Annotated in this window: 46 protein-coding genes and 2 tRNA genes (2 of these 48 cut by a window edge); 32 read left to right on the top strand and 16 right to left on the bottom strand. The window is 64.3% G+C overall.

Annotation, left to right across the window (positions count from 1 at the left end; all coding sequences use genetic code 11):
• The 4 genes from AC1C2O_RS05855 to AC1C2O_RS05840 all read left to right on the top strand — a co-directional run.
• Nucleotides 1-313, top strand: the final stretch of a protein-coding gene (locus tag AC1C2O_RS05855; RefSeq protein WP_495429498.1) for a YflT domain-containing protein. The gene continues 464 nt to the left of window position 1, outside the view; 313 of the gene's 777 nt are visible here — the last part of the coding sequence; its start codon lies beyond the left edge, outside the window; the stop codon is at nt 311-313.
• Between the two features lie 2 nt (nt 314-315).
• Complete coding sequence (locus AC1C2O_RS05850; RefSeq protein ID WP_495429497.1) at nt 316-981, top strand: alpha/beta hydrolase family protein; 666 nt, start codon at nt 316-318, stop codon at nt 979-981.
• Between the two features lie 135 nt (nt 982-1,116).
• Complete coding sequence (locus AC1C2O_RS05845) at nt 1,117-1,782, top strand: SDR family oxidoreductase (RefSeq protein WP_495429496.1); 666 nt, start codon at nt 1,117-1,119, stop codon at nt 1,780-1,782.
• A 10-nt stretch (nt 1,783-1,792) separates the two neighbouring features.
• On the top strand, nt 1,793-2,455 hold the full coding sequence (locus AC1C2O_RS05840; protein ID WP_495429495.1) for an HAD family hydrolase: 663 nt from the start codon (nt 1,793-1,795) through the stop codon (nt 2,453-2,455).
• Here the strand turns inward: AC1C2O_RS05840 and AC1C2O_RS05835 are convergent, their stop codons facing one another.
• Nucleotides 2,456-3,352 carry a phosphotransferase gene (locus AC1C2O_RS05835; RefSeq protein WP_495429494.1) on the bottom strand — a complete coding sequence of 299 codons (897 nt, stop codon included), beginning with the start codon at nt 3,350-3,352 and terminating at the stop codon, nt 2,456-2,458. It lies immediately after the preceding gene.
• A gap of 1 nt (nt 3,353) precedes the next feature.
• Nucleotides 3,354-4,751: an aminopeptidase P family protein gene (locus tag AC1C2O_RS05830; RefSeq protein WP_495429493.1), complete on the bottom strand. Its 1,398-nt coding sequence runs from the start codon at nt 4,749-4,751 to the stop codon at nt 3,354-3,356.
• A gap of 36 nt (nt 4,752-4,787) precedes the next feature.
• On the opposite strand from AC1C2O_RS05830, the gene AC1C2O_RS05825 reads away from it, so the two are divergent.
• The gene (locus AC1C2O_RS05825; RefSeq protein WP_495429492.1) at nt 4,788-5,180 is read left to right on the top strand and encodes a DUF3054 domain-containing protein; all 393 of its coding nucleotides are present in this window, start codon (nt 4,788-4,790) and stop codon (nt 5,178-5,180) included.
• 3 nt (nt 5,181-5,183) lie between these two features.
• Here the strand turns inward: AC1C2O_RS05825 and AC1C2O_RS05820 are convergent, their stop codons facing one another.
• Nucleotides 5,184-6,200: an endonuclease/exonuclease/phosphatase family protein gene (locus AC1C2O_RS05820; RefSeq protein ID WP_495429491.1), complete on the bottom strand. Its 1,017-nt coding sequence runs from the start codon at nt 6,198-6,200 to the stop codon at nt 5,184-5,186.
• Between the two features lie 74 nt (nt 6,201-6,274).
• On the opposite strand from AC1C2O_RS05820, the gene AC1C2O_RS05815 reads away from it, so the two are divergent.
• Complete coding sequence (locus AC1C2O_RS05815; RefSeq protein ID WP_495429490.1) at nt 6,275-7,144, top strand: PHP domain-containing protein; 870 nt, start codon at nt 6,275-6,277, stop codon at nt 7,142-7,144.
• An 84-nt stretch (nt 7,145-7,228) separates the two neighbouring features.
• Here the strand turns inward: AC1C2O_RS05815 and AC1C2O_RS05810 are convergent, their stop codons facing one another.
• Nucleotides 7,229-8,740 (bottom strand): DEAD/DEAH box helicase, encoded by a 1,512-nt coding sequence (locus AC1C2O_RS05810; protein WP_495429489.1) that lies wholly within the window; start codon nt 8,738-8,740, stop codon nt 7,229-7,231.
• A 185-nt stretch (nt 8,741-8,925) separates the two neighbouring features.
• Between AC1C2O_RS05810 and AC1C2O_RS05805 the strand changes: the two genes are divergently transcribed.
• Nucleotides 8,926-9,636 carry a ferritin-like fold-containing protein gene (locus AC1C2O_RS05805; RefSeq protein ID WP_495429488.1) on the top strand — a complete coding sequence of 237 codons (711 nt, stop codon included), beginning with the start codon at nt 8,926-8,928 and terminating at the stop codon, nt 9,634-9,636.
• Nucleotides 9,637-9,654: 18 nt separating this feature from the next.
• On the opposite strand, the gene AC1C2O_RS05800 is transcribed toward AC1C2O_RS05805, so the two are convergent.
• Together AC1C2O_RS05800 and AC1C2O_RS05795 are read right to left on the bottom strand one after the other, a co-directional pair.
• A complete protein-coding gene (locus AC1C2O_RS05800) occupies nt 9,655-9,942 on the bottom strand; it encodes a hypothetical protein (protein WP_495429487.1) in 288 nt (95 codons plus the stop codon).
• 6 nt (nt 9,943-9,948) lie between these two features.
• Nucleotides 9,949-10,173 carry a DUF3107 domain-containing protein gene (locus tag AC1C2O_RS05795; protein WP_495429486.1) on the bottom strand — a complete coding sequence of 75 codons (225 nt, stop codon included), beginning with the start codon at nt 10,171-10,173 and terminating at the stop codon, nt 9,949-9,951.
• Between the two features lie 163 nt (nt 10,174-10,336).
• Between AC1C2O_RS05795 and AC1C2O_RS05790 the strand changes: the two genes are divergently transcribed.
• Together AC1C2O_RS05790 and AC1C2O_RS05785 are read left to right on the top strand one after the other, a co-directional pair.
• Entirely contained in the window at nt 10,337-13,573 is a 3,237-nt protein-coding gene (locus AC1C2O_RS05790; RefSeq protein ID WP_495431684.1) for an ATP-dependent helicase, read from the top strand.
• Entirely contained in the window at nt 13,570-17,025 is a 3,456-nt protein-coding gene (locus AC1C2O_RS05785) for an ATP-dependent helicase (protein ID WP_495429485.1), read from the top strand. Before AC1C2O_RS05790 ends, AC1C2O_RS05785 begins: the two co-directional genes overlap by 4 nt.
• On the opposite strand, the gene AC1C2O_RS05780 is transcribed toward AC1C2O_RS05785, so the two are convergent.
• On the bottom strand, nt 16,971-18,287 hold the full coding sequence (locus tag AC1C2O_RS05780) for a phosphotransferase (RefSeq protein WP_495429484.1): 1,317 nt from the start codon (nt 18,285-18,287) through the stop codon (nt 16,971-16,973). The two genes, AC1C2O_RS05785 and AC1C2O_RS05780, sit on opposite strands and share 55 nt — an antisense overlap.
• A gap of 64 nt (nt 18,288-18,351) precedes the next feature.
• On the opposite strand from AC1C2O_RS05780, the gene nudC reads away from it, so the two are divergent.
• Both nudC and AC1C2O_RS05770 read left to right on the top strand, forming a co-directional pair.
• A complete protein-coding gene (gene nudC / locus AC1C2O_RS05775) occupies nt 18,352-19,233 on the top strand; it encodes an NAD(+) diphosphatase (RefSeq protein WP_495429483.1) in 882 nt (293 codons plus the stop codon).
• A complete protein-coding gene (locus AC1C2O_RS05770; protein WP_495429482.1) occupies nt 19,230-20,951 on the top strand; it encodes an ATP-dependent helicase in 1,722 nt (573 codons plus the stop codon). The genes nudC and AC1C2O_RS05770 overlap by 4 nt, the downstream gene beginning before the upstream one ends.
• 798 nt (nt 20,952-21,749) lie before the next feature.
• Here the strand turns inward: AC1C2O_RS05770 and AC1C2O_RS05765 are convergent.
• The gene (locus tag AC1C2O_RS05765; protein WP_495429481.1) at nt 21,750-23,102 is read right to left on the bottom strand and encodes a zinc-dependent metalloprotease; all 1,353 of its coding nucleotides are present in this window, start codon (nt 23,100-23,102) and stop codon (nt 21,750-21,752) included.
• A gap of 73 nt (nt 23,103-23,175) precedes the next feature.
• Between AC1C2O_RS05765 and AC1C2O_RS05760 the strand changes: the two genes are divergently transcribed.
• Together AC1C2O_RS05760 and AC1C2O_RS05755 are read left to right on the top strand one after the other, a co-directional pair.
• Nucleotides 23,176-24,306, top strand: a complete 1,131-nt coding sequence (locus AC1C2O_RS05760) for a YlbL family protein (RefSeq protein WP_495429480.1) — start codon at nt 23,176-23,178, stop codon at nt 24,304-24,306.
• Between the two features lie 57 nt (nt 24,307-24,363).
• Nucleotides 24,364-27,303 (top strand): UPF0182 family membrane protein, encoded by a 2,940-nt coding sequence (locus AC1C2O_RS05755; protein ID WP_495429479.1) that lies wholly within the window; start codon nt 24,364-24,366, stop codon nt 27,301-27,303.
• Nucleotides 27,304-27,592: 289 nt separating this feature from the next.
• On the opposite strand, the gene AC1C2O_RS05750 is transcribed toward AC1C2O_RS05755, so the two are convergent.
• Nucleotides 27,593-27,666 (bottom strand) — tRNA-Met (locus tag AC1C2O_RS05750).
• A 307-nt stretch (nt 27,667-27,973) separates the two neighbouring features.
• Between AC1C2O_RS05750 and AC1C2O_RS05745 the strand changes: the two genes are divergently transcribed.
• Nucleotides 27,974-28,501 carry a VOC family protein gene (locus AC1C2O_RS05745; RefSeq protein ID WP_495429478.1) on the top strand — a complete coding sequence of 176 codons (528 nt, stop codon included), beginning with the start codon at nt 27,974-27,976 and terminating at the stop codon, nt 28,499-28,501.
• A gap of 84 nt (nt 28,502-28,585) precedes the next feature.
• Here the strand turns inward: AC1C2O_RS05745 and AC1C2O_RS05740 are convergent.
• Nucleotides 28,586-28,659 (bottom strand) — tRNA-Met (locus AC1C2O_RS05740).
• Nucleotides 28,660-28,730: 71 nt separating this feature from the next.
• On the opposite strand from AC1C2O_RS05740, the gene AC1C2O_RS05735 reads away from it, so the two are divergent.
• Complete coding sequence (locus AC1C2O_RS05735; RefSeq protein ID WP_495429477.1) at nt 28,731-29,525, top strand: carbon-nitrogen hydrolase family protein; 795 nt, start codon at nt 28,731-28,733, stop codon at nt 29,523-29,525.
• Between the two features lie 176 nt (nt 29,526-29,701).
• On the opposite strand, the gene AC1C2O_RS05730 is transcribed toward AC1C2O_RS05735, so the two are convergent.
• Nucleotides 29,702-30,904, bottom strand: a complete 1,203-nt coding sequence (locus AC1C2O_RS05730) for an aminotransferase class I/II-fold pyridoxal phosphate-dependent enzyme (RefSeq protein WP_495429476.1) — start codon at nt 30,902-30,904, stop codon at nt 29,702-29,704.
• A 98-nt stretch (nt 30,905-31,002) separates the two neighbouring features.
• On the opposite strand from AC1C2O_RS05730, the gene AC1C2O_RS05725 reads away from it, so the two are divergent.
• The 3 genes from AC1C2O_RS05725 (at nt 31,003) to AC1C2O_RS05715 (ending at nt 35,206) form a co-directional block, all read left to right on the top strand.
• Nucleotides 31,003-32,448 carry a S1C family serine protease gene (locus AC1C2O_RS05725; RefSeq protein ID WP_495429475.1) on the top strand — a complete coding sequence of 482 codons (1,446 nt, stop codon included), beginning with the start codon at nt 31,003-31,005 and terminating at the stop codon, nt 32,446-32,448.
• A 71-nt stretch (nt 32,449-32,519) separates the two neighbouring features.
• Nucleotides 32,520-33,773 (top strand): CDP-glycerol glycerophosphotransferase family protein, encoded by a 1,254-nt coding sequence (locus AC1C2O_RS05720; RefSeq protein WP_495429474.1) that lies wholly within the window; start codon nt 32,520-32,522, stop codon nt 33,771-33,773.
• A complete protein-coding gene (locus AC1C2O_RS05715; protein ID WP_495429473.1) occupies nt 33,770-35,206 on the top strand; it encodes a CDP-glycerol glycerophosphotransferase family protein in 1,437 nt (478 codons plus the stop codon). The genes AC1C2O_RS05720 and AC1C2O_RS05715 overlap by 4 nt, the downstream gene beginning before the upstream one ends.
• Before the next feature lie 189 nt (nt 35,207-35,395).
• Here AC1C2O_RS05715 and AC1C2O_RS05710 read toward each other — a convergent pair whose 3' ends face one another.
• Nucleotides 35,396-36,469 carry a glycosyltransferase family 2 protein gene (locus tag AC1C2O_RS05710; protein ID WP_495429472.1) on the bottom strand — a complete coding sequence of 358 codons (1,074 nt, stop codon included), beginning with the start codon at nt 36,467-36,469 and terminating at the stop codon, nt 35,396-35,398.
• 49 nt (nt 36,470-36,518) lie between these two features.
• Here AC1C2O_RS05710 and AC1C2O_RS05705 point away from each other — a divergent pair, with 49 nt between their 5' ends.
• From AC1C2O_RS05705 to AC1C2O_RS05680, 6 genes are all read left to right on the top strand, one after another.
• Nucleotides 36,519-37,796: a CDP-glycerol glycerophosphotransferase family protein gene (locus AC1C2O_RS05705; RefSeq protein ID WP_495429471.1), complete on the top strand. Its 1,278-nt coding sequence runs from the start codon at nt 36,519-36,521 to the stop codon at nt 37,794-37,796.
• A 78-nt stretch (nt 37,797-37,874) separates the two neighbouring features.
• Complete coding sequence (locus tag AC1C2O_RS05700; RefSeq protein WP_495429470.1) at nt 37,875-39,869, top strand: biotin--[acetyl-CoA-carboxylase] ligase; 1,995 nt, start codon at nt 37,875-37,877, stop codon at nt 39,867-39,869.
• Between the two features lie 70 nt (nt 39,870-39,939).
• Entirely contained in the window at nt 39,940-40,494 is a 555-nt protein-coding gene (locus AC1C2O_RS05695; RefSeq protein ID WP_495429469.1) for a PH domain-containing protein, read from the top strand.
• A gap of 78 nt (nt 40,495-40,572) precedes the next feature.
• Nucleotides 40,573-41,694 carry a 5-(carboxyamino)imidazole ribonucleotide synthase gene (locus AC1C2O_RS05690; RefSeq protein ID WP_495429468.1) on the top strand — a complete coding sequence of 374 codons (1,122 nt, stop codon included), beginning with the start codon at nt 40,573-40,575 and terminating at the stop codon, nt 41,692-41,694.
• Between the two features lie 120 nt (nt 41,695-41,814).
• Nucleotides 41,815-42,282 (top strand): 5-(carboxyamino)imidazole ribonucleotide mutase, encoded by a 468-nt coding sequence (gene purE / locus AC1C2O_RS05685; RefSeq protein WP_495431683.1) that lies wholly within the window; start codon nt 41,815-41,817, stop codon nt 42,280-42,282.
• On the top strand, nt 42,279-43,730 hold the full coding sequence (locus AC1C2O_RS05680; protein ID WP_495429467.1) for an LCP family protein: 1,452 nt from the start codon (nt 42,279-42,281) through the stop codon (nt 43,728-43,730). The genes purE and AC1C2O_RS05680 overlap by 4 nt, the downstream gene beginning before the upstream one ends.
• Nucleotides 43,731-43,897: 167 nt before the next feature.
• Here AC1C2O_RS05680 and AC1C2O_RS05675 read toward each other — a convergent pair whose 3' ends face one another.
• Both AC1C2O_RS05675 and AC1C2O_RS05670 read right to left on the bottom strand, forming a co-directional pair.
• Nucleotides 43,898-44,485 carry a hypothetical protein gene (locus tag AC1C2O_RS05675; RefSeq protein ID WP_495429466.1) on the bottom strand — a complete coding sequence of 196 codons (588 nt, stop codon included), beginning with the start codon at nt 44,483-44,485 and terminating at the stop codon, nt 43,898-43,900.
• A gap of 149 nt (nt 44,486-44,634) precedes the next feature.
• On the bottom strand, nt 44,635-46,395 hold the full coding sequence (locus tag AC1C2O_RS05670) for a DUF4012 domain-containing protein (RefSeq protein ID WP_495429465.1): 1,761 nt from the start codon (nt 46,393-46,395) through the stop codon (nt 44,635-44,637).
• A 65-nt stretch (nt 46,396-46,460) separates the two neighbouring features.
• Between AC1C2O_RS05670 and AC1C2O_RS05665 the strand changes: the two genes are divergently transcribed.
• The 5 genes from AC1C2O_RS05665 (at nt 46,461) to AC1C2O_RS05645 (ending at nt 53,811) form a co-directional block, all read left to right on the top strand.
• Complete coding sequence (locus AC1C2O_RS05665; protein WP_495429464.1) at nt 46,461-47,534, top strand: glycosyltransferase; 1,074 nt, start codon at nt 46,461-46,463, stop codon at nt 47,532-47,534.
• Nucleotides 47,535-47,622: 88 nt separating this feature from the next.
• Nucleotides 47,623-50,106, top strand: a complete 2,484-nt coding sequence (locus AC1C2O_RS05660; RefSeq protein ID WP_495429463.1) for an FG-GAP-like repeat-containing protein — start codon at nt 47,623-47,625, stop codon at nt 50,104-50,106.
• Nucleotides 50,107-50,198: 92 nt separating this feature from the next.
• Nucleotides 50,199-51,137: an ABC transporter permease gene (locus tag AC1C2O_RS05655; protein ID WP_495429462.1), complete on the top strand. Its 939-nt coding sequence runs from the start codon at nt 50,199-50,201 to the stop codon at nt 51,135-51,137.
• Nucleotides 51,134-51,871: an ABC transporter ATP-binding protein gene (locus AC1C2O_RS05650; RefSeq protein WP_495429461.1), complete on the top strand. Its 738-nt coding sequence runs from the start codon at nt 51,134-51,136 to the stop codon at nt 51,869-51,871. Before AC1C2O_RS05655 ends, AC1C2O_RS05650 begins: the two co-directional genes overlap by 4 nt.
• Nucleotides 51,868-53,811: a DUF6541 family protein gene (locus AC1C2O_RS05645; RefSeq protein WP_495429460.1), complete on the top strand. Its 1,944-nt coding sequence runs from the start codon at nt 51,868-51,870 to the stop codon at nt 53,809-53,811. Before AC1C2O_RS05650 ends, AC1C2O_RS05645 begins: the two co-directional genes overlap by 4 nt.
• On the opposite strand, the gene AC1C2O_RS05640 is transcribed toward AC1C2O_RS05645, so the two are convergent.
• On the bottom strand, nt 53,805-54,158 hold the full coding sequence (locus AC1C2O_RS05640; RefSeq protein WP_495429459.1) for a DUF2304 domain-containing protein: 354 nt from the start codon (nt 54,156-54,158) through the stop codon (nt 53,805-53,807). The two genes, AC1C2O_RS05645 and AC1C2O_RS05640, sit on opposite strands and share 7 nt — an antisense overlap.
• A 2-nt stretch (nt 54,159-54,160) precedes the next feature.
• Entirely contained in the window at nt 54,161-54,859 is a 699-nt protein-coding gene (locus AC1C2O_RS05635; protein WP_495429458.1) for a glycosyltransferase family 2 protein, read from the bottom strand.
• Nucleotides 54,860-54,956: 97 nt separating this feature from the next.
• On the opposite strand from AC1C2O_RS05635, the gene AC1C2O_RS05630 reads away from it, so the two are divergent.
• The 3 genes in view from AC1C2O_RS05630 to AC1C2O_RS05620 are tightly spaced (at most 54 nt apart) and all read left to right on the top strand, a layout consistent with a single transcriptional unit that may run on beyond the window.
• Nucleotides 54,957-56,141 (top strand): glycosyltransferase family 4 protein, encoded by a 1,185-nt coding sequence (locus AC1C2O_RS05630; RefSeq protein WP_495429457.1) that lies wholly within the window; start codon nt 54,957-54,959, stop codon nt 56,139-56,141.
• Between the two features lie 54 nt (nt 56,142-56,195).
• Nucleotides 56,196-56,807: an acyltransferase gene (locus AC1C2O_RS05625; protein ID WP_495429456.1), complete on the top strand. Its 612-nt coding sequence runs from the start codon at nt 56,196-56,198 to the stop codon at nt 56,805-56,807.
• A protein-coding gene (locus tag AC1C2O_RS05620) for a DegT/DnrJ/EryC1/StrS family aminotransferase (RefSeq protein ID WP_495429455.1) crosses the window boundary here: on the top strand, nt 56,804-57,671 show its 5' portion. It continues 230 nt past the right edge of the window; the window shows 868 of its 1,098 coding nt (coding positions 1-868); the start codon lies at nt 56,804-56,806; its stop codon lies off the right edge, out of view. The genes AC1C2O_RS05625 and AC1C2O_RS05620 overlap by 4 nt, the downstream gene beginning before the upstream one ends.

Raw genomic sequence — 57,671 nt, 5'->3', positions numbered from 1 at the left:
CACCACTGTGGTGCGTCCACCGGTCGATCTGACTGAGCCCCCGCGTTACGGTGAGCGCGTCGATCCGGGTGCGAAGCCTGCCGCGTCTGCGAGCAGCGAGACAAGTGCAGGTTCCGTGGGTGGGCATGTGATTCCGCCGCGCCCGGCCGATCCTTCGCCTCGTTTCGGTGAGCGAGTGTCGGATGATTCAACCGCGGATGCTTCGGCGTCGGGTGAGTCGGCTGAACCGGTTGAACCGGCTGAACCGGTTGAATCGGCCGGATCCGCCGCTGCGTCCGATTCCCCGGCTGAGGAGCCTGGCGACAAGGCCTGAGCATGCTCATTCCGGTCGAACTGCCGAACGGGGCGGTTTCCGTTTCGGGCGTGTGGAGTGCCGGATCGGGTCGCGGCACCGTCATCATTGCTCACGGTGCGGGAGCAGGGATGGAGCATCCATTCCTCACCGGCTTTGCAGAGGCGCTGAACGCGCTGGGCTTTTCGACGCTGCGCTTCAACTTCCCCTATCGCGAACAGGGTCGTCGGATGCCGGGACCAGCGACTCATGCGATTGCGACCTGGCGCGCGGCAGTTCAGCTAGCCCGCGCTCAGACGCCTGAAGCGCCGGTGTGGGCTGCAGGCAAGTCCTATGGTGGCCGAATGGCGTCGATGGCCGCAGCCGAAGGGCTCGCGGTCGACGGGCTGATCTATCTCGGGTACCCATTGCATGCTCCGGGGAAGCCGGAGAAGCCCCGCGCCGAGCATCTGCCCGCGATCGCGGCGCCGCAGTTCTTCATCGAGGGGACGAATGATGCGTTCATTCAACCGCTGCCGCAGTTCGAAGAGGTGGTCGTGACCTGTCAGGACGCTCGTGTCCACTGGATCGAGGGCGGCGGGCACTCGTTCGAGGTGAAGGGCAACAAACGCGCTCCGGAGGTCGTCGGGGCGTCGTTGGCGCCGCTGGTGGCGGAGTTTGCTGGCGACGTGCACCCGGGGCATTCGTGACGAGCTGGGCATCGCCCGCTTCGGAGAAGTGCGTCTTCTTCGGACGTTTCACCAGGATTCCTCCGAGGATGCGCCACATCTCCGAGTGCAACGCTCGCAGATGAAACCGATTCTCGGGATCTGTAACATGGCGGGATGCCTCTTGCTCTCGTCACCGGCGCCGCTCGCGCAAACAGCATCGCCGCAGGCATTGTTCCGCGCCTGATCTCAGACGGATGGGAAGTCGCCACGAGCGACCTTTCAGATGCCGATTTTCCCTGCGACCTGTCTACTCACGAGGGTCCGGAGGCACTGATTGCAGCCGTGATCCGTGACCGGGGGCCGATCAGCGCGCTCGTGCTCAGCCATGCGCACGATGTGAATTCCGGCATCCTCGATACCACTGCCGAGAGCTTCGATGTGCATGTCGCGATCAACGCGCGTGCGAGCCTGTTGCTCATCGCGGCGTTCGCGCGACAGCTTCCTGCAGGTGGCGGAGCCGTCGTCGCGCTCACCAGCGACCACACCACGGGCAACCTGCCTTATGGCGCGTCCAAGGGAGCTCTGGACCGTCTCGTGATCTCTGCGGCACGCGAGCTCGGACCTCTCGGAATCTCGGCGAACGTACTGAACCCCGGTCCCATCGACACCGGATGGATGGACGAAGGCTTTGCCGCCGAACTCATCCCGGCGCATCCGCTCGGCCGCATCGGCAGACCGAGCGACATCGCAGCATTCATCTCGTTCCTTCTCTCAGATGAGGGCCGCTGGGTCTCTGGACAGCTTCTGCACGCCGACGGCGGCTTCTCGGCGCGCTACTGATTGCCTCTCGATGCCTCTCGCGATCTTCGACCTCGACGGAACGCTCGTAGACCAGGCGGCCGCTGCGCAGCGGTGGGCGTCTGAGTTTGGTGGGGCACAGGGGCTGAGCGAGGGCCAGGTTGCACGGCTCGCTGCGTCCTTGGCTGAACGGCGCTCAAAGGGTGAACTCTTTCGAGATTTCATCAACGAGCACCAGTTACCTCTGGATGCGGATGCCGTCTGGGCCGGTTATCGAGTTCGGATGCCGCAACTTGTTCGCTGCGCTGCGGAAGATCTCGAGGCGCTGATTAAGTTGCGAGCGAGTGGGTGGACCATCGGCATCATCAGCAACGGTGAAGTGGACAACCAGGAATCCAAGATCCGCAATACCGGCCTCGGAGAAGTTGTCGACGGATGGGCGATCTCTGCGGAAGTGGGGGCGCGTAAGCCGGATCCAGCAATATTCGAAGCGATGGCCCATCGACTCGGCGTTCCACTCTTCGGATGGATGATCGGTGACGCGCTTGATGCTGACATCGCCGGTGGCGCTGCCGTCGGTCTGGAGACCGCGTGGATCAGCAACGGAATGCCGTCGCATCCGGGCGATCCGGTGCCGACGATCGTCGCCTCGTCAGTGCATGACGCGATTTCGGAGATCATCCACCGGACCGGCATCGCACGAGCAACAACCTGATCAGCCAGCGAACGCCCGAAGCTCTTCGTCTTTCAATAGTCGCTCGATCGTAGACAGTCCCAGCGCGCTCATCGCGGGATTCGAGTCCACGTAATACCAACCGAGGCCCATGGCCTGTTGCAAAGCCCAGGCGGCGCCACGCAGCCATTCCACGTCGCTCACGCCGAGCCCCTGTCGCACACGCCCGCGGCTATCCGCGTCGAACAGATGCCACGCGGCGACCAGATCCAACGCCCGATCGGCGGGCCCGAACGCGCCGCCATCCAACACTCCGCTGAGTCGGCCGTTCGAGACGAGCAGATTCGGTGGCGTGAGATCGCGGTGCGACATGACATCGGCTCCGGCCGACGGCAATGAGTGAAGCACGTTCCACAGGCGGGCGGCGGCTTCGGCATCGAACAGTCGCGCACTTCGAGAAAAGCACAGTTCCAGCCATTCGTCGTGATCACGGAGGTTTCCACCGCGGCCGTTCCCATCGAACGCCCGTCCGTTGGAATCCACACCACGCAATGCGGCGATCAGCGTCACGATGTCGTTTGCGAGGGCCTCGGAGGAGGCATTGCTAGATGGACTTGCCACGTCTCCCGGAACCCAGGTCTGAATCGACCATGCCGACGGATACTCCGCTGTCGCTACGCCGACGCCGAGAGGCTCCGGAGCGGCAAACGGCGCGGCGACAGCAAACGTGCCCAGTTGCTCTGCCTCAATCTCAACCTCCGCCGTAGACACGGCTTCGAGTGGGAACCGCGCAACGAAGCGGGCTCCGATACGGAAGATCCCGTTCACCGTTCCCAGCGTCGCGACCCTCCGCACCGGCATTCCACGGTGCGCGGGAAACTGCTCGTCGATCAGCCGCCCGACGAGAACTTCATCGACGTCGAGCTGTCCAGCGTGCACGTCAGCCCTGCTGCACCCGTGCGATCCACGCCTCGACGTCGTCGACCGTCCTCGGAATTTCCGCCGACAGGTTCACGGGGCCGTCATCCGTCACGAGGATGTCGTCTTCGATGCGCACGCCGATGCCGCGCAGCTCCTCAGGAACAGTCAGATCATCGATCTGGAAATACAGGCCGGGCTCGATCGTGAAGACCATGCCCGCCTCCAGCACGCCGTCGTAATACATCTCACGACGCGCCTGCGCGCAGTCGTGCACATCGATGCCGAGGTGGTGCGAGGTGCCGTGCACCATGTAGCGACGGTGGTGGCCACCGGCATCCGCGTCGAGCGCCTCTTCGGCGGTGACCGGCAGCATGCCCCACTCCGCCACGCGCTTAGCGATCACAACCATCGCCGCCTCGTGAACCTCGCGGAACCTCACGCCTGGACGGGCCGCGGCGAATGCGGCATCCGCAGCTTCGAGTACCGTCTCGTACACGCGCCGCTGCACATCGGAGAAGGTGCCGTTCACAGGCAGGGTGCGCGTGATGTCAGCCGTGTAGAGGCTGTCGGCCTCGACACCGGCATCCACCAGGATCAGGTCGCCGGGTACGACAGCGCCGTCGTTGCGCGTCCAGTGCAGGTAGCAGGCGTGCGGGCCGGATGCCGAGATCGTGTCGTACCCCTCGCCGTTTCCGTCCTCACGCGCGCGACGGTGGAAGACGCCCTCGACGACGCGTTCGCCACGCGCGTGACGGGCAGCATCGGGCAGAGCGTGAATGATGTCGTCGAAGCCACGCGCTGTGATCTCCACTGCACGCCGCATCTCGCCGATCTCGTACTCGTCCTTCACCAGACGCAGCTCAGATGCGAAGCGAGCGAGGTCGGCATCCTCCAGCGTGACGTCGTCGTCTGACGCGGCGAAAGCGGTGAGGTGATCGGTTGCGACTGCCAGATCTGCGGCGACGTCGGCCAGCGACGGCCGCGCACCGATCCAGAACTCGCCGACGGTGGCGTCAGCATAGAACTCGGTTGTCGTGCGATCCGCACGCTCGCGGAAGTACAGAGTCACATCGTGCCCGGCATCCGTCGGCTCGAACACAAGCACAGAATCCGGCTCGGTGTCAGCAGCCCATCCGGTCAGGTGCGCGAACGCTGAATGCGCGCGGAACGGGTAGTCCGTGTCATTGGAGCGCTGTTTGAGCGACCCAGCCTCGATCACGAGACGCTTGCCGGGGAACGCTGCAGAGACGGCCAGGCGCCGCGCTGCGGCGAACTCCGCCTGCGCACGCGCTTCCGGCATCGACTCGGGCCGCTCTGCCCAGCCTGTCGAGATCGTGTCGAGGAATCCGCGGGGGAATGGCTGTTTGCGGTTCGTGACGGGGGCTACAGCGATGGTGTCGCTCTCTGCAGTGTTCATGCATCCAGTCTCTCACTCGGACTTAGGCTGGGGAACATGACCAGCAACACCGCCGCGCCACGATTCTCTACGCCCCTCACAATCGTGATCGACGTGGTCTTCGTTGCCGTGTTCTGCGTGATCGGTCGCCTTTCACACGCTGAAGGCATCTTCAGCGATATTCCCGGCCTGCTGAACACAACATGGCCATTCCTCATCGCCGTTCTCGGCGCACACGCTGTTGTGCTCGTGCGGCGAGGACGCGCAGACCGGATGCCGGCGGGCACGATGATCTGGGCCGTCACCGTGATCGTCGGTCTGCTGCTGCGCGCACTCAGCGGTCAGGGAACGGCGCTGCCGTTCGTCATCGTCGCAACCCTGGTGCTCGCACTTTTCCTGCTCGGGTGGCGTGCAGTGCTGGCGCTCGTACGGCGAGTGCGGGTGCGCTGAGCCTCAGTCCGTCGGCTCCAGCTGCACAACCAGTGCCCTGTGATCGCTCCCAGACGCATCCAGCACAAGCGATCCTGTCGGTTCCCAGTTCTGGCTTGCCATGACATGGTCGATCGGCGCACCCACGAGTTCGGGGAAGGAAGCCGGCCATGTCGCCGTGAACCCGGTTCCGGTGCGCGTAGCTGTGTCTCGGCAGTAGCCCATATCGCCGCCTTCTACACCGAGCGTCGACATATGGTCGATCGTTGCGTTGAAATCTCCGGCGAGGATGAAATCACCTGCAGGACACTGATCCGCGATCCACTTCAGATCCGACTGCCAGTGCGCCATGTCTTCGATGCGCGGCGCGACGGCGTGCACAGCCACGATCGTGGGGCCAGTACTGTCCACCGGCATCACGACTGCGCTCGGCACTGAACTGGTGTTGCTGGTGCCGTCCTGTGAAGAGGCGATCACCGTGTAGTCGCCCAGCTCGGGGGAGATGAGGATCGTCGTCTCCCACGCCTGCGGGCCATTGTCGACGTTGCCGAACTGCACGTGGTGCACCCACATCGGATGCCCCTGCTCACGCAGCATTATCGCGATGCGCTCGCCGACGGATTCCGCTGTCTCCGGCAGTGTGACCACATCGACCTGCTGCGTGAGGATGGTGTCGGCGATCGTCTCGGCCGAGACTGCTTCCCCGGCAGTGTTCCACGTGAGCACGCGCACGCTGTCCTCAGACTTCTCAGGCATCGTTCCGGTGCCGAAACCGCGCATCGCTCCGATCCCGCCAATGGCGACAGCGCCCACCAGGGAGATGATCAGAAAGGATGCTGCAAACCCCCGCAGCGGCCGTGCAAACAACAGCAGCAGTGAGACCACCGCGATCACGAGGAATCCGCCCAGTACCGCACCGCGGACGGCGACCAACTGCGCAATCGGGAATGTCTGCTCGAGCTGGAAGAACTGCGGCCACACGACGATCGCCGTCGCAATCGCGAACAGCACCGTGATCAGGATCCCCAGCAGTCGAAACATCACTCCCAGCCTACGGGCGCTCACTGTGAAACCCCTGCCGCCTCAGTGCATGCCGACGGCAGTAATGTCGAAGCATGACAGACGTGCAGCGCTTCCGAGGACCCAACGATCTGCACCTGCATTCCAACCACTCGGATGGCACCGAGAACCCTGGGCAAGTGGTGCGTCAGGCCCATGCCCACGGCATCCGAACGCTCGCGCTCACCGATCACGATCGCACCACAGGGTGGGGCGAGGCCACAGCGGCAGCGGCATCGCTCGGCATGACCTTCCTGCCGGGAATGGAGCTGTCGTCGAAGTATGAGTGGCGCAGTGTGCATGTGCTCGGATACCTCTTCGACCCAGAGGATGCTGCGCTGCGCGCTGAGACTGATCGCATCCGCGAGGATCGGCTCGGAAGGGCCGAGCGCATCGTTCGCAACATCGGCCGTGACTACGACCTCACCTGGGATGACGTCGTCGAGCAGACAACGGCGGATGCCACCGTCGGCCGCCCGCACATCGCTGATGCGCTCGTCGCCCGCGGTATCGTCCGGGACAGATCGGCGGCGTTCGACGGCATCCTGCACCCGCGCGAAGGGTATTACGAGCCGCACTACGCACCGGATCCGCTGACCGCAGTCGGGCTCATCACGGACGCCGGAGGAGTCGCCGTCATCGCACACCCCGTGACCGCAGGACGCGACCGGATGATGCCGCTCAGCTTCGTTGAACGTCTCATCGCCGCTGGCCTCGGCGGGTTCGAGATCGACCATCGTGAGAACACGGCGCAGGGCAAGCGGATTCTGCGTGATCTGGCGGCGAAGCACGACCTCATCGTGACCGGCTCCAGTGACTATCACGGCTCCGGAAAGCCCAACCTGCCGGGGGAGAACACCACGAGCGACGAGATGGTCGCGCGCATCATCGCCCAGGCCACCGGGACCCCGCCGCGCTACCCCTGAGCGTTCGTTCGCTGCTCGGCCTCGTTCGTCGCTCAGGCACACGAAAGGGCGGACGCCGAAGCATCCGCCCTTTCGAATCAGAACCTACGCGCCGGCTGGCGCAGCACCACCTGAGCGGCGACGGCGACGGCGGCGCTGCGGGGCGGACTTGCCGTCGTGGTGCTCACCGCCCTTGCCATCGTGAGTGCCAGCGCCCTCGGCGTCGCGGTCGGCTGCAGGAGCCGCATCGGACGATGCCGGCGCTTCGGTGGGCGCACCCTCGGCGAAGGTCGAGCCGACCTTTTCGCCCGACCCGCCGCGGCGGCGACGCCGACGGGTGCCGCTCTCGCCGGAACCCTGTTCAGCGGCGGCATCTGCAGCGCGCTCCGGACGCGGCGTGCGTTGCGTCTTCACAGCCTGCGTCTTGGGCGCCGTAGTCAGACGGCCCTTGGTGCCCACCGGGATGTTCAAGTCTTCGTAGAGGTGCGGGCTCGACGAGTAGGTCTCCATGGGCTCGGGCTGGCCGAACTCGAGTGCCCGGTTGATGAGTGCCCACTTGTGCAGGTCATCCCAATCGACGAACGTGACCGCGATTCCGGTCTTGCCCGCGCGGCCTGTGCGACCGGCGCGGTGCAGGTAAGTCTTGTCCTCGTCCGGGATCGTGTGGTTGATCACGTGGGTCACGTCGTCGACGTCGATGCCGCGGGCGGCGACATCCGTCGCGACGAGCACATCGCGCTTGCCTGCCTTGAACGCTGCCATCGAGCGCTCGCGCTGCTCCTGGCCCATGTCGCCGTGCACACCGCCGACGTTGAAGCCACGGTCACCGAGTTCATCCACGAGGCGCTGGGCCGCACGCTTGGTGCGGGTGAAGATCACCGTCTTGCCGCGGCCTTCGGCCTGCAGGATGCGGGCAATGACTTCGTCCTTGTCGAGCGAGTGCGCCCGGTACACCAGGTGCTTGATGTTCGCCTGCATCAGACCCTCGTCGGGGTCATTCGCCCGAATGTGGATCGGGTTGGTCATGAAGCGGCGGGCGAGGGCCACGATCGGGCCGGGCATCGTCGCCGAGAACAGCTGCGTGTGGCGGACAGCGGGCACCTTCTGGAAGATCTTCTCGATGTCAGCGAGGAAGCCGAGGTCGAGCATCTTGTCTGCCTCGTCGAGCACGACCTCTGTCGCGTTCGACAGATCGAGCAGGCGCTGGCCGGCGAGGTCGATCAAGCGACCCGGGGTTCCGACGACGATCTGCGCGCCAGCCTTGAGCTGGTCGATCTGGCCTTCATATGCCTTGCCGCCGTAAATGGCGACGACGCTGGTGGAGCGATTGCTGGTGAGCAGGTCGATGTCTTCGTAGACCTGCACGGCGAGTTCACGCGTCGGCACGACAATGAGTGCCTTGACGCCGGGTTCCGGGTTCTTACCGAGACGCTGGACGACGGGCACGCCGAAGCCGAAAGTCTTACCGGTACCGGTCTTGGCCTGGCCGATGATGTCCTGGCCGGGGAGGCCGAGGGGGATGGTCTGCTCCTGGATGGGGAACGCGTCGATGATGCCCTTGGCAGCGATTGCGTCGACGATGTCCTGATCGATACCTAGATCAGCGAAAGTTGTCACTTGATTTATTTGCCTGTCCGGCGGCCTTCAGATGAGAAGGGAGCGCCTCGTTACGGATCCACGCCGTCTCTTGTGCCACAGGCGCGGGGCCCTGCTCCTACGGCAGGGGCACCTCAAGCGTACCCGAGGGGCGCAAAACCACGTGGATTCCAGATGCGTACACCGCGCGCAGGTAGTCTGAACGAGTGGTGAAGTGGTTCTGGCAGCGAGACACCCCCCGACGTAACCTGACGCTCCGCAGTCGCGGAGAGCTCGGCGACGCGACCAGGGTGGATTTCGCCGAACTCGCCCCCGAGCTGAATCGTTTTCTCGGCCAGGCAGCGTACCTGCAGCTCGGGTACTTCGAAACACTTACGCGGCTCATCCGCGCGACACCTGAGCTCGAAGAGAAGGGCGCCCTCGCGCGCGCTGCCGGAGCAGCCCTCAGTAAGCACCATGGCATCGTCGAGGTCATCCGCGAGCTGGGGGAAGACCCGACCGAGATCATGCTCCCATTCCGCGAGCACCTCGACGCGTTCCGTCGGAAGACCATCGGCGTTCGTCCGAGGGAGACTCTCCTTGCGGTCTACATCACGGCCGGGATGCTGGATGACTTCTACATCGCCCTTGCCTCCAGCTACGGCGCGACGGGGCAGCGCGTCGCAAACATCCTCAGCGAAGACGACGACACCGGAGAGATCGTGTCAATCTTGAAGCAGACGATCGAGATCGACAACGAGTGGCGCTCACTGCTGTCGATGTGGGCTCGCAGGCTCGTCGGCGACACGTTGCTCGTCGCGAAGCAGGCACTTCGGCCAGAGCGCCTCGCAGTGAACGAGGACCGCGTCGAGCCGGTCTACACCGAGCTCATGGGCGCGCACGCGCGCCGCATGGATGCGATGGGGCTTGCCGCGTAGTACTAGTCGAGGCGAACCTCAGACGCCGAGGGCAGCCTTCTGTGCGGCATCCGAATTGCGACGCGAGAGCGTCAGCAGGTAGCCCACCACACCGGCGATCACCGTAGCGCCCACGATGCTCGACAGCCACAGCCAGCCATTGTCCTGACCGGCTCCCGCCCACTGCATCACCGTGTAGATGACAGCTGAGGCGGCCGTCGCGATCGCGGGGATCAGGACGACGCCGCGCAGCATGCGGTCAGGCAAAAGATAGTGCACGGCGATGCCCAGCGCGCACACTGCGATGAGCGCGAGAAGGATGTACATCGCGGGTCAGGCGACGAAACCGACGCGACGCGACTCTTCAGTGCCCAGCTCGATGTAGGCGAGGTTCGCCGTCGGAACGATGTAGGAGTTGCCCTTGACATCGGTGAAGCTCACATGCGCGGTGTTCTGCTCGAGAGCCGCGGCGACCTGGGTGCGGACGTCGTCCGCACTAGTAGAGGTCTCGAAGTTCAGTTCGCGGCCGGTGTTGATGATGCCGATGCGGATTTCCACGCGTGCTCCTTGAAGATTCGGGGACTGCGCCCAACTCTACCCCGGCGCGAACGGACCGGATCCGGGCATGGCGTCGGTTTCGCCGTGGGCGCACAAGTCTGTTGTGTGAGCACCTTCGGATCGGTGTCCGGCGGTGTCCGAGGCTGCCGATAACGTGGATGACATGACACAGGATGCCGGACAGCGCGCAGTTGTGGACGCACCTGTTGAGGCATCCGGGGTCATCATCGGCGCTCCGGGAACAGGAAAGACGCAGACGCTCATCGACCGTGTTGTGCGCCTTTTGAGCGGCGACGGCGCACTCGCCCCCGAAGAGGTGCTGGCGCTGACTCCGAACCGTCAGGCGGCCACCGTCCTGCGTGACCGGATCGGGGTGCGCATCGCGCAGGCGACACCGGGCCCGCTGGCCCGCTCACTGGGGTCACTGGCCTTCCAGGTCGTGCGCGGTGCGATGGTGCGTGCGGGGGAAGACCCTCCTGCGCTACTGACCGGCGCCGACCAAGACCGCATCATCGCCGATTTGCTCGGTGGCGACGCCGAAGATGAGGCTGCCGGCTTCGAGAGCCGCTGGCCCGAGACGCTGAGTCCGGCGGTACGCGCGTCGAAGGGCTTCCGCTCCGAACTGCGCGCCTTTCTGGCCGAGTGCACCGAGCTGGGCGTGCTGCCCGAGGAACTGCGGGCCTCCGATCGTCCGGTCTGGCGCTCCGCCGGGCTGTTCATCGACGAATACCGTGCCGTGCTCGCGGGCATGCGCACCTCCTATCGCGACGCCGCCGATCTGGTCAGCGAGGCAGCTGCGATTCTTCGAGAAGCGGATGCTGCGACCCTCGGCCCGCTCGCGCCGCTGCGGGTCGTACTGATCGACGACGCGCAGGAGATCACCCGCGGCGGCGTCACCCTCGTGCAGGCGCTCCGCGAACGAGGCATCGCCGTGCTGGCATTCGGCGATCCGGACATCTCGTCCGGGGCCTTTCGCGGCGCGAGTCCGCAGCTGTTCAACGATCTCTCCGGGGTGCTCGGCCAGGTGTTCGTATTAGATACCCCGCACCGGCAGTCGCAGCCGCTCAGCGACCTCACCCGCACCGTCACTCAGGCGATCGGCGTCGCCGGGCGCGTGGAACACCGCCGTGCGCCCGGGCCGGCTCACGAGACCCCTGATCCCGCCGTGCAGACCTTCCTCGCGTCATCCCCCTATGAAGAGGTCGATCGGATCGCGGGCACGCTACGCGACTGGCACCTCAGCCACGGCGTTGCCTGGAGCGACATGGCCATCATCGCCCACGACACCCGCCAGGTCATGATGCTCGAAACCGAGCTCGCCGCACGCGAGGTGCCGACCAGAGCTGCCGGCGTGCAACGTCCACTCGGTAGCGAGGGCGTAGTACGCGACATCGTCGGCATCGTGCGACTCGCGCTAACCCCGATCGAGCATCGCTCGGTTGAGGATCTCGTCGAGGCGCTGCGCTCGCCGTTCGGCGGGATGGATGCCGTAGGTCTGCGTCGGCTGCGCGCACGCATGCGTCACGCAGAGCTGGCCGAGGGAGGCTCGACGCCGGCATCAGAGCTGCTGCGTGAAGCGATGGTGAATCCTCTGGCCTTCACCTTCATCGATGCCCCGGAGGCGCGCGTCGCCGCGCGCCTCGCAAAGACTCTGGCAGAGACGACCGCCGCAGCAAATGCGGGGGAGACGATCCACGAGCTGCTCTGGCGCATCTGGGACGATGCGCGCGCCATTGACGGCTCGAAGCTGCAGAAGCACTGGCGCGAGAGTTCCGATCAACCAGGCGGAGGTGAGACCTCCCGCGCGCTCGATGCGCTGGTCTCGCTGTTCGACGCGGCCAAGCGCTTCGTCGAGCGCACGCCCGACGAGCGTCCGGAGACGTTCGTGCGTGAGATCCTCGACAGCGAAGTGCCGGAGGACACGCTTTCCACCCCTGATCGTCCGGGACTGGTGACGCTGCTGACTCCGGCGACCGCGCTGGGCACACAGTTCGATGCGGTCATCGTCTCGGGCGTGCAGGACGGTGTCTGGCCGAACACCCGTCTGCGCGGTGGCATGCTCGAGACCTGGCGGCTGGCAGATGCCGTGACCGCCGTACGCGCGGGCATCCCCGCCGCGGCGCCGGGAGCGCTCGACCGCCGTCGCGAGGCCCTCCACGATGAGCTGCGGCTGTTCGTACGCGCGGTGTCCCGCGCGCGATCGCGCATCGTGGTCACCGCTGTCGACGATGACACGACGGGCCCGAGCGCCTTCTTCTCGTTTCTGCCGGTGCCGCCGCCGCTGTCGGAGCATCCGGCATCCGAGCATCCGCTGACCCTGCGCGGACTGGTCGCTAGATATCGGCGCACGCTGACAAGTGCGACCGATCCGACCACGCGAGCGGAGGCTGCGCAGCAGCTCCGTCTGCTTGCCGAAGCCGAGGTTCCAGGCGCTGCTCCCAGCGAGTGGTACGGCAGCACCGCACCGTCGACGTCGGCGCCGCTGCACGATCTGGAGGTCGAGGCGGCACGCGTCTCCCCGTCGAAGATGGAGTCGTTCGAGGAGTGCGAGCTGAACTGGGCGATCGCTGCCCTCGGTGGCGACACTGTGCTGCCGCCATCGGCGGGTATCGGCACGATCATCCACGCGGCGATGGAGACGGCGTCGGACGGCGAGCTCGAGAAAATGCGTGCGGTCGTCGCCCAACATTGGCCGGAGCTTGAGTTCGAGACCGAGTGGATTGGGCGCAAGGAACGCCGCAGGGCCGAGCTGTACGTCGACCGATTGCACTCCTATCTGGGCACGGTCGCGGATGAGCACGGGAGTGTGCTCGCGAGCGAAGTCGAGTTCCGCTTCGCGGTCGACGTGCTCGCAGAAGAATCCGAAGAGGAGCCCGCAGTGCACGTCGGTGATGAGGCAGGCGGCCCGCACCGCGCAGTCGTGCACGGGTTCATCGACCGGGTCGAGGTCTATCCGCGAGCGGGCGGTGAACACGCCGCTGCCCGCGGTCGTGGCTTCACATCGATGGGTGAGGGAGCGAATGGGGAGCGTGTGGTCGTCGTCGATCTGAAGACTGGGAAATACGAACCGGAATCCGACGGCAAGGTCATCGACCATGCGCAACTCGCGGCGTATCAGGTCGCGGTCGAGCAAGGACTCGTCGAGGGTGCGGATGCTGCGGCGCTAACCGGCGCCCGGCTGGTGCTCGTCGCCAAGACGCTATCCGGCAGCGACTACCGGGTCGCTCATCAGCACACTCTCCAGGGCGAGGATCGCACGCGCTTCCTGAACCGCCTCGCTGATGCTGCCAAGGGCATGTCGGGGAACGGCTTCACCGCGCATGTTGAGGCGCACTGCGCCGACGTGCAGTGGCGTGTGCAGCCGTGCCGTATCCACACTGTCCCGGCGGTGAGCGCATGATCCCCACGTGGCTCGAAGGACCAGGGCTGTCCGCGCTCGACGTCGCAGCTGCTCTCGGGCAGCCCTCGCCGACGGCAGCGCAGCAGCGCGTGATCGAGGCGCCGCCGACGCCCGCGCTCGTCGTCGCGGGTGCCGGCAGCGGCAAGACCGAGACGATGTCGGGGCGCGTGGTTTGGCTCGTCGCCAATGGGCACGTGCGTCGTGACGAGATCCTCGGACTCACATTCACCCGTAAGGCGGCGGGTGAGTTGGCCGAACGCATCGGCGCACGGCTCACGGTCATTGATGAGTTCGGCCGCCGCGGGCTGCTGTCGCACGTGCCGGAGATTGTGGCATCCGGTGCGCTGGCGCGCGTGGATGCGGCCACCACGGCCGCGCAGAAGAACACGGTGCGCGCGCATGTGCTCGACGAGTTGGCTGAGAAGTACGGCACCGGGTGGGATCAGACCGCTCCCCGCACCGCAGACGACCTACTGGTCCGACCGCGGGTCTCGACATACAACGCTTTCGCGGACTCGATCGTCCGCGAGCACGCAGCGCGGATCGGCCGCGACCCTGATGTCGCTATGCTCAGCCAGGCTGCGTCCTGGATGCTGGCGCGCGAGGTTGTCCTGCGCGCAGACCTGCCGCAGCTCGAGGACATCGACCTGTCTGTGGCGACGGTCGTCGACGCCGTGCAGCGACTAGCCGGCGACGCACTCGACCATCGCGCCGATCTCGGGCGCGCCGAGCGCATCGCCACGGAGCAGGCCAGGGCGTTCGATCCGTACCGGAGTAGCGACACCGTCGCGAAGATCGCCGACAACCTACTCTCGCTGCCCACGCTCACCGCGCTCGTGCGCGAGTACATCACTGAGAAGCACCGTCGCGGCGTGCTCGATTTCGCCGATCAAGTCAGCGGCGCCTTCGACATCGTCGAGTCGTCCCCAGATGTGCGCGACGCTCTTCGTGAGCAGCACCGCGTCGTGCTCCTGGACGAATATCAGGACACCTCGGTGATTCAGACGCAGTTCCTCGCTGCGTTGTTCCGTGATTCGGCGGTCATGGCTGTGGGCGACCCACATCAGTCGATCTACGGCTGGCGCGGCGCGAGCGCGGACAACCTCTACGCCTTCGCCCGCACGTTCGCGGCCGAGCAGCCCGCGCAGAGCTACAGCCTGATGACGAGCTGGCGTAACGACACTTCGATCCTCGACATCGCCAACGAGGTGCTAAAGCCGCTGCGGCGACCAGGACTCGAAGTGCCGCCGCTGGAAGCGCGGCCCGGCGCAGGAGCTGGCGCCGTCGAGGTTCGCTATCCGCTCACCGTGCACGATGAGGCAGCTGCGGTCGCGGTCTGGTTCGCCGAGCGCCGCGCCGCGCATGCAGACATGGCAAAGCCGCATACCGGTGCGATCCTGTTCCGCTCCAAGCGGCACATGCAGACCTTCGCCGAGGCGCTTGCCGCCCGCGGCATCCCGCACCGGATCCTCGGCCTTGGCGGTCTGCTGGCGACACCCGAGGTCGTCGACGTGCTCTCTGCGCTGCGCGTCATCCACGACCCGAACGCTGGGTCTCCGCTAATCCGCCTCCTGGTCGGTCCGCGCTTCAGCGTCGGGGTGGCCGACATGGGGGCGCTATATTCGCTGGCGAGCGAGCTTTCCCGCCGTGACAGCGGGCTACTGCCGCTGCCGGAGGAGCTCCGTGCCCGCATTCGCGCATCTCGTGGCGCCGACGAAGCGGTGTCGATAGTGGATGCTGTCGACGTGGTCCGAGGGCTCCGTGACGATTACCGGCTCCTAGAAGGCATCACGCCCGAAGGTCGCGGACGGATCCGTGCGGCGGGGGAGATGTTCGAACGCCTGCGGCGCGCCGCGGGCCAGCCGATTCCCGAGCTGATCCGCCTCATTGAGCTCGAGCTCCGTCTCGACATCGAACTCGCCGCGAACGAGACGCGCGGACCGGCACGTGTCGCAGCCACCCAGCTGCGCGCTTTCACCGACGAGGTTCGTGCGTTCCTCGCCGCAGACGACCGCGGCACGATCGGGAGCCTGCTCGCCTGGCTCGACAAGGCTGAAAGCACCGACGAGCTCATGCCGCGCCCGGAGCCACCGGAACCCGGTGTCGTGCAGTTGCTGACGATCCACGGTTCCAAAGGACTCGAATGGGACGCCGTCGCAGTCGTGCGCATGGTCGACGGAGAGCTTCCTTCGCGTCCGAGCGATACCTCCGGTTGGTTTGGATTCGGCGTGCTCCCATTTGCCCTGCGCGGCGACAGCGCCGCCCTGCCGAAGTTCACCTGGTTTCCGCCAGTCGAAGAGGAACTCGATCCGCAGAAGCGCCTCAAAGCCGGCATCGCCTCGCTCACGAGCGCGAGCAAGACGACCCCCGGCGCGATCACGGTGTTCAAAGACGCGTATCGCGACTACCAGCAGCAGGAAGAACGGCGGCTCGGCTACGTCGCCGTCACCCGTGCGCGCACCGACCTAATGCTCAGTGGATCCCATTGGGCGGGACAGAAGAAACCGCGGGGGCCCGGGCCATTCCTTCGTGAGGCCTTCGAGATCATCGGGGTTGATCCGATCACCGAGATCGACGAGGACGAAAACCCCTACGAGGGCGAGGGCAAGACGAGCGTCTGGCCCATCGACCCGCTCGGGTCACGTCGTGAGAAGGTCGTGAGTGCGGCGTCGGCAGTGAGTGAGGCCTTCGAACGGGATGCCGCAGAGCCGACCGACCTGCTCCGACGGCTACTCGCCGAACGCGCCGAACGTCAACGCGGAATCACCGCTGGCGCACCGACCCGCGTGCCTGCGTCACGGTTCAAGGACTACGTCACCGACTACGACGGCACCGTGCGCGGGCTCACGCGCCCTATGCCGGAGCGTCCCTACCGGCAGACCCGGCTCGGCACACTGTTCCACGCGTGGGTCGAGCATCGATCCGGTCTTGTCGGCACGGCGCCGAGCCCCGAGAGTGCGCTGTGGGAGATCGACGAGGAGCAGTCCGACGTCTGGAACGCCTCGGCGGCGGATGCTGCAGATCTCGAACGCCTACGTGAGATCTTCGAAGCCAGCGAATGGGCCACGCTCAAACCCATCGCGGTGGAGATCGAGATCGACTTCGCGCTGGGTGCATCCACAGACAGTGCACTCACAGACAGTGAGGCGGGTGCAGGTCACATCATGATCTGCAAGCTCGATGCGGTCTACCGACGCGAAGACCGCGGTGGGCGCATCGAGATCGTGGACTGGAAGACAGGGAAAGCGCCGCGAACCTCGGCAGAGCGAGACGAGCGGATGCTGCAGCTCGCGCTTTATCGCCTCGCCTATCATCGCCGTTTCGGCGTTCCGTTGGAAGAGATCGACGTCGCGCTGTATTACGTCGCCGACGACCTCGTCCTCCGCGGCGACCGGGTCTACTCGGAGGAAGAGTTGGTCCAGCGTTGGAGCGCTGCGCGCGCTGCACGCTGAGCCTCCTCGGCTGGATCGCTTCCTGACCCATCCCCAGAAACATTTCCTGACGAGCTTTCGGGTTTTGTCTTTTCTACGCGCTCAGCGAGCGGGAGCTCTGCGGATTCAGCATCCGCTCCATCCCTCGGCAGCAGGTCCGACGCTGCGACATCACTGAGATCTTCGGTGGCGTCGCCCACGACCACCTCGGCGGTGTCCTCACCGGGCAGCAGGTCATGCGGGTTATACGCATCGGTCTGCATCGAAGTGTTGATGCTTGCCGCCGCCGTTGCTGGTACATGACTCAGCGCATCCATTGCCGAATCGACGCCTTCGCTGCGCGCCGCGATCACCGAGAGATCGCGTTCACGTAGCCCCTCAGACAACGAATTGAGCAACGACGTCGCGTCATCCATGATGTCGGGGCGTCGCAGCACGTCGCCGTGCACGAGCCACCGAGCGAACTCCAGCTCGGCCAAAAGTCGGGCGCGCACAGCGAGTGCGTTATCCGGTGCTCTGTTGGATGCCGCAGCGTACGCCGCATGGACGTCGCCGGCGGCATCCGGAGCGGATGAAAGCCAGGCCAGATCCACGGCGGGGTCTCCCAGCGATAGCCCGTGCCAGTTCACGATGCCAACGACTGCAGGCCCCTGCTCTGGGTCATCCTCGAAGAGGAACGATGTCGCCTGGGTGCCGCCGAGGGTCACGGCAGATTCGAACCGCCATAGATCGTCGTCGCTGACGGCCTCGCGCCAGCGAACCGTCAGACGTGCGGGTACGCGACCCGTCGCCGCAGCGCGATCGACCAGCTGGCGGATGTCTTCCCGCGACTCTTCGGCACTGCGCGCGGTGAGTCCGGCACTGCGCACCACGGATGCCGGAAGTGCGTGCACCGCGGCAATCGACGCACCCATCGACTCGGCAGCACCTCGGCCACCCGGTACGTGGCCAGCTTCGATCTGGAAACCGGGCAGCAGCCCAGTGACGAGTGCGCGGCCTTCGGCAAGCAGCGCCTCCCCGAAGTATTCCGGAGCGCTGAAGGGCAGCATTGCTCGAGCACCGGCAGTCAACGCGCGCAGCGCGATTGATTCCGCAGCGAGCTCTCGCGCTGTCTCGTCGTCATCGCCGACGCGGATCGCGACTTCGCTTCCGTCTGCGAGCGTCGCCACCGCAGAGTCGAACCGTCCGTCGCCACCGGAGGTCAGAGTTCGTGCGCCCACGACCTCCGCCCCGGGCAGTGCGGCCGTGACCGCCGCCGCTAGAGTAAAGGGAGACCGTGCCATGCCCCCAGGGTAGGTCGGCTCGGGTGTGGAATCGCCTACGCCACGCCTGCGAGAGAGGGAGTCGATGACTGTTCGCCGTGCTGAGTTCGATCGCGCAGGACACCTCCGTGACGAACCGGGGATCCTCGAGGCACTGCGTTCTTCAGACGATGCCCGTGTGATTGTGGTCCGTGAAGGACGCGTTCGCGTCGAAGACGGGTCACTGCTCACTGTGGCACCTGCCGAGGTCGGCGACGCCGACTGGGGGCTGCTGGGTCGGCACAGCGACGGAAGCACCGTGCTCGTCGCGGCGATTGCTCCCTTGACAGACTCCATCGACTCCGCGCCTGCCGAAACGTGGCTGGGCCTGCGCGACACGGGTGGTCTGCTTGACGCGGAGAACACTGAGCTCTTCGTTGAAGCCGTCACGCTCGCGTCGTGGCTGCGTGATGCGCGCTTCTGCACGATGTGCGGCTCAGCGACCGAACTGCGGCAGGGCGGATGGTCGCGAAAGTGCGTCGACAACGGTCATGAATTCTTCCCTCGTACCGACCCCGCGGTGATTGTGGCGGTGGAGAGCGAAGACGGCGAGAAGCTGCTACTCGGGGCCAACGCGAACTGGCACGGCCGGATGTACTCCTGCTTTGCCGGATTCGTGGAGGCCGGCGAATCGCTGGAGTCGACTGTGCATCGCGAGATCGAAGAGGAAGCGGGTGTCTTGCTGAGCAGCGTCCGATACATCTCCTCGCAGCCGTGGCCGTACCCGCGCTCACTCATGGTCGGTTTTCGCGCGACAGCATCCGATGAGCGTGCCGCGCGCCCGGATGGTGAGGAGATCGTCGACGTGCGATGGTTCACGCGTGCCGAGATTGCCAGCGCGATGAACGGTGACGGACCGGTGGGGCTACCAGGGCCGGTATCCATCGCCAGGGCTCTGATCGAGGACTGGTACGAGGCTCGCGAGTGAGCGCACTGGACTCTCTCGACGAACATCAGCGGGAAGCGGCATCCGTGCTGCGCGGGCCGGTCGCCGTGCTCGCCGGTGCGGGTACGGGAAAAACGCGCGTGATCACGCATCGCATCGCCCACGGCGTTGACACCGGCGCATACTCTCCGAGTCGCGTGATGGCGGTCACATTCACCGCGAAAGCAGCCGGTGAACTGCGCGGACGCCTGCGAGCACTCGGAGTCGAAGGCGTGGCCGCGCGAACCTTCCACGCTGCGGCTCTTTCGCAACTGAACTTCTTCTGGCCGACGCTCGCCGGCTCGCCGGCGCCGAACATCATCGACAACAAGGTGCGCATGCTTGGCCAGGCCGGCGAGCAGCTGCGGCTGCGCCTGGACACGGCCACCCTGCGTGATATCGCAAGCGAGATCGAATGGCGCAAGGTCTCGATGCTCTCGATCGAGCAACACGCCGCCCTCGGTCGCTCCATCGGCCGGGTGAGCACCGAACAGCTCGCCGAGTTTCAGCAGGCATACGAGATCCTCAAAGACGACCGCCGCCAGCTCGACTTCGAGGACGTGCTGTTGGCGTGCGCAGGGATGCTGGAGGCAGAGCCGCGGGTGGCGGCGTCAGTACATGAGCAGTACCGCCACTTCACCGTCGATGAGTACCAGGACGTCTCGCCACTGCAGAACCGCCTGTTGGAGTTGTGGCTGGGAGAGCGGAGCGACCTCTGCGTCGTCGGCGACGCCAGCCAGACGATTTACTCGTTCGCCGGTGCTGATCAGAAGTACCTTCTGGACTTCGGCCGCCGATACCCGGATGCCACCGTGGTGCGGTTGGAGACCAACTACCGCTCGCAGCCCCCGATCCTTGCCGCAGCCAACGCCCTCATGAAGGGGCGTCCCGGCGCCCTCGAGCTGGTGGCGGCGCGTGAATCTTTGACGGCAGAACCGCCCACGGTGACTGCGTACGACAGCGAGACCGAGGAAGCAGCCGGTATCGCCGCGGCGATCGTCGCCAGGATCAAGGCGGGTGCCTCCGCTTCGGAGATCGCCGTGTTGTACCGCGCGCACTCGCAGTCCGGCGTGATTCAGCAGGCGCTAGGCGGAGTAGGGATCGCGTCGACTGTGCTTGGGGGCAAGCGCTTCTTCGACATGCCGGAGGTGCGCCAGGCCGTGCTCGCACTGCGCGGCGCATCCGTGGCCCCGACCGAACGCGGTTTCCTTCCCAACGTGCTGCGGGTCATGCACGAGCTCGGCCTGAGCGACGAACCGCCGGCGGCCGGAGGTGCGCAGCGTGATGGCTGGGAGGCGCGACGCGCGATTCTGCGGCTCGCTGAAGAAGCGCCGAGCGACACGACGCTCCGCTCGTTCAGCGAGGTGCTCATGGCTCGAGCGAAAGACCAGCATGAGCCGACCATGCAGACGGTGACGCTGTCGACGCTGCACGCGGCGAAGGGCCTGGAATGGCCACACGTGCACCTCGCCGGTTGGGCAGAAGGTGCGTTGCCGATCGGTTATGCGAAAGATTTCGAAGCGATCGATGAGGAACGCCGGCTGGCGTATGTCGGTGTCACGCGCGCCGCGCGGACTCTGGATCTCTCGTGGTCGCGCGCAGCGGGGCGGGGGGAGCGTCAGCCTTCGCGGTTCCTTCAGGAGATCGGAACGAATGCTCGCGGCACCGGCATTCTTCGTGAAACGTCACCGCGCGCCACACGCGCCGTCCGTCGGGGCTGATCCGCACGAATTTCGTGCGCTTCGCCTTTCCCGGTTCAGCGAGGATTCGCACAGCGAGGCCCGCAGCTTCAGCGGTGCGGGCGGCCGTGATGGGTGTGGACGTCGCGGCGACCAGCTGCGCATGCATGGCCGGCCAGGCTGAATCCCTGTCTCGTTCGTGCGCATCACGGCACGACAGGCAGGCGGTACGGCCTGGAACCACGAGCGGGCCAATGGTGGTTCCACCCGGTTCGAACGCGATGGGAAGATGCATGAGGTCGTCGCGCAGATAACGGCCGAGCTGATGAGCAGATGCTGCGCCGTGCAGGAGCACGATGGCCACAGCATTCCGATCGGCACGATCAGTCGTGGCAACGCCTTCGTCCGCGAGGGCGCTCTCCATGCGAGCTTCAACTCGCGAATCCGCGATGTTGACGCTCTCTATCCACACCCGCGGTACGGGAGCAGCATCCGTGCGCAGCACCGGTCGGAGCGTCGCGAGCAGTTCTCTGGCGGCATCTCTCGGTGCGCCGGCAGCATGGGCGATCACATCGAAGGAACTGCGGCGGAACCCGTTCCTCATCGCTTGTAGCAGCGGCTCGACCCATGGTTCAGACAGGGGGACGCAGACCCGCCCCTCCAGCCCGAACTGCACCGTGTCGACGTCGCGCCAGAGCAGCGGGTACGCCGGATCGAGGCGAGTCAGCGTCGGCGGCGTGATCGGGGACATGTCCCGAGTCTGCTCATCGCGCGCTCGCGGCGGGGCGCGAAATCGCGATCAGTGGAGAACTCTGTGCATCGTGTGATGCCACCGCCCGGTCAGACCGGGTTCTCGTCGCCGTCGGTGAAGTCCTCACCATCGAGGAGCCGCGCCAGAGCTTCATCGAATTCGTCTGTTGCTGGTGCTTCACCACGAGCGAGCGCCTGTAGCCGTTCGATCAGAGCAGTGGGGTCATCGATGTCGGCAGCGGTCGGCTGCAAGTCCGGGTAATCCCATAGCGCGTCGCGGGCGGCGATGCCGACGGCATCCGTCACCTTCTGCCACATCGCGGCGGCCTCACGCATGCGTCTGGGACGCAGCTTCAAGCCGACCAGTGCGCCGAGCGCATCCTCGGCGGGCCCTCCCACCGCGCGACGGCGACGAGCGGCCTCCGTCAAGCGCGCGCCGTCGGGCAGCCGCGAGGTCGCTTCGTTGGTGACGACATCCACCCAACCGTCGATCGTCGCGATGATGTTCTCCAGACGGGCGAGCGCTTCGCGCTGAGCCTCGGTCTGCGCAGGCAGCAATGCGCCGCCCTCGATCGCGGCGCGAAGCTCTTCCGGGTTCGACGGGTCAAGACGACTCGCGACATCCTCGAGCGCCTCGACATCGACGGTCACTCCGCGGGCGAAGTCCGTGATCTGCGACATCACGTGCAGGTGCAGCCACTTCGCGTGCCGGTAGAGGCGGGCATAGGCGAGCTCACGGGTCGCAAGATACAACGCGATCTGGTCTTCGGGGATCTCCAGACCCTCACCGAAAGCGGTGATGTTCTGCGGGATCACAGCGGCGGTTCCGGCAGGCAGCACTGGAATGCCCACGTCACCGCCCGAGACGACCTCGAGAGAGAGATTGCCGAGCACCTGGCCGAACTGGGCGGCGAACACCGAAGAGCCGAGTCCGCGCATCAGTTTGCCCGCGCCCTGGATCGCGTCGCGCATGTCCTCCGGAACCTGGGTGTCGAGGGCACCGGTGAGGGCGTCAGCGATGCTGGTCGAGACGGGGCCTGCGATCTCTTTCCACACCGGAAGCGTCTTTTCTACCCACTCGCCCCGAGTCATAGCCTTTGGGGTCTCTGAGAGTTCAGAGATGGTGGTGGCCTCACCCAACCAGAGGTTTGCCAGAGCGAAGGCATCTACGAGCGAGCTTTGCGCGCCGTCGGTGATGCCCAGACCCTCCCGGTTGGCAATGTGCAGGGCCTGGCGCAGCGTGTTCTCCCACGGGTCTCCGCTGAAAGCTCCCTGCAACTGCTGCATGAGTCCGGCCATCATCGCCGGATCGAGCTGGAGGCCCTCTGCGCCGCCTAGCGCGTCTTGAAGAGCGCTCAGGTCGAAGTCTCCGCCGTCCGCGCCGGACATCATCTTGCGCAAGAACTCCTGGAAGTCCTCGGGGGTCGGTTCGTTGTCTGCCATGTCGGTCGCCCTCTCAGCACGTCGCTAGCTGTGGCATCTACGCTAGTTGCACGCGTCGGCCAGCGGCCCCGCAATGAGCAGATCGCTGTACGCCGGTCGCGAACGACGGAGGATCCACTTGTCTCACTCCCGTACACCCAGGGTCGGACTCGGTGTCTGGGCACTCATCGTTGCGCTTATCGCCCTCGTCGTGCTGACATTCCTGCCGACTCCGTACGTGATTCAGCGTCCGGGGCCCGTCTACGACACCCTGGGCACTGCGGCCAGTGCCGATGGCGAGCAGGTGCCGCTCATCGCCATCGAAGGTGCGGAGACCTTCGAGACGAGTGGCAGCCTGAACCTCACAACAGTGCAGGTCGTCGGCAACCGTGAGCGCACACCCTCGTGGTTTGAGCTTGCGCTGGCATGGACGGATTCCTCTCGCGCCGTCGTTCCCCTCGATTCAGTTTTCCCCGAAGGGGTCACCAGCGAACAGCGCGACGAGCAGAACGCGGTGCTGATGGTCGATTCTCAGCACGAGGCGACCGCTGCCGCGCTGCAGGAACTCGGCTTTGATACCGGCGCTGAAGTGCAGGTCGTCGCTGCCATCGAGAATTCACCGGCCGAGGGACTGCTGGACGAAGGCGATGTGATCGTGGCGATCGACGGTGCCGAAGTCAGCAGCGCCAGCGAGTTGCGGGCCAGCATCCAAGAGGGAGAAGGTGCTGCGGCGCAGCTCACCGTGCGTCGCGATGGTGAAGAGCAGCAGGTGGAGATCACACCGGAGCTCAGCACCTCGAACGGTGTGGACACCTGGCTGGTCGGCATCACTCTGACCACCGAATACAACTTCCCCATCGACGTGACGATTCAGCTGGACAATGTCGGCGGGCCAAGCGCAGGAATGATGTTCGCGCTCGGCATCGTCGACGAACTCACCCCGGGTGAGCTGACCGGCGGCAACGACATCGCCGGCACTGGCACGATCGATGCCACGGGCGCGGTCGGTCCGATCGGCGGCATCCGGCAGAAGCTTTACGGCGCACGCGATGCGGGCGCCGACTTCTTCCTGGCGCCGTCGTTGAACTGCGACGAGGTCGTCGGTCATGTCCCCGACGGACTGCAGGTGATCAGCACTGCGACGTTGGAAGAATCCTTGAGTGCACTCGAGGTGATCGCCGACGACGGCGACGTCGATTCACTGCCAAAATGCACGGCATCGTGACCTCTCCGTCACCGTAAGCACAGCCTTCGCATATTCAGCGGCGCATAGGATGGAAAGGTGACCACGACCTCGGCGCCGAATCCGGCCACGCCCAATACCTCTCGACGAATCATCACGATATCGCTGGTGATCATCGCTGCGATCATCGCGGCGTTCTTCGTCTTCGCTTCGCTCTACACTGACTTCCTCTGGTTCAACCAGTTGGAGTTCACGAACGTCCTCACAACGCAGTGGCTCGCCACCGCGTTGATGTTCGTCGTGGGGTTCCTGGGGATGGCCGTACCGCTGTTCGTCGTGATCCAGCTGGCCTATCGCCTCCGCCCGGTCTACGTGCGACTGAGTTCGCAGCTTGACCGGTATCAGGAGGTCATCGAGCCCCTGCGTCGCCTCGCGATGTGGGGCATGCCGATCTTCTTCGGCCTGTTCGCCGGCTTCGCGGCGGCGGGCAACTGGCAGACCGTGTGGCTCTGGTTCAATGGCGCCGCCACCGGCGAGGTCGACCCGCAGTTCGGGATGGACACCGGCTTCTACCTGTTCGCGATGCCCTTCTATTCGATCCTTCTCGCGTTCGTCTCGGCTGTCATCCTGCTGAGCCTGATCGTGACAGCGCTGGTCTCGTACCTGTACGGTTCCGTGCGCATCGGTCAGGGCGAGCTGCGTATCTCGAAGGCAGCGCGCATTCAGCTCGCCATCCTTGCCGGCCTCTACCTGCTGGTGCAGGCGGCGAGCCTTTGGCTTGATCGTTACAAGACACTTGTCGCAGAAGAGGATCGCATCACCGGCGCCGCGTATACCGCTGTGAACGCGACCATCCCGGGTATGGCGATTCTCGCGATTCTCGCGATCCTGGTGGCAATCCTCTTCTTCGTCACGGCGATCATGGGTCGCTGGCGCTTCCCCCTGGTGGCCACCGGACTGCTGCTCGTGGCATCCCTCGTTGTCGGCATCGGCTACCCGTGGGTTGTTGACACCTTCCAGGTGCGCCCGAACCAGAACAGCTTCCAGGCCGAGTACTACCAGCGCAACATCGACGGCACAAAGCAGGCATATGACATCGCCGACATCGAGGTCACACCGTTCAAGGCAGAGACGGATGCCAAGGCAGGCCAGCTCCGTGAGGACGCCGAGACCACCGCGTCCATCCGTATCCTCGACCCGAGCATCATCAGCCCGACTGTGCAGCAGCTCGAGCAGTTCCGTGGCTACTACCAGTTCAATGAGACGCTCGACGTCGACCGCTACGAGATCGACGGCGAGACGCAGGACACCGTGGTGGCTGTTCGTGAGCTCGACGTCAACCGCCTTGGCGACAGCAACAACTGGAACAACCGCACCGCCGTCTACACGCACGGCTACGGCCTTGTGGTCGCAGCGGGAAACCAGCGCACCAGCGAGGGCGAGCCGGTATTCCTCGAACGAGGCATCCCCTCGGATGGCTTCCTGACAAAAAGCGAGAAGTTCGAGCCTCGCGTCTACTTCGGTGAAGACTCTGCGCTGTACTCGATCGTCGGGGCCCCGGAGGGGACAGACCACGTCGAGATCGACTATCCGCGTGGTGAAGACGGCGCGAACGAGACGAAAACGACCTTCGAAGGCGACGGCGGCCCGTCCATCGGCAACACCTTCAATAAGTTGTTGTACGCGTTGAAGTTCCAGGAAGCAGAGGTCTTGTTCTCCGACCTCGTGAACGATGACTCGCAGATCCTCTACGACCGTGACCCGGTCACGCGTGTGCAGAAAGTCGCCCCGTACCTTGAGCTTGACAGCGACCCGTACCCGAGTGTTGTGGACGGTCGCATCGTCTGGATCGTCGACGGCTACACCACGAGCTCCACGTACCCGTACTCGACGAGCGTGAGCCTGTCTGATGCGATCACCGACTCGAACACGACGGCACCAACGTTCGCGCTCGATGACATCAACTACATCCGCAACTCGGTGAAGGCCACCGTCGATGCTTACGACGGCACCGTCACGCTGTATGCATGGGATGACGAGGACCCGATCCTCAAGGCGTGGGAGAGCGTATACCCCGCGACGGTTGAGCCGATCAGCGAGATGTCGGCAGATCTGATGAGTCACGTGCGCTATCCGACCGATCTGTTCAAGGTGCAGCGCGAGATCCTCGAGGTCTACCACGTGGATACCGCTGGTTCGTTCGCACAGCAGGACAACCGCTGGCAGACGCCGAACGATCCGCGCAACGGCACCCAGCTGCAGCCGCCGTACTACCTGTCCATGCAGATGCCCGGTCAGGATTCGCCGCGGTTCTCGATGTTCTCTACGTTCATTCCTTCGTCCGCGGCGGGTACAACCAGCCGCAACGTTCTGCTGGGCTACCTGGCCGTCGATTCGGATGCCGGAGCCATCGCAGGCGAGAAGGCAGAGGGCTACGGTCAGCTGAACCTGCTGGAGATCGATGCCGACACCACGGTGCCTGGCCCCGGTCAGGTGCAGAACACGTTCAACTCCGACCCGGCCGTGGTGCAGCAGCTGAACTTGCTGCAGCAGGGTGAGTCAGAGGTCAAGTACGGCAACCTGCTTACACTGCCTGTCGGTGGCGGTCTGCTTTACGTGCAGCCGGTTTACGTGCAGTCGTCGGAGGGCACACAGCTCCCGCTGCTGCAGAAGGTGCTGGTCACGTTCGGTGACAGCATCGCCTTCGAAGACACTCTCACCGAGGCGCTCGACGTGATCTTCGGCGGTGACTCGGGTGCGACCGCCGGCGACGAGACAGTGGAGCCGATAGATCCTGGTGATGAGGGAACGACGCCTCCTGAAGAGGGTGGCACAGAGCCTCCTGCGGAAGGCGGCACGGAGCCCGAACCCGGCACTGGTGGCGACGCTCGCGAGCAGGCTCTGGCCGACGCGCAGCAGGCGCTGACAGACCGCGACACGGCGCTGAAGGCCGGTGACCTCACCAAGTTCGCCGAGGCGGACAAGCGCCTCACAGCCGCGATCACCGAGCTGCTGGCACTCGAGACCGCAACGGAATAGTCGACGGCCCGCGGGCCGGCCCGCCTGGGCCGCCCTGCGGGTTCGCCCGCGCATATGCGAGAAGAAAATCCCGGTTGAGATATTGATCTCAGTCGGGAATTTCTTCTTCCATCGGGGGAGAGGACGCCGCAGGCGGAGGACGTCGGTGGGTGAGCGGAGTCAAACGCAGCGTGCTCCCACATGCCTACGCTGCCCGATCAACGCTGCCCGATAAATACGGCTCCGGAACGCAAAAGGCTCCTGATCGGGATAAATCCCTGATCAGGAGCCTTTTTGTGTCGCGTTCTCGTTGCGGGGACAGGATTTGAACCTGCGACCTCCGGGTTATGAGCCCGGCGAGCTACCGAACTGCTCCACCCCGCGGCACGTTTAATAGTTTACGTGCTGTTTAGGTTCAAATCCAATCGCCGCCGGATGGGCGTGTTGACGGTGTTCATCCCTGTGGTTGCAAGGAATCTGGCTCATCGCTCAGAAGACGTCGCACGGTCTCACAGCCGATGGTCAGTTTTCGCAGTGGACACAGTGCGATGGGTGACATCTGCAGCAGTGAAGCAACACGAGCGGGCGCACGGTGGTTCCTTTCGGGCCGCTAATTCATCTAGGACAGAAATTGACCTATTTCACTTTTATGGTTGCTGACAACCGCGAAACGCCCCGAAAGGAACCGAACATGTCCCCAACGCTGCAGAACTCCGCCCCGGACGGTTACACAACCGTCGCACCCTGGGTCACCACCGCCGATACCGGAGCATTCCTTGATTTCGTCACCCAAGTGCTCGACGGAGAAGAACTCGGGCGCGTGGCGACCGAGGGCGGGGCGATTGGCCACGGTGAGATCAGGATCGGCGACACCGTCGTGCTGGCTTTCGACCGAGCCCCAGGATGGCCCGCAATGCCAAGCCTCCTGCGCGTGTGGGTACCAAACGCGGATGCCGTCTTTGAGAAGGCGGTCGCTGCGGGCGCGACGATCGTGACCGAGGTTGCCGACAGCGCTTTTGGTCAGCGCGGCGGACGGATTAAAGATCCGTTCGGCAACATCTGGTGGGTCATGACCCACATCGAGGACGTACCAGAAGATGTGATGTGGGAGCGGCTGCAGGATCCGGTGTACGCCGAGCAAATGCGCGTCGCGCAGGAGACCTTCGACGCAGAGATGACCGGGCGAGCCGAGGGGCGAAGCAGCGCACCCGTGCGCTGAGTCGACTGGGCCACTCGCAGACTAAGAGGGCAAAGCAAAAGGCTCCTGATCGGGATAAATCCCTGATCAGGAGCCTTTCTCAAGTTGCGGGGACAGGATTTGAACCTGCGACCTCCGGGTTATGAGCCCGGCGAGCTACCGAACTGCTCCACCCCGCGTCACGTCTTATAGCTTAGTACGGATTTTGAGTGCCGGACGCCACCGGCAGCGATGCACGAAGATAGGGAGTATGTCCGAGCTCCTCGTCGCCGTGTGCCAGTTCCGTCCGACCGCTGTGCGGGAGGACAACCGCACGCGCATCACGGAGCTCGTGGCGGATGCCGCGGGCAGGGGAGCGCGGCTGATCGTCTTCCCTGAGTACTCCAGCTACTTCGCCGATCCGATGGATGCTTCCTTTGCGGTCAACGCCGAGGTTCTGGACGGAGAATTCGTGAGGTCGTTGCAGGCGGCGGCATCCGCTCATGACATCACGGTCATCGCCGGGCTTGTGGAAGCGGCGGGGGAGCGCGTGCGCAACACCTTGGTCGCCGTCGATACCACCGGGCTGCGTGCGACCTATCGCAAGCAGCACCTCTATGACGCATTCGGGCAGACCGAATCCGACTGGATCGAAGCCGGTGAGCTCGGCGACCCGCAGACGCTCGACGTCGATGGCCTGCGCATTGCGATGATGACCTGTTACGACCTGCGGTTCCCCGAAGTCGCACGCACGCTCGTGGATGCCGGCGCCGACGTCATCGTCGTGCCAGCCGAATGGGTGCGCGGTGCGCTCAAGGAACACCACTGGACGACACTGCTGGCCGCGCGCGCAATCGAAAACACCGTCTATGTCGTCGCCGCTGATCACCCGACACCGATCGGCGTCGGACATTCACAGATCATCGATCCGCAGGGTGTCGTGATCGCAGGAGTGGGAACGGGCGAGGGCATCGCGATCGCGCAGATCGCGCAGGAAGCGATCACCCGCGTACGCGAGGTCAACCCGGTACTGCGGCTGCGTCGCTATCGTGTCGTGCCGCGCTGACGCGCGAACGCGGCAGGCTCTCGTGTGTCGCACATGGCCGGTTCGCTGGGCTTGAGGCGACGATCTGCGACCCCTCAGCGGCGGCGGCGGGCTGGGCGCGCCACTCGGGTGTCGCACATGGTCGCTTCGCTGGGCTTGAGGTGGCAATGTGCGACACCCGCCGGACGAGCTACCCCTCAGAACGAGGCCGCGGCGAGGCGTCGAGCGGCCTCTTCCAGCACTTCGACCTTCTTGCATGCCGCGAAGCGCACGAGCCCCGAGTAGTCGCCCTGGTGCTCGGGGCTGACGAACGCACTCATCGGAATCGCGACCACGCCTGCCTTTTCCGGCAGCGCGCGGCAGAAGGCCGCCGCATCCGATCCTCCGAGCGCTGTGGCATCCGCAACCGTGAAGTATCCACCCTGTGGGGCGGATACTTCGAAGCCTGCGCTGCGGAGACCTTCTCCGAGAATCTCATGCTTGCGCGCGAGGGTAGCCGCGGCATCCGTGAAGAAAGCATCCGGCATCCGCAGGCCAACGGCGATCGCCGGCTGGAACGCTGACCCGTTCACGTACGTGAGGTACTGCTTGACGGTCAGTACCGCGGTGATGAGGTCGGCAGGGCCGTGGATCCAACCGATCTTCCACCCCGTTGCCGAAAACGTCTTGCCGCCGGAGGAGATCGTCAGCGTGCGCTCTGCGGCGCCGGGCAGCGTTGCGAGCGGCACATGGGGAGCCGCGAAGGTGAGGTGTTCGTAGACCTCATCCGTCACGATGATCGCGTCATGCTGGTGCGCCAGGCGAACGACTTCGGTCTTCACCTCTGGAGTGAACACCACACCCGTCGGGTTGTGCGGGTCGTTGACGAGGATGATCCGAGTGCGATCAGTGACGGATGCTGCGAGCACCTCGAGGTCCGGCTGAAAATCTCCTCGGCGCAGCGGAACGGTGCGCAGCCGCGCGCCGGCCAGTGCCACCGCGGCTGCGTACGAGTCGTAGTACGGCTCGAACACGACGACCTCGTCATCGGGCGAGTCGATCAGGGCCAACAACGTCGCGGTCAGCGCTTCGGTTGCGCCGGCCGTCACGATCACCTCGGTCGCTGGGTCTACTTCGAGACCGTAGAACCTGTGCTGGTGTTCACTGATCGCCGCGAGCAGGTCGGGATACCCGCGTCCGGGTGGATACTGGTTCATGCCCTGCGATATCGCGGCGCGAGCGGCGTCCAACACCTCGGCGGGACCATCCTCGTCAGGAAACCCCTGGCCAAGATTGATTGCACCGGTTCTCACCGCAGCCGCAGACATCTCTGCAAAGATGGTGGGCGCCACGACGCCCTCGGGTGAAAGAAGTCCGGCTCCAGCCGCGGTGCGCCGCCAGGCGCCGGGAATAGCACTCATGGAAACCAGGCTAAGGCCATAGTGGACACCCATCGTGACCATAACGAACACACAGCTACGACCGGCACTCTGAAAAGACGTTGTTGAAGGAGCAGACCATGAACGAAGACAACATTCCCAACGAGACCGCCGCGTCCGAGCAGCCTGCACCGCAGCTGCCGGTAAGCAGCGGTGCCGGCCACGAGATCCCTACCGCATTCACGTCGCCCAGCGCGCCGCAGTCGTCCCAGGCGCCGTCGGCACCGCAGGGCGCAGCCTTCGGCATCCCTTCGCCCGAGTACCAGTACGGCGCTGCACCCGGCGCGACAGTTCCGATCGCACCGGTCGAGACGAAGTCCAAGGAGAAGAAGCCCCTCGGCGCTGGCAAGCTCGCAGCGCTAATCGTGGCAGCTTCCCTGGTCGGCGGCGGCGCGGTGGGGCTGGGAACCAGCTATCTCGGTAACACCCTGTGGGCGCAGCCCACCGGCACCACGGCCAGCGGCCCCGAAAACATCACGGTGAACAACCCCGGATCTGTCAACGAGACGACGGCGATCGCCACGAAGGTGTTGCCGTCAGTAGTCACGATCGAAGTCGCCGGCGACAGCGCATCGGGCAGCGGCTCGGGCGTCATCCTCAGCGAGGACGGCTACGTCGTCACCAACACGCACGTCGTCACCCTCGGCGGCGCCGCAGCGGACCCCGCGATCAGGGTCACCACTTCCGACGGCCACATCTACAACGCCACGATCGTCGGCACCGACCCGATCTACGATCTCGCTGTCATCCAGCTTGAGGATGCCGAAGGGCTGACGCCCATCGACATTGCGGACTCGTCCGACATCAACGTCGGCTCGACCGCTGTTGCTGTTGGAGCGCCGCTGGGCCTGTCGAACTCGGTCACCACCGGAATCGTCAGCGCGCTGAACCGCAGCATCCAGATTGCCTCGGCAGCACTGCCGGAATCTGCGGAGCAGGATGCCCCGGAAGACCAGGGTGACTCTGGTCAGGACAGCCCCTTCCAGTTCGACCTCCCCGGCACGAACACGCAGGGTGCGACCCAGAACATCTCGATCGCTGTGATCCAGACGGATGCCGCCATCAACCCCGGAAACTCCGGTGGTGCGCTGGTGGACAGCGAGGGCCACCTCATCGGCATCAACGTGGCCATCGCGACCGCAGGAAGCGCTGAGGAGTCCGGATCGATCGGCGTCGGGTTCGCAATTCCGTCGAACATCGCAAAGCGCGTCGCCAGCGAGATTATCGAGACCGGTGCGGCAACGCACGGCCTGCTCGGAGCAACGGTGCAGGATGCCGCCTCCATCGCGGATGCCGATGTTGCGGGTGCCGCCATTGTCAAGCCATCACCTGACGGCGCGGCTGCCGAGGCGGGATTGAAGGCGGGTGACATCGTCACGAACTTCAATGGCTCTCCGATCAGCAGCGCTACTGACCTCACCGCTCAGGTGCGCGCCGCCGCAGCCGGAAGCGATGCGACCCTCACATACGTTCGCGACGGCAAGTCGTTCGAGACTGATGTGACTCTTGGTGAACTCGAACTGTAAGTAGCACCGGGAGGTCGACGAAGGCCACCGGATTCTCAGAGAAGGACGCCACCCCGCGATAGGCTCGCGGGGTGGCGTCCTTCTCTTTTGGCTCCGGCAATGCGGCGAAGCTGCTGCGCATCCCTTTGTATGCCGTCGGACGCATAGGAACATTGCTTGTGCCGAGGGGCCGCCGCTGGGTGTTCGGATGCGGCGCCGGAATCGGCGATGGCGCACTTGCGCTCTGGCAGGTTACGACCTCTGAGGGCCACGAAGCCGTGTGGCTCACCTCAACCGATCGAGAGCAAGTGGATGCGGCGGCCCTTGGTATCTCGACGATCTCCAAGTCATCGCTGCGCGGCTGGTGGGCAACCGCACGGGCGGGAGTGCTCGTCGTCACGCACGGGCTCGGAGATGTGAACCGTTACGCCGTCTCTGGCGGCTTCGTCGTGCAACTGTGGCACGGGATCCCGCTCAAGCGAATCGGGCTTGATTCGCCTGCCACGACACAGGTGCCGAACATCCCAGGTGCGGCCCTGTTGCGCCGGTTCGTCGGACTGCTGTATCGAGGCGCTGCACAGCGGATTCGCGTGCTGCCAGCGGCATCCGATCGTTCACGGGGACGACTCGAGTCGGCCTTCGCGCTCGGAGACTCGCGGGTCATCGTCACCGGCGAACCGAGAGTCGACGTGCTGTCAGCCGGCACCGCACCAGAACGACGGGATGCGGCATCCGCTCTGCTCGCTGAGGTGACGCACACACTGCCGAAGGGCGCACGGAGGCTGCTCTACGCGCCTACCTGGCGCGACGGGGGAGACGACCCGGCAGTGCCGACCGCGTCAGAATGGGTACGGATAATCGCCCTGCTCGAAAAGCAGAACACGGTGCTGTTCGTGCGCTCGCATCCGCTCGGCGCTGGGGCATACCAACCGCCGCTTCCAAGCGGGAGGGTGCGGATGCTGGGGTCTGATGTGCTCGCTGATGTCACGCCTGCGCTACCTGGGATCGACGCGCTGATCACCGACTACTCCTCGCTCGCATACGACGTGGGGCTGCTTGCCATGCCGGTGCTCTATCTTGCGCCCGATGCCGAGGACTACGCCCGCACCCGCGGGTTCTACGGGCGCTATGAAGATGTTGCAGGAACCGACGCCGCAACCGGCTGGAGTGCGCTGCTCGATCAGCTGGAGCTGCTGCTGACCGACGAGCGCATATTCACGGAGCGCATGCAGCAGTCCACTACGCTCAGCGCACAGGTACATGCGTATCGCGACGGACGAAATACTCGTCGTGTGTACCAGGCAATCCGCGCGCGGGGGATCCCCGCGCCGAAGGGAGCAAGATGACCACCGCCCGCATTGATGAGCAGACTGAGAGTCTGATCATCGCAGGCACGGGGCCGAAACCGGCCACGGCGACCCTTGACGGTGCCAGGGCGCGCGTCACAGCGAAGCTCACCGGCGGTGGCAAGACGTGGAAGGCCACGTTCTCGCTTCGAATCTCTCGGTGGGGTGGGGAAGCGCTGCCGCTTCCCGCCGGCGAGTATGAGCTCCGGATCGATGGAATCGCCCTTGACGAGATCGCGGTCGGCCCGGAGATGCTGCCAGGGCTGCGGATTACTCAACAGGGTTCTCGCGTCGACATCGCGGCTCCGATCGATCCGATCTACCTGACAGGCGAGGGTCAGTCGACTTTGGAAGAGCGTTATGTCGCTCAGTCCGGAGGAGACGAGAACGCGGTCTTCTTCGAGAGCTTCTACGGGCAGAGCGTGGGATGCAACCCCCGCGCGATCGACCGAGAGCTCGCCACTCGTGCGCCGAGCGTCACGCGGTATTGGAGCGTCGTCGACCTGTCTGTCCCCGTGCCGGAGGGTGCGATCGCAGTGGTCGAGGGAAGTCCTGAATGGTGGCATGCGCGCGGCGCAGCCCGACTGCTCGTCGTGAACGACTGGCTGCGGCGGCGGTTCGCCCGCAAGTCCGGGCAGAAGGTGCTGCAGACGTGGCATGGCACGCCGCTCAAGCGGCTCGCACTGCATCGCCCCGGCTTCGCCCCGCGCCGGATGGCCGCTGTGGTGAAGGAGTCTCGCCGGTGGGACGTGCTACTCGCGCAGAACACCTACTCTGAGCGCATTCTCAAAAAGGCATATGCGTTCTTCGGAAAACCGATCTGGACCGACGGCTACCCCCGCAATGACATGCTTTCGACGCAGGACGGGGTCGCTACGCGCAAGGCTCTGGGCATCGGCGCTGACGAACGCGTGCTGCTGTATGCGCCTACCTGGCGTGATGACCGAATCGAGATCGTAGACTTCATCGATCTGCAGCGACTTGCCGAACAGACGGATGCTGTGGTGCTGGTGCGGGGTCATTCCAGGACGCTGCGCCCAGGACGCGATCAGTCTGGTGCGCGCGTCATCGACGTCACCGGCTATCCGGAAACAGCACGACTGTTGCTGGCCGCGGACGCCCTCATCACGGACTATTCATCGGTGATGTTCGACTTCAGCGTGACGGGCAAGCCGATGTACTTCATGGTGCCTGACCTGGATCACTATCGAGGCGAGCTGCGCGGGTTCTACTTCGACCTTGCCGAGCGCGCACCAGGACCGTTGGTGCGGACGCAGGACCAGCTTGCCGATGCGCTGATGGACGACACGCTGCCTGGCTTCTTCGCCGAGCGTTATGCGGCCTGGCGAAAGCAGTTCAACACCCGCGATGACGGCCATGCCGCAGAACGTGTGGTGTCTCGTCTGCTCGACCTCGGATTCGTCCGCGCGTAGCCGGGTCGAGGATTCCGGTCGCGCGGCGATCCGCGAGAGGTGTCGCAACACGCCGCTTCAGACGGATCGGAGCGACCATGTGCGACCCCTGCGCGGGGCCGCCCGCACGTGAGGTGTCGCAACATGCCGCATCAGCGGGATCTGAGCGACCACGTGCGACCCATCCGCGCCGACGGCGGAGACCGTCGGCTACGGCAGGGGAGTGTTCTGCGTGCCGAGGCGCGAAGCATCGACGGTGTCACGTGCACCCCGGAGTACTCCGACGATGAATCCGAGGCCCCAGGCGAGGTGCATGGTGGGGAGCACCGCGAGTGTCCAGATGCGCTCGCGCGGACTCCGGCCGCCGCCGGGCCGCAGCGCCATCGCCAGCACGAGCACGGCGTATGCCGCGAGCGGCAGGTACACGACGGATGCCACGATCGACGCCACTCCGGCGAGTACCCCTGTCAGCTGCAGCACGCCGACGATCAGAGCAAGCGCAACAATCAGCACCAGCGCGGGCGGCGCGAAGAACCGCACCCCGTTGCTGCGCCCGAATCGACGCACGAGCTCGCCACGCCACGCACCGGTTGCGCGGAACTGCCGTGCCAGTCGCCACCAGCTCTCACGCGGCCAGTAGGTCACTGACAGCTGCGGATCGAGCCAGACCTTGTATCCCGCCTGCCGAATGCGCAGGTTTAGCTCCCAGTCCTCACCGCGGCGGATCGACTCGTCGAACAGACCGACTTCGTCAAGCACGGTCCGGCGCATGACGCCGAGGTAGGCAGACTCTGCTTCGCCCTCGTGAGTGGTGCCATGGTAGGCCCCGCCGCCGAGGCCAACGGGGGAGTTGTAAGCGCGGGCCACCGACTTCTGGAACGGGGTGCGACCGTCCGCCCGCATCACGCCACCGACGTTCGCTGCTCCCGTGCGCTCAAGCGTGGCGAGTGCACGTTGCGCGTAGCCGGAGGAGAGTTCAGAGTGCGCATCCACCCGCACGATCGTCGGATACCTGCTCGCGCGGATGGCGGCGTTCAACCCGACGGGAATGTGCGCGGCGGCGTTGTCGACCAGCCGGATGCGCTCATCGCCCGCGGCGAGCTGCTCTGCGAGTTCGGTCGTGCCATCGGTTGAGGGTCCGAGCGCGAGGACGAGCTCCGCAGGGCCGTCCAGCTCTTGCCCCAGCACCGATGCGACAGCATGTTCGAGGTAGGCACGCTCGTTCAATACCGGCATGACAAACGACACACCTTCCGAAGGCGTTGTCGAATCGTTCTCTACCACCCCCCGATCATGTCACGGAGAACGGGTGCCGCTTGCGTAGTCTTGACACGTGGGTGCTGTAAGAGATGTCAAGAAGTCCTTCCGTCTCCTGCGAAGGGCGCTGCGGTCACGGATGGCCGTTCAGCGCGTTCGTCGAACCCTCCAGTCTCAGCCGCCGCATCCAACTCGTCATTACAAGATCGCCGTCTACTTCGCTGATGGTGCGGTCAACATGTACCAGATGCGCCAGTGGTACCGCCCGCTCGCCGAACTCGCCAAGAAATGGCCGGTCGTCGTGCTCGCGCGCAACGCCGGTGGCGCCGAGAAACTCCTCGTCGAAGACTCACCCCCGGTGGCTTTCGTGCCGACGGTGCGTGATCTTGAGCGCTTCATTCGCAAGCAAGACATCCGCATCGTGCTCTACGTGAATCAGAACACGCGCAATTTCCAGATGTTCCGCTACGGCAGGCGTTGGCACGTGTTCATCAATCACGGCGAGTCCGACAAGATGTACATGACCACGAACCAGTACAAGGCGTATGACTATGCGCTGGTAGCAGGGCAAGCAGCCCGCGATCGTCTGGCACGCACGCTGTGGGACTTCGACCTCGATCAACGCACCATCGAGATCGGGCGTCCTCAGGCAGACCACTTCTCGGGCACGCTGCCGTATCCGCCGGACGAGCGCACCGTCGTGCTCTACGCCCCCACATGGGAGGGGGATCGCCCGAGCGCGCACTACGGATCAATTGCCACCCACGGCGAGAAGCTCGTGAACGCACTGCTTGCGACCGGCTCGCACCGCGTGATCTACCGACCTCACCCGCGCAGCGGAGTGGTCGATGAAGCCTACGGGGCAGCGCATCGCCGCATCATCGCTGCGATCGCAGCGGCCAATGCCGCCGACCTCGGCGCGCAGCACGTGCATGATGACGGGCCAGAACTCGGCTGGCAGCTCGCTGCGGCAGACGTCGCCATCGTCGACATTTCGGCGATGGTCTACGACCGCCTCGCCACGGGCAAGCCACTCATGATCACGCGTCCGGTAGACCCACGAGCATCGATCGATACCGGCGGATACCTCTCCGATTGCGAGTGGCTGACAGTGGATGCTGCGGCAGACATCGTCGCCGAAGTTGAGCGAGTGCGTGCAGACGACGACGCCATCGTAAAGCTGCGCATTTGGGTGCAGCACTACTTCGGTGACACAGCGCCCGGGGTGGCGACCGCGAAGTTCCACGCCGCAATCGAGCAGCTCATGGCGAAGTGGGATGAATGGCAGCAGGCCGAGATCGGCGCTGTTCCCACTGATGAAGACGATGACGACGAAGAAGCGAAGGAAGAGTAACGCGGCGCCTGACTAACGTCGCGCCTCACCCGATAGTCGTCTCAGCTTTGACGGAGGGCAAGCTCCTACCCTGGTCTGATGGGCTTTCTTTCAGACGGCCGTGATGCTTTTCGTATGTTGCAGCGCGCACTGGTTTCGCGTTCTGCAACACAACGTGTGCGTCGACGGCTGGACATCCACGAGCCGGGCGCGTTCCAGATCGCGATCTATTTTGCTGACACCGACGTGAACATGTACCAGATACGTCAGTGGTACAAACCGCTGTCAGATCTGGCGAAGCGCTGGCCGATCGTCGTCCTCGCTCGTTCCTCGGTTGGTGCGGAAGCGCTCCTTGACGATGGCGTGCTGCCGGTGGCGTTCGTGCCGACCGTCCGCAACCTCGACCGCTTCATCGCCAAACAGGACATCAGGGTCGTCTTCTATGTGAATCAGAACACCCGCAACTTTCAGATGTTCCGCTACGGCCGGCGTTGGCATGTGTTCATCAACCACGGTGAATCCGACAAGGTCTACATGGCGAGTAACCAGTTCAAGGCGTATGACTTCGCGCTAATCGCTGGCCAGGCGGCACACGATCGACTCTCGCGCACACAGTGGGACTACGACGTCGACCGCAGAACGTTTTCAATCGGACGCCCGCAAGCAGATCACTATCTGGCAGCGGCCCCGTATCCGTCTGATGAGCGGGAAGTCGTTCTGTATGCGCCCACGTGGGAAGGCGACCGCGCTTCGATGAGCTACGGATCGGTGATCACCCACGGGGAGCGAATCGTCAAGGAGTTGCTGCTGACCGGGCGGCACCGCGTGATCTATCGACCACATCCGCGCAGTGGTGTCAACGACGGTTCATACGGCGCTGCGAACAGGCGGATCATCGATGCGATCGCTCGCGCCAATGCCTCTGATCCGTCCGCGTGCCATGTTTACGATGACGGCCCGGAGATCGGCTGGCAGCTTGCGGCAGCGGATGTAGCCATCTTGGACATCTCTGCGATGATTTATGACCGGCTCGCAACAGGCAAACCGTTGATGGTTACTCGTCCCGTCGACTCGCGCGCAACGGTGGACACCAGCGGCTATCTCGCCAACTGCGAATGGCTCACCACTGACGCCGATGTCGTCGCTGAAGTGGAGCGTGTGCGCGCCGATGACGTCACCATCACCCGCCTGCGCACGTGGGCGCAGCACTATTTCGGCGACACCACGCCGGGAGTTGCCACCGCGAAATTTCACTCTGCTGTCGAACAACTCATGACGTATTGGGATGAGTGGCATTACGCGGAGGTCGGTGCACCTAAAGTGGCAGCCATGAGCTTTCCGCGTGCCGCCGCCCTCGCCTCGAGACTCGAGGTCGTAGCCGAATCCACGTCGACGAACGCCGACTTGCGCGCACATACCGGAGACGCCGAAGGCTGGCCGCACCTGGCCGTGCTCCTCACCGCGAATCAGACCGCGGGTCGGGGGCGACTTGATCGTTCCTGGATCGCGCCGGCCGGTGCTTCGCTGGCGATTTCAGTGCTGTTGCGCAAGCTCCCGGCTCATGCGGAGGCCTTCGGCTGGATTCCGCTGGCGGCGGGCGTCGCCATGGCGGATGCGGTGGCCGCACAACTCGCCGGCCATGAGGTCGGCGTCAAATGGCCGAACGATGTGCTGGTGGACGGGAAGAAGATCTGCGGCATCCTCGCAGAGTCGAGCGGCGAAGCCGTCGTGCTGGGGGCGGGGGTGAACACTGCGATGACCACGGAACAGCTGCCTGTTCCCACCGCCACTTCTTTTGCGGTGCTCGGTGCGGTTGTCGATGAGGATCGACTTGTTGCCGACTACCTTCGCAGCCTCGATGAGACGCTGACGGCGCTCGCCGCCGCGGGCGACGCCGGCGCCAGCGGATTGCTTCGCGCGGCGTCGGAGCGCTGCCTGACGATTCATCGAGAGGTGGATGTGACGTTGCCGGACGGATCAACGCTGCACGGGCGCGCAACTCGACTCGAGACAGATGGTCGACTTGCCGTGGACGTAGACGGCATCGAGCACCTCATTGCGGCCGGTGACGTCGTGCACGCACGTTTGAGCTGAGCCGAGCGCTCCGGATTAGACACGCCGCAGCGCGGACAAGGATGTCTGAGGTCGCAGGCACAATGGAGGAATGACACAGCCAGTGACTCTCGGAGGTCGGCCGATGATGCCGCCGCCGGGCGCGCAAGCCGAAGAGCTGCTCATCGCGCGCTTTCGCGGTCATGCCCGTCGATTGTTCTGGTCGGCCGCCCTGTTGATTGTCATATCGGGCGTCGGCGCGTACTTCTACGACAATCTTCCGGCCGGGTATGAGAACTGGATGCTGATCTCCGCCGGTGCTGTGCTGTTCATCGTCGGCGTGCTCATCCCGTACCTGGTCTGGGTCTCTCGCAGCTATACGGTGACCACGCGAAGAGTGATCGTGAACCACGGCATAGGTGCGCGGCAACGGAGCGAGATATCGCATGTGCGCGGGTACACGATCGGTGTGCGACGTGGCCTGCTGCAGCGGCTGTGGGGCGTGGGCACCATCACGCTGTCCAATGGGGTCGAAGCGCCGCTGCGCCTGGCTAACGTGCCGAACGTTACCCTTGTGCATGAAGCCCTTGCTGATCAGATCGAGGTCAACCAGATCCTCGCCCACCGCGATGCGCAGGCGATGTCCGATCCAGACGCCGCGCGGTGATCCGCGCCCGGGCAACCGGGTGCGGTGTTCAGCTCCTCGCGGTATGCGGGAGAATGGACGCAACGAACGGAGAACTCAATGGCGTTGCGTGTGGGCGTGATCGGCGGCGGACAGCTGGCTCGGATGATGATCGCTCCGGCGATTGAACTCGGCCTCGATATTCGAGTGCTCGCTGAGGGCGAGGGAATGTCGGCACAGCTAGCGGCCACGGCTGTGGGGGACTATCGCGACCTGGACACCGTCCGCGCCTTTGCTCGAGACGTCGATGTCATCACGTTCGACCATGAGCACGTGCCACAGGCCGTCCTTCGGGCGCTCGTCGATGAGGGCGTTGCAGTGCACCCTGGCCCGGATGCTCTGCAGTTCGCACAGGACAAGCTCGTCATGCGGGCCCGGCTCACGGAGCTCGGTGTGCCGCAGCCGGACTGGGCGGCAGTCGCCGGTGTCGATGAGCTGCAGGCATTCCTCGACGATCACGGTGGAAAGGGCGTCGTGAAGACCCCGCGCGGTGGCTACGACGGCAAGGGCGTGCGCGTTGTGCGAAGCGCAGAGGAAGCAGCGGACTGGTTCGCCGACCTCGGGGGCGATTCCCTCCTCGTCGAAGAGTTGGTCTCATTCACCCGTGAGCTTGCACAGCAGATCGCGCGTCGCCCCAGCGGACAAATGGTCGCGTACCCGGTTGTGGAGACTGTGCAGCGCGACGGTGTCTGCGCAGAGGTTTTCGCCCCAGCGCCCGGTGCCGGCGAGCGCCTGTCTCAGGTTGCAGAGGCCATTGGCCGACAGATTGCAGAGGGCCTCGGCGTCACCGGAATGCTGGCGGTCGAGCTGTTCGAGACGGACGATGAGCGCATCCTCGTGAACGAACTGGCGATGCGCCCGCACAACAGTGGCCACTGGAGTCAGGATGGCGCCGTCACCGGACAGTTCGAGCAGCACTTGCGCGCGGTCACAGACCTTCCGCTGGGTGATGCATCGTTGCGGGCGTCGTGGAGCGTGATGGTGAATATCCTGGGCGGGCCTTCGGAAGGCACGTTCGAGGATCGCTTTGACGCGGCAATGGCCGAGCATCCTGACGCGAAGATCCACACCTACGGCAAAGCTGCTCGCCCCGGTCGCAAGGTGGGGCACGTGAATGTCGCGGGTGCTGACCTCGACGATGTCGTCTACACGGCGCGTGCCGCGGCCGCTCATTTCGCTTAATCACCCCACTCGCACCCAGCGGAGGGCGCGTTGTTCAGGGAACATGAGGGGATCAGAGATTAGCCTGGGGAAGTGACCGAGCCACTGCATTCCTCTTCCGTGCCCGTCGTCGGCGTCGTGATGGGGTCTGACTCCGACTGGCGAGTAATGAGCGACGCCTCTCAGGCGCTGACCGAATTCGGTATCGCGCACGAAGTCGAGGTTGTTTCGGCGCACCGTACACCCGACAAGCTCATGCAGTACGCGCGGGAAGCGCGCGGCCGCGGAATTCGAGTCATCATCGCTGGAGCCGGTGGCGCAGCACACCTACCGGGCATGCTCGCGTCGATGACGCCGCTACCTGTCGTCGGCGTGCCGGTGCCGCTCGCATACCTCGACGGGATGGACTCGCTGCTGTCGATCGTGCAGATGCCGGCCGGCATCCCCGTTGCGACAGTGTCAATCGGTGGCGCGCGTAACGCGGGTATTCTTGCGGCCCGTATTCTCGGCGCATCGGATGCCGCGATTGCGGACCGCATCGAGGAGTACGCGAAGACTCTCGAGGCTCAGGTTGCTGAGAAGAACGAACGGCTGAAGGACTCCCTGTGACCCTGGCCGCGCCGCGCGCGACGAGTAGGTCCCGGCATCCGGTGATCGAGACTCGTCCGCTGCGCAACCCGGATGCCGCCGACCCGGCATTCATGGCGAGGCGTGGCTGGTGGCTGGTCGCGATGAATGTTCTCGTGCCTGGTTCCGCTCAGACTCTCGCTGGCGGAAATCGCAAGCTCGGCCGCATCGGTCTGATCGCGACGCTGATCAGCTGGTTTCTGGTCGTAGTTGCCGTCGTCGCAGCAGTGTTCTGGCGCTCCGCCCTCATCACCATCGCCACGAACTGGTTCGTTCTGACCGCGCTTCAGGTGCTCCTGATCGCCTATGCACTGCTGTGGGTCGTGCTCACCATCGACACCGTGCGCCTCGCCCGGCTGGTGAAAGTGCCACCAATCTCACGCCTTGCGATCCCTGTAGTGGCGCTGATACTGCTCGGACTTCTCAGCGGAGGCGCGGGCTATGCCGCATCCGTTGCGGGGGCCAGCCGAGGCGTGATCAATGACATCTTCGGGCAGAGCGGCCCCAGCGTGGAGCCGAGCGATGGCTACTACAACATCCTCCTGCTGGGAGCCGACAGCGGCGACGGCCGCGATTCCATGCGCTTCGATAGTCTCTCGGTCGTCTCGGTCAACGCCACCACCGGCGCGGTCACGATCGTCGGCATTCCGCGCGAGCTTCCACACGCGCCATTCAGCGACGGCAGCCCCATGCAGGCGCTGTATCCCGATGGTTTCCAAGGACAGGCATCTTCTACCTGTGGGTGGAACGGTTGGATGAACCACATCCGTTATGCGGCTGAGGTCTGCCGTGATGACGAGGGATCAGAGCTATACCCGGACGCGGCCTCGCACGGATCGTCACCCGGAATCGAGGCGACTAAGGACGCCGCAGAGGGAATCCTCGGCATTGAGATTCCGTACTACATCTTCATCGATATGAACGGTTTCGCCGCCATGATCGATGCTCTCGGCGGCGTCGACATCAACGTCACAGAGCGTCTGCCGAAGGGGGGACCGCCCGAGGGGTGGACAGGCACCGACGTCAACGAATGGGCGATCGGCTGGATCGAGCCGGGTCAGCAGCACATGAACGGTGACACAGCGCAGTGGTATGCCCGCTCGCGCTATACGACCAGCGACTGGGACCGGATGGAGCGTCAGCGTGAGTTGCAGGTCGCGATCCTGGATCAGTTCACGCCGCAGAACGTGCTGACGCGCTTCAACGACGTTGCGGCAGCCGGCACAGTGCTGATTGATACAGATCTGCCAAAAGACAAGCTCTCGGAGTTCTTAGAGCTGATGGTGAAAGCGAAGGAACAGGAAGTCACACCGATCGAGCTCGTCCCGGAGAACGGAGTCGACGAGTTCGAACCGGACTACGTGCACATCCGCGACCTCGTCCAGCAGACGCTGCATCCGCCGACGGGGACGCCGACGCCTGAGCCGTGATGTAGCCGTTCCAGGACATGCCAATGGCCCACTGCTTGCCACCCCACGTCTGTGGCGGCGAACAGTGGGCCTTCCGGTATGCACCGGACGGCACCGAACGACGACAGTCGGAGGGGGAGGGACTGTCGCCGCCGGCGCGCGCTCACCGCCGAAGCGGCGAACGCGACCTAGGCGCGCTTGCGACGCGTAATTCCTGCTGCGATGAGCACCCCTCCTGCCGCGAGGGCGACAGCACCGCCCCCGAGTACCCACGGTGAGACTCCGCCGCCGGTGAGGGCCAGCTCGAGTCCACCAGCGGTCAGCGGCAACTCCGTGCCAGCGGGGGCGGCCCCTGGGTCGTGGCCGCAACTCACCGCGGCATCATGACCCTGAGACACCGTGATCAACGCGCTGTAAGAGCGGCTGGCGGTGAATGCGAGCTCATAAGCTCCGGCGCCATCAGCGGGTGGACGGAACGAGAGCACCATCCCGCCCTCCGTGTTCGCGACGTTGCCCGAGTACGAGGCATTCGCTGCGTCCACACCAGAGACTCCGACCGCAACGTTCTCGTTGGGCTCGAAGTAGCCGGACCCGAACACGACAGTCGAGGCTTCACAAGTGTCGACCACAGGCGAGTCGACGGTGACCTTCGGAGGCGTGACGTACGGGTCGGACACGAATGGCGCGAACTCATTCGGTGCAGCAGAGGCAACAGCAGGTGCAAAAAGCACGAGCGCGCCAGCGGTTAGGCTGATTACAGCCAGTTTTTTCAGCATGATTCTCCCCCAGAGAGATACACGCGGAATCACACCCGAACACACCCCTGCGTTCGACTGCGTGGACCCTTCCTGCCCCCACGGCAGGATATTAGAGCCCAATATTCCCCAGTGCTGATGACATTAGCCCATGACGGAGCCGTTTGTCACTATTCGCAGATGATTTCCGTACGGGGGATTTCTGGTGTGTCACTCAAGGGGGTGTGCTGCACTCTCGTGAGACGATCGCCGGCGCCGGTGCCGTCGAAAGAGACGGTGATCGTGGAGGATTCGCCTGGGGCGAGTTCGACGTCGTGCTGCACCACGCTGCGGGTGCCGAGCATCGTGGTCTGTACGCTTTCGGATTCACCGTCCTGGTCTGCCGAGCGTACCGTCGCGCCTTCTGGGCCGTAGATGGCGATCAGCGTTCGCACCGAGCCTGCGTACACGCCGAAGATGCCGTTTCCGGTGACGTACAGCGGCAACGATTGCTCGGCATCGGCGGGGGCGTTGTTCGTCCAAGTCACGCGCACCTGCGTCGTAGGAACTCCCCGGCAGACACCGACAGCCGTGCTGATCGACGCATCGGTGTAGTAGTCCATCTTGCCGCCCGTGGCATCGTTGAAGAGGACTCCGACATACGGTCCGCGAGGACCATCGACCGGAAGTGCGCCGCCGAGGCTCGAGGCAGCGAGCAGCTTCTCCTCCTCCGGATGCGCGCTCCAGATTCGGATCCTGTTCTCGTCCGCCGAAGCGGCGAACGCTCCGATCAGCTTCTGCGGTTCTCCGCTGGTCAGGGCTGCCGAGAACAGCGTGTTTGCGGCCTGGTTGAGCACAGCATCCTGTTCGATCGGGTCAGCGATCGTCGCATAGATCTCGGAGAGCAGGATGGGCACGATCGTCTCGGACGTCGCGGTGAACGGACCGAAGGAAATGTCTCCCGTAGCCCCAAGCAGATGTGAGGCCACGACGGCGTCGATCGCGACGACGCCGTCGACTTTCTCACCAAACTGGCCCTCCCAGCGCAGGGCGAGTGTCTCGCCCGCGTCTGTGAAGTCCGGGATGCTGGTGATGTTCTGCACGTGGCGTCCCGGGCCGTCCCCGAACAGCGCGATTGTCGATTTGCTCAGAGGCAGTGGCTCATCGAGTGGTGGAAAATCTCGCGTGGATGCCTGACGCTCGATGCTGATCGTACCGTTCTCTGCACGAAGCAGCGCGAGAGATCCGACGATACCGCCGCTGGAGCGGAGCTCGGCGTTGTTCTGCATCGCGACCACGTATGTTCGTGGGCCTTCGCCGCCGAGCATGGGCGGCAGCAGCACGGATGCACCGTGCAGTGCCCCCACGACGGTGGCGGCCTCGGTGACGACGTCGCGCATCTCGTACACGGCATCGGCCAGAGGGGGCAGCGTCGCGTCGGCGTTGATCTGCTGGGCCTGGGTGTCAGCGGCGCTGAGTGCCTCGCTGGCGGCGGCGAGAGGCGCTTCCACTGCGGCAAGGGGAGCGAGGTCAAGCGTGGAACCGGTGAAGCCGAAGCTCGCGAGGTCCATGTCGTTCGCGACCTCGAGCACTGGAGTCACGGCGTCCGCGGCGATGCTGTCGGCGATCTCTGCGACCTCGCGCACTGCCGTGAAATTCGCACCCAGCCACGGGACGAACTCGAAGCCGCGCCAGATGAGATCAGTGGTCAGGCCGTGCGCTCTCGCAGCATGATCCGCGATGCGTGGCGCAATGCGCTCGGCTTTGTCGAGGTTGCCCTCAGCGATGGCGGTGCGCATCTGCGAGGCCGAGGTCTGAATGTTCTGCAACTCGCTGACCGCGCTAACTCCGCGGATCACGACCCACCCGGTGGCGAGCACCAGAAACGCCACCACTGCGCCGATGATCCATCGCACCCAGCGTCGTCTAACCGGAAGTCGACCGTCGCTCACCTCAGCATTCAAGCACGTGGGGCGTCTGTCACGAGTTTTTCATATGCCACCGTTACTCTTTGGGTATGGGTGCCCAGCTGCGCGTCGTTCTCGACCAGATCACGCAGATCGTCGACTCTGATCAGGCGGGCGCCGCCGCTGACCTCACGGCCGGGCTCATTGCGACCGCACCCACCGGATGCTCGGTTGAAGCGATCGTGCCCTCAGGGCGAGGCGTAGATATTCCAGGCCTCGCCGGAGTGCGCTCGCTCGGGCTGGCTCGGCGTGAACTTGCCGCCTCCTGGCAGTTGGGCATCGCTCCCGGTGTCGGTGGCGGACTCATCCATGCGCCTACGCTCATGGCGCCGTTGATCAAGCACGATCGTCTGCACGACGACGATCAGGTCGCGGTGACGGTATGGGACTTGAAAGCGTGGGAAGCACCGCAGACCCTGTCCAAGACGACTGTCGCATGGCAGCGAGGAATGCTGCGCCGTGCGGTCAAGCACGCGGACGTGGTCGTTGTCCCCTCGCACGCGATGGTCGATCGGATCGGCAGTCTCGCGAAGCTGGGCGACCGTGTGCGGGTAGTCGCTGGCGCCCCGCCCGAGGGGTTCGCTATTCCTTCCGACGTCGCGTCACGCCGCACGACGCTGTCGCTGCCGGAGCGCTACCTGGTTCTCGCCGGCTCACCGGAAGAATTGGAACAGGGCTTCCGAGCGGCCGCTGCGGCAGATCTAGACGCGGTCGTGCTGGATGCTACCGATGGTTCGGAACCCGCACTGGCAGAGCTTGCCTCGGCCGCCGGACTTCCGGAGCGTCGGGCGCACATCCGCGGCGCGCTGTCGCGGGAGGACCGCGCGGCTGTGCTGGGCGGAGCATCCGTGTTCGTCGCCATGAGCGCGCTGTCGGCATGGCCGTGGCGGACGATGGAGGCGATGTCGCTCAGCGTTCCGATCGTTGCAGTCGACAGCGGTGTGCACCAGGATGCGATCGCCGAGGGCGGTGCCCTGGTAACGATCGACGAGCTTTCGGATGCTGTGGTCGATGCCGTCGGTGCCGGCGCGAAGCGGCTCCGTGTGCTGGCAGGGGACAGATCGAGAGCCTTCTCGTGGGCAAGCTCCGCCGAGCGTGTCTGGTCGTTGCACGCCGACCTCTGACGCGACGTTTTTCGCGACATGCGCGTTCGGTATGCGCCCAGGTCGTGTCGAACCCCGAAAACTGCACGACTTCAGCCACACTGGTCACATGTCTCGACGCGCCCCACGCTCTCGAAACGTGCTCCGGATCGCCCGATTCCTCACCGTCCTCGTCGCCGTCACCGCTGTGGTGGTTGGCACAGTGGCGCCGGTGGAAGTCGCCATGGCATCCGCTTCGCAGAGCACGTCGGTCAGCCTCTCTCGCACGTCGGTTGACTCCGCGCAGCTGAGTATCGCCAAGACCTCGTTGGCCGGCTTCAAGCCGGGCAACCTCATCAGCGACGCCGTGTTCACAAACAAGAACACGATGACCGAGGCTCAAATTCAGAGCTTCTTCAACGGCAAGGTGTCGAACTGCCGAGCGGGCTACACCTGTCTGAAGGATTTTAAAATCACTTCGGTGACACGTCCTGCGGATGCCTACTGCAAGGGCTACAAGGGTGCTTCGAATGAGAGCGCAGCCCGCATCATCTACCGCGTCGCGCAAGCGTGCAACATCAACCCGCAGGTGCTGATTGTCATGCTCCAGAAGGAGCAGGGGCTGGTCAATCACACGTGGCCGAGCCAGTGGCGCTACGACATCGCACTCGGGCAGGGATGCCCGGACACTGCCGCGTGCGATCCCAAGTACGTCGGTTTCTTCCACCAGATCTATGGCGCCGCTCGTCAAATGCAGACCTACATGGAGGGCAGATACTTCACCTGGTATGCACCGGGGAAGACCTGGAACCTGCGCTACCACCCGAATGCGTCGTGTGGATCGTCACCGGTCTACATCTCGAACAAGGCCACATCGGCGCTGTACTACTACACGCCGTACCAGCCGAACGCTGCAGCCCTCGCCGCCGGATACGGCGAGGCGAATAACGCGTGCTCCAGCTACGGCAACCGCAACTTCTACAACTACTTCACCGACTGGTTCGGGTCAACGCAGACCGGCAAGCCGACGACGCCTGCGAAGCCTACGCCGCCGAAGCCCGCGACGCCGGTACCCACGCTCGGGTCGATCGACACCTCATCGTTCGCAGTGGCACTCGGCTCGAATGGACGGGCTTGGGCGTACCCGTACGGGAAGGGCAAATGGGGCGGAAAGACGCAGATCGCCTCCGGTCTCACCGGCGTCAAGAAGCTCATCGGCATCGCGGATCTCGATGGCGATGGACACCGTGACCTTCTGGGTGTGGCGAAGTCCGGTCAGTTCTCGGTGTTGTACGGCAACGGAACAACAACATTCGGGAAGCCGGTGGCGCTCTCCGGAGTCGGCTCCGGTGCGGTACTCGCGACCGGCGCAGGCGACTTCGATGGTGACGGCCGCCCGGACTTCTTCACCACGAACTCCGCGCACGACCTGCTGCTGTGGCGCGGCAACGGGTTCGGATCCTTCCTTGAGCCCATCAAGGTCGGACGTGGCTGGGGTGCAATGAACCTCATCAGCGGCGGTGCTGATCTCTCCGGGGACGGGAAGGTCGATCTCGTCGCACGAGACAAGAGCGGTCGACTGTGGCTGTACCTCGGAAACGGCAAGAGCAGTTGGAGTGATGGGTACCAGATAGGCAAGGGCTGGGGCTCGTTTGGTGACATCATCAGCATCGGAGACTTCACCGGCGACGGGAAGGGTGACCTGATCGGCATCGCAGCCAACGGCGACAGCCTCGTCTACGCGGGGTCCGGCGGGGGCAGACTCGGCGCGTCCTCGAAGGTCGGCACCGGCTGGGGATCGCTGGCCGTCGCTGTCGGAGGTGCCGCGGTGAAATCAAAGCGTGTGCTTCCCACCGGGGTCGGCAACTTGGACAGTGCTGGCGGCAACGACGTGATCGCGGTCTCAGGCAATAGCGAACTGCTGCTGTACTCCGGCGGCGCGAATGGTGGCTGGACCGGGACGACCTTGCTGGGCAAGGGCGGCTGGCAGAAGGAGGATCGGATGCTCCCGGTCGGAGATTTCAACGGCGACGGCCTCGTCGACCTCGCCCGCATCGACGGAAGCGGCAACTTCCGCCTACTCCGCGGCAAGTGGGGCGGCACGTTCCAGCAGTCGATCGTGATCGGCAAAGGCTGGTCATCAATGACGATCATCGCGGCGGGCATCGACTACGACGGCGATCATCAGCCGGATATCATCGCAAAGGCTGCGAGCGGTGACCTCATGCTGTACCGCGGCAACGGCAGCGGTGGCTGGGCGGGAAATCCTACCAAAATAGGCAACAACTGGTCCAAGATCGATGCCGGTTTCCATGCTGGGGACTTTGATGGGGACGGCAAGGGCGACGTCATCGCACGTGCGAAGGACGGAACGCTGTGGCTGTATCCGACCAACGGTGCCGGAAGGTGGGGGAACGTACGTCAGATCGGGCACGGTTGGAACAAGATGACAGGCATCTTCAGTCCGGGGGATTTCGACGGCGACGGCAAGACCGACGTGATGGCACGGACCAAGGATGGATTGCTGTACCTGTACCGCGGAAGCGGAACGGGAGGGTGGGTCTCGGGCACTGCGATCGGCAAGGGTTGGAACAACATCCGATCGATGTGGTGATCCCTGAGAGCCCGCTCGGTGTGGGCGTGGTGCGGTGCCGTAAGCTGGTTGAGTTTGTGATGGCTGATGTCGTCCCCGAGTGAGCAGGGCTTGTGACTGATACCCGAGATCTTTTCGCCAACGTCCCGCGTTCCGAATTCGAGACCCCAGGCAAGAGCCGCGGGCTGATCGACATCGTGCGCTGGCGGTACTTGCTGAGCCTGCTCGTCAGGACCGGTGTCACCACCCGTTATCGGAACTCCGTGCTCGGCTGGACGTGGTCGTACGTGCGACCTGCGGCCCAGTTCATGGTCTTCTGGATCGTGCTCGGCGTCTTCATGAACCTCGACCGCGATATCCCGAACTACGCGGTCTACCTGTTCTCCGGCATCGTCGTGATCAACCTCTTCTCAGAAGGATTCAAGAACGCCACGACGTCAATCGTGGGAAATGCGCCGCTCGTGCGCAAGGTCTTCCTGCCTCGTCAGCTGTTCGCCGTCTCCGCTGTCATCGTCTCGTTCGTGCATTTCCTTCCGCAGGTCGGGCTGCTCCTCGTGGTCTGCCTGCTCATGGGCTGGATCATGCACTTCTCGATCGTCTCGATACTTGCGATCCTCGCGGCGATGATCATTGTGATGCTGTTCTCGCTCGGCCTCGGACTGTTCTTCGGCGCCGTCAACGTGCGCTACCGCGACGCAGAGAACATCGTCGAGCTGCTCCTACTGCTCGCGACCTGGGCGTCTCCGGTGCTCTACTCCTGGACGATGGTGCAGAACGCGGTGGTCGACAGGCTGCATTGGCCGTCGTGGGTGGTCGAGCTGTACATGTTGAATCCGATCACGCAGAGCGTCGAGCTCTTCCACTACGCGTTCTGGCGACCGGCAACTCAGGGCATGGTCGAGGCCGTCGGCTACGAGGGATTCCAGATGATGGACATTCCGCCCGGGTTGGCATGGAACACCCTCTGGACGTTCCTCATCGCGCTCAGCACGCTACTGGTGGGGCAGCTGGTATTCCGTCGCCTCGAAGGAAGGTTCGCGCAAGACCTATGAGCGAGCAGACGATTAGCAAGCCGAGCATCATCATCGATGGTGTCAAGAAGCGTTTCACTCTGAATCACGCGTTCTCTCTGAAGGACACCTTGGTCTCTTGGATCAAGCGACGCCAGCTCACCAGCCAGTTCGAAGCGCTCAAGGGCGTCGACCTCGTGATCGGTGAGGGTGAGTCAGTCGCGATTCTCGGGCTCAACGGATCCGGAAAGTCCACGCTTCTCAAACTCGTGTCCGGTGTGATGGAACCCGACGAAGGCCAGGTGCTCACTCGCGGACGCGTCGCCGGCTTGATCGAGGTCGGTGCGGGCTTCCATCCCGAGCTGTCGGGGCGCGAGAACGTCTTCCTGAACGCAGCGATCCTTGGCATGAAGCAGCACGAGATCGAAGCACGCTACGACGACATCGTGGCGTTCAGCGAGATCGAGCAGTTCATCGACCAGGAAGTGAAGCACTACTCCTCTGGCATGTTCATGCGTTTGGCGTTCTCCGTGGCGATCCATGTCGAACTCGACGTCCTGCTCGTCGACGAGATCCTTTCGGTCGGCGACGCACCGTTCCGCGAGAAATGCCGCTTGAAGTTCGAAGAGCTCATCTCTCGGGGCAAGACTCTTGTCGTCGTGACCCACGACATGGAGATGGTGCGCGAACTCTGTGTCCGAGGCGTGGTGATCAACAAGGGCAACGTCATCTATGACGGTGAGATCGAAGGCGCAATCAAACTGGTGGATAAGTGACTCTCGACTGGTTCGCCGCGGCACCGGTCGTTCTGGTCGCAGCCGTTGTTGTCTTCGGTCCCGGACTGTTGTCGTTGGCAGCAGCGGGGATGCGCGGTCTTGCGCTGGTGGCGTTCGCCCCGGTGATGACCACTGCGGTCGCGTCTCTTGCCGCCATCGCCCTCGCTCTGCTGGGAATCGACTGGTCGGCGTGGAGTTTCGCGGTCGTCGTCGCTCTGACCAGCGCCGCGGCCTGGTGGGTGGGACGTGCGCTGCCCCTCAGAGGGCTACGGCGTGCGGCACCGACCTCGAATCGCTGGTTGCTCCCTACCGCTCTCGTCATCGGTGCGGTCATCGGTTTCTGGCGGATGGCGTCGTATGTGTCAGATCCCTCTGCGATCTCGCAGACGAATGACGCCGTTTTCCACCTGAACGCGTTGCGATTCATCCAGGAAACGGGCTCAGCGTCCTCGCTGGACATCAATTCCTTCATTGGTGGTACCGGGTTTTACCCGGCTGCATGGCACGCTCTTGCCTCGGTCATCGTTGTGGCCACCGGTGCAAGCATCCCGGTTGCGGTGAACGCTCTGACAATCGTCATCGCTGCGCTGGTCTGGCCGCTGGGGCTGACCTGGTTTGCGCGTGCTGCGACCGGCTCATCCACGATCGCCTCCTACGCAGCCGTGTTGTCCAGTGCGCTGCAACTGTTCCCGCTCCTGTTGTTTCAGTGGGGCGTGCTGTATCCGAATGCGTTGTCGGTCGCGCTCATCCCGGCATCCATCGCTGTCGTTCTGACGCTGCCGTCATGGTCACATGCTGCGCGACCCTGGCGATCAATCGTGCAGGGCGGGCTGTTCGCAGCGATCGCGCTGTGCGCGCTGGTCTTCGCTCAGCCGGCCTCTGTTCTCATCGCCGGACTGATCATCATGATCTGGTTCAGCTGGTGGATGCTGACGCAGACAGCCAAATCTGCAGTCATTCGCGTCGGGAGCATCATCGCTGGATGGGCCGTGCTCGCCGTCGCATGGTTCGTGTTCTCCAATAGCACTGGTGGATCGCACTGGCCGCCGTTCCGAGGCAAGTTCGAGGTGTGGCTCGACATCCTCTTCAATGGACAGCTGAGAATCCCGTTCGCTTGGGGCATCAGCGTGCTGATGCTGATCGGGCTGGTGCTTGCGATACTGCGACCAGCGTGGCGCTGGATCGCGATCGCGTGGGCCGCAGTCTCTGCTCTTTACGTGCTGGTCGCCACGTTCGGGATCGCGATCGTTCGCGACGGTATTCTCGGCGCTTGGTATGCGGACCCGTACCGGATCGCGGCGCTGGCCCCGATCGTTGTGATTCCGCTGGCAGCCATTGGCTTCGATGCGATCATCCGAACGATCACTGCACGTACCCGACGTGGTGTGGACGTCACCGAGTCGCTCGGGTCCATGATTTCTGCAATCGGGCTCTCGATCGTCGCGCTGTTCACTGTCGTGCTTGTCCTCGTTCGTCCCGTCGCGATGCCTGACTACGTCGTAAACGGATTCGAACCGGATCCTCGCTACCAGGAGTCGGGCGTCAGCTACCTGAGCACCGACGAGCGCGAGTTGTTGGAATCGCTCGGTGACTTCGTCACCGACGGAACCACTGTGATCGGGAATCCCAGTACCGGGACAGGTTTCGGCTACGTGCTCAGCGGAATCGATGTATACCCACGCACATGGTCTCCACCCACCACCGCGGAGTGGGCGGAGCTGGCATCGGGCTTGCGCGACGTCGCGTCAGACCCGAGTATCTGCAGTGCGCTCGAGACATATGGAAGTCCCGACTTCGTCCTAGATTTCGGGCTCGGCGAGCAATACTCCGGACGCTACGAGATGCCCGGAATGACAGACTTCGAAGGTCAGGACGGATTCGAGCTCGTGGCTGAGGTCGGCGACGCCTCACTCTGGCGCATCACCGCTTGCGACTACTGACGTTCGGCGTCATCCCGCTCGACGGTCTCAGCTTCCATCAGTGCGATCTTGCGCGCGAGCACCGTCAGCTGACGCTGCAGAACGGCATTGCGTCTGTACTGCGTGTAGACGAAGGCAAGGAAAACGACGACGAGCCCATAAAGGACCAGGTCGGTGCCTCGTCCGACACCGATCAGTTTCGCGAGCCAGGTGAGCCACTGTGGGAACAACACCGACAGCACGGCGACGAGGACGAACAGCCCCATCAGGAGTCGACGGATCGCCAGATGGCTGTCCGCTCCGGTGCGGCGCATCATGAACACCGCGAGCACGACGATTGCTGCGATGAGCAGGATCTGGATCCACATGATCACTTCACCACCAGGTCGACAAGGATGTTCACTGCATTCAACACGCTCTGCCCCTTGGCCTTCGAATAGTCGGTGTAGAGAAGCTCAACCGGATGCTCACGCCACGGCAGGCCGGTTCTGCTCAGCTCGAGCACGATCTCCGTCGCGTGCGCCATACGATCCTGCTTCAGATCGATACGTTCGGCGGCATCCCGACGGATGACACGCAATCCGTTGTGCGCATCGGTCAGCTTCAGGCTGGTCGTCATATTGGAAACCCAGACAGCGGTCTTCAAGACGATGCGTTTGGTGAGACCAGGATTCGTACGGTCATCGAGGAAACGCGAGCCGAAAATGATGGCAAGGTCTTCTTCCCTGGCCACGGCGATCATCGCCAATGCATCTTCGATCCGATGCTGGCCGTCCGCATCAAACGTGACGATGTACTCGCACGATGGGTGTCCCAGCGCAAAAGTGATCCCGGTCTGCAGGGACGCGCCTTGGCCGAGATTCACGGGATGCTGGACGAGTGTCGCGCCGGCGCGCCGGGCAACCTCTGCTGATTCATCCGATGAGCCGTCATCGACGCAGACCACATGTGTGAAGTGCGCCAGCAGGCTCTCGACGACACCACCGACGACCGACGCTTCGTTGTAGAGCGGAATGATGACCCAGGCACTCGGATCGGGTGAGGAAGGTGCCGGGTGGGGCAAAGACATGAAACCATTGTGTCAGGTGTCTGCTCCGGGCCAGCTCGGAAGTACGGCCGATTAGATCTGGAGCCCCATGCAAGAACGACGCCGAACCGTGGCGATCATGACCCGGCTCTACCCGCCGGAAGTGACCGCCGCGAGTTTTCGTATGCGAGCGCTCGCGGATGCGCTGTCCACCGATCACGATGTGACGGTGCTGACGACGAAGCCGCCGGTAGCGGTCGCCGATGAGCCGAGCAAGGGCTGGCTCCCGGGAGTGGCGGTGCGGAGGGCACCGGTGCTCCGCGACCGCAGTGGCGCGATCCGAGGCTATTTTCAGTACCTGTCCTTCGACATTCCGGCGTTCTTCCGCCTGCTCATGACGCGTGCGGACGTGATCGTGGCTGAGGCACCGCCCACGACCGGACTCGTTTCACTGGTCGCGTCCTGGCTGAAGCGAAAGCCGCTGGTGTACTACCCGGGCGATGTCTGGACAGATGGCGTCATCGCCATGGGCGCATCGAAGCTGGTGATCGCTGTCATGCGTTGGTTGGAGTCACGAGTGCTTCGCGGATCCCGCGGTGTCCTCTCGGTTTCTCCCGAGGTGACCGAACGACTCCTCGCCCTCGGCGCTGACCGGTCGCGGATCGTCGAGGTCGGCAACGGCATCGACACTCGAGTGTTCAACGTCGATGTGGAGCCTCAGATTACGGAGCGTCCGTATTTCGTGTACACCGGCACGATGTCGGAGTGGCAGGAGCCAGGCGTCTTCATCCGCGCTCTCGCGCAGCTTGATCTGAACGTCGACATCCGCTTCTTTGGCCAGGGTGCCGCCGAGACGGAGCTTCGTGAACTGGCCGCGGCGATTGCTCCTGATCGGATACATTTCGGCGGCGTCGTCAGTCCCGATGAGTCGGCGAGATGGATACGTGGGGCAGTCGCTGCTCTGGTGAGCATCGTCCCCGGCATCGGTTACGACTTCGCTCGTCCGACGAAGACGTATGCGGCCGGCGCGTGCGGCACGCCGGTGCTTTTTGCAGGTGCCACGACCGGCGGCCAGGTCGTGCGCGACGGTGAGCTGGGAGAGTCCGTCGACTTCAGTACAGAGCTCGTGTCTTCTGCCATGGAACGACTCATCGAGCAGGCGCTATCTGGCCATACTGAACGGCTTCGCCAGACACGTGCACAATGGGTCGACCAGAACTACTCGCTGGCAGCGGCCGGTGAGCGGGCGGCGGTCGCGGTGCGCGCCGTGGCCGAGTCCGCCGCCGGGGGAACCCTGAGAAGGGATCCACGCGCCCGACGATAGACTTGGTGACCGTCGAGTATCCGTGATGTGCGGTGGCGGCACAAGGAGTGTTCTGTGACCAACCCGTCCCGTGTGCGGATCGTCGATTCCGCTGACGTGTCGCCTGACGCATCCATCGGTGATGGCTCATCGATCTGGCATCTCGCTCAGGTCCGCGAGCAAGCCCAGCTGGGCGAGAACTGCATCATCGGTCGCGGGGCCTATGTCGGCACCGGTGTGGTCATGGGCGATAACTGCAAGGTGCAGAACTATGCGCTGGTGTATGAGCCGGCAAGACTCGGCGATGGGGTATTCATCGGGCCGGCAGTCGTGCTCACCAATGACACCTACCCGCGTGCGATCAATGAGGACGGCTCGCAGAAGAGCGCTCATGATTGGGAACCGGTCGGTGTGACGATTGAACGCGGCGCCGCTATTGGCGCACGTGCGACGTGCGTCGCCCCGGTGACAATCGGGGAGTGGGCGACTGTCGCGGCAGGCGCCGTCGTTGTGAAAGATGTCCCCGCCTATGCGCTGGTCGCCGGTGTCCCGGCCCGGCGCATCGGGTGGGTAGGTGAATCCGGGGTTCCTTTGACCGCGGGAGATAAAGATGGCGTGTGGGTGTGCCCGAGCAGTGGCGCACGCTACATCGAGACTGACGGATTACTGACCAAGGAGACCGTGTGAGCGATTTCATTCCCCCGGCGAAGCCGATCATCGGAGATGAAGAGCGCGAGGCTGTCGATCGCGTCCTGCGCAGCGGCATGGTCGCGCAGGGGCCGGAGGTTGCGGCGTTTGAGGAGGAGTTCTCGGCGCATTTCGTTCCTGGGCGTGCATCGGTTGCGGTGAACTCGGGTACGGCAGGGCTCCACCTGGGGTTGTTAGCGGCGGGTGTGGGTGCGGGGGACGAGGTCATTGTTCCCTCGTTCACGTTCGCGGCGACGGGAAACTCGGTTGCTCTGACGGGCGCGACTCCGGTGTTCGTGGACATCGAGCCGGAGACGTTCTCGCTTGATCCTGAGGCGGTCGCTGCCGCGATCACTCCGAAGACCCGGGGTATCCTTCCCGTGCATCTTTATGGGCACCCTGCGCGTATGCGTGAGCTTGAGGTGTTGGCCGCTGCCCGTGGTGTCGCGTTGTATGAAGATGCGGCGCAGGCGCACGGCGCTGCCCTGGATGGGCGACCGGTCGGTTCGTTCGGCGAGTTCGCGATGTTCAGCCTGTATCCGACGAAGAACATGACCAGTGGTGAGGGCGGCATGGTGACCGCGGCGACGGATGAGATCGCGCGTCGCCTGCGTCTGCTGCGCAACCAGGGCATGGAGCGTCAGTACGAGAACGAGATCATCGGTTTCAACGCACGCATGACCGACATTCATGCGGCGATCGGTCGCGTGCAGTTGACGAAGATCGACGCGTGGACGAAGACTCGTCAGCAAAACGCGGCGTTCCTTGACGCGAACCTGCAGGGCGTTGTCGTGCCGGTGGTCGTTGAGGGTGCGGTGCATGTGTATCACCAGTACACGGTGCGTGTGCCGGAAGACCGCGATG

The sequence above is a fragment of the Microbacterium sp. Y355 genome, assembly GCF_059445345.1.
Note: the sequence above shows the minus strand (reverse complement) of the source record. Positions and strands in the feature narration are given on the sequence as shown.

Bases quoted from the DNA above. Each gene is read 5' to 3' on its own strand.
- AC1C2O_RS05850 (WP_495429497.1), top strand. From the start codon at position 316: ATGCTCATTCCGGTCGAACTGCCGAACGGGGCGGTTTCCGTTTCGGGC.
- AC1C2O_RS05845 (WP_495429496.1), top strand. From the start codon at position 1,117: ATGCCTCTTGCTCTCGTCACCGGCGCCGCTCGCGCAAACAGCATCGCC.
- AC1C2O_RS05840 (WP_495429495.1), top strand. From the start codon at position 1,793: ATGCCTCTCGCGATCTTCGACCTCGACGGAACGCTCGTAGACCAGGCG.
- AC1C2O_RS05830 (WP_495429493.1), bottom strand. From the start codon at position 4,751: ATGAACACTGCAGAGAGCGACACCATCGCTGTAGCCCCCGTCACGAAC.
- AC1C2O_RS05825 (WP_495429492.1), top strand. From the start codon at position 4,788: ATGACCAGCAACACCGCCGCGCCACGATTCTCTACGCCCCTCACAATC.
- AC1C2O_RS05820 (WP_495429491.1), bottom strand. From the start codon at position 6,200: ATGTTTCGACTGCTGGGGATCCTGATCACGGTGCTGTTCGCGATTGCG.
- AC1C2O_RS05815 (WP_495429490.1), top strand. From the start codon at position 6,275: ATGACAGACGTGCAGCGCTTCCGAGGACCCAACGATCTGCACCTGCAT.
- AC1C2O_RS05800 (WP_495429487.1), bottom strand. From the start codon at position 9,942: ATGTACATCCTTCTCGCGCTCATCGCAGTGTGCGCGCTGGGCATCGCC.
- AC1C2O_RS05790 (WP_495431684.1), top strand. From the start codon at position 10,337: ATGACACAGGATGCCGGACAGCGCGCAGTTGTGGACGCACCTGTTGAG.
- AC1C2O_RS05785 (WP_495429485.1), top strand. From the start codon at position 13,570: ATGATCCCCACGTGGCTCGAAGGACCAGGGCTGTCCGCGCTCGACGTC.
- AC1C2O_RS05780 (WP_495429484.1), bottom strand. From the start codon at position 18,287: ATGGCACGGTCTCCCTTTACTCTAGCGGCGGCGGTCACGGCCGCACTG.
- nudC (WP_495429483.1), top strand. From the start codon at position 18,352: ATGACTGTTCGCCGTGCTGAGTTCGATCGCGCAGGACACCTCCGTGAC.
- AC1C2O_RS05765 (WP_495429481.1), bottom strand. From the start codon at position 23,102: ATGGCAGACAACGAACCGACCCCCGAGGACTTCCAGGAGTTCTTGCGC.
- AC1C2O_RS05760 (WP_495429480.1), top strand. From the start codon at position 23,176: ATGAGCAGATCGCTGTACGCCGGTCGCGAACGACGGAGGATCCACTTG.
- AC1C2O_RS05745 (WP_495429478.1), top strand. From the start codon at position 27,974: ATGTCCCCAACGCTGCAGAACTCCGCCCCGGACGGTTACACAACCGTC.
- AC1C2O_RS05735 (WP_495429477.1), top strand. From the start codon at position 28,731: ATGTCCGAGCTCCTCGTCGCCGTGTGCCAGTTCCGTCCGACCGCTGTG.
- AC1C2O_RS05730 (WP_495429476.1), bottom strand. From the start codon at position 30,904: ATGAGTGCTATTCCCGGCGCCTGGCGGCGCACCGCGGCTGGAGCCGGA.
- AC1C2O_RS05725 (WP_495429475.1), top strand. From the start codon at position 31,003: ATGAACGAAGACAACATTCCCAACGAGACCGCCGCGTCCGAGCAGCCT.
- AC1C2O_RS05715 (WP_495429473.1), top strand. From the start codon at position 33,770: ATGACCACCGCCCGCATTGATGAGCAGACTGAGAGTCTGATCATCGCA.
- AC1C2O_RS05700 (WP_495429470.1), top strand. From the start codon at position 37,875: ATGGGCTTTCTTTCAGACGGCCGTGATGCTTTTCGTATGTTGCAGCGC.
- AC1C2O_RS05695 (WP_495429469.1), top strand. From the start codon at position 39,940: ATGACACAGCCAGTGACTCTCGGAGGTCGGCCGATGATGCCGCCGCCG.
- AC1C2O_RS05690 (WP_495429468.1), top strand. From the start codon at position 40,573: ATGGCGTTGCGTGTGGGCGTGATCGGCGGCGGACAGCTGGCTCGGATG.
- purE (WP_495431683.1), top strand. From the start codon at position 41,815: ATGGGGTCTGACTCCGACTGGCGAGTAATGAGCGACGCCTCTCAGGCG.
- AC1C2O_RS05675 (WP_495429466.1), bottom strand. From the start codon at position 44,485: ATGCTGAAAAAACTGGCTGTAATCAGCCTAACCGCTGGCGCGCTCGTG.
- AC1C2O_RS05665 (WP_495429464.1), top strand. From the start codon at position 46,461: ATGGGTGCCCAGCTGCGCGTCGTTCTCGACCAGATCACGCAGATCGTC.
- AC1C2O_RS05660 (WP_495429463.1), top strand. From the start codon at position 47,623: ATGTCTCGACGCGCCCCACGCTCTCGAAACGTGCTCCGGATCGCCCGA.
- AC1C2O_RS05650 (WP_495429461.1), top strand. From the start codon at position 51,134: ATGAGCGAGCAGACGATTAGCAAGCCGAGCATCATCATCGATGGTGTC.
- AC1C2O_RS05640 (WP_495429459.1), bottom strand. From the start codon at position 54,158: ATGTGGATCCAGATCCTGCTCATCGCAGCAATCGTCGTGCTCGCGGTG.
- AC1C2O_RS05635 (WP_495429458.1), bottom strand. From the start codon at position 54,859: ATGTCTTTGCCCCACCCGGCACCTTCCTCACCCGATCCGAGTGCCTGG.
- AC1C2O_RS05630 (WP_495429457.1), top strand. From the start codon at position 54,957: ATGACCCGGCTCTACCCGCCGGAAGTGACCGCCGCGAGTTTTCGTATG.